The organism is Pseudomonas sp. FSL R10-0399, from assembly GCF_009600165.1.
GTDB classification, from domain to species: Bacteria; Pseudomonadota; Gammaproteobacteria; order Pseudomonadales; family Pseudomonadaceae; genus Aquipseudomonas; species Aquipseudomonas helleri.
The window spans coordinates 1-57,373 of record NZ_WIWK01000008.1 but is presented as its reverse complement, the minus strand read 5'-3'; the positions used below and the strand labels follow the sequence as shown (position 1 = coordinate 57,373).

The 57,373-nt window shown below is 57.6% G+C and carries 53 protein-coding genes and 1 pseudogene (1 of these 54 cut by a window edge); 11 read left to right on the top strand and 43 right to left on the bottom strand.

Annotation, left to right across the window (positions count from 1 at the left end; all coding sequences use genetic code 11):
* The 6 genes from GHO41_RS04010 to GHO41_RS03985 form a co-directional block, all read right to left on the bottom strand.
* Nucleotides 1-478, bottom strand: the 5' portion of a protein-coding gene (locus GHO41_RS04010; protein ID WP_048368027.1) for an amino acid ABC transporter permease. Its footprint begins 221 nt before the window's first position; 478 of the gene's 699 nt are visible here — the first part of the coding sequence; it begins with the start codon at nt 476-478; its stop codon lies off the left edge, out of view.
* 97 nt (nt 479-575) lie between these two features.
* Entirely contained in the window at nt 576-1,400 is an 825-nt protein-coding gene (locus GHO41_RS04005; RefSeq protein WP_048368029.1) for an ABC transporter substrate-binding protein, read from the bottom strand.
* Between the two features lie 270 nt (nt 1,401-1,670).
* The gene (locus GHO41_RS04000) at nt 1,671-2,558 is read right to left on the bottom strand and encodes a metal ABC transporter substrate-binding protein (RefSeq protein ID WP_153326226.1); all 888 of its coding nucleotides are present in this window, start codon (nt 2,556-2,558) and stop codon (nt 1,671-1,673) included.
* Nucleotides 2,559-2,587: 29 nt separating this feature from the next.
* Nucleotides 2,588-3,457: a metal ABC transporter permease gene (locus GHO41_RS03995; RefSeq protein ID WP_153433004.1), complete on the bottom strand. Its 870-nt coding sequence runs from the start codon at nt 3,455-3,457 to the stop codon at nt 2,588-2,590.
* A complete protein-coding gene (locus tag GHO41_RS03990) occupies nt 3,454-4,209 on the bottom strand; it encodes a metal ABC transporter ATP-binding protein (RefSeq protein ID WP_153373707.1) in 756 nt (251 codons plus the stop codon). Before GHO41_RS03990 ends, GHO41_RS03995 begins: the two co-directional genes overlap by 4 nt.
* Nucleotides 4,206-4,346, bottom strand: coding sequence for a hypothetical protein (locus tag GHO41_RS03985; protein WP_153433003.1), 141 nt, complete (start codon nt 4,344-4,346; stop codon nt 4,206-4,208). The genes GHO41_RS03990 and GHO41_RS03985 overlap by 4 nt, the downstream gene beginning before the upstream one ends.
* A 278-nt stretch (nt 4,347-4,624) precedes the next feature.
* Here GHO41_RS03985 and GHO41_RS03980 point away from each other — a divergent pair, with 278 nt between their 5' ends.
* Nucleotides 4,625-5,008, top strand: a complete 384-nt coding sequence (locus GHO41_RS03980) for a DUF2946 family protein (RefSeq protein ID WP_153433002.1) — start codon at nt 4,625-4,627, stop codon at nt 5,006-5,008.
* 97 nt (nt 5,009-5,105) lie between these two features.
* The gene (locus tag GHO41_RS03975; RefSeq protein WP_206541190.1) at nt 5,106-7,364 is read left to right on the top strand and encodes a TonB-dependent siderophore receptor; all 2,259 of its coding nucleotides are present in this window, start codon (nt 5,106-5,108) and stop codon (nt 7,362-7,364) included.
* Between the two features lie 51 nt (nt 7,365-7,415).
* Here the strand turns inward: GHO41_RS03975 and GHO41_RS03970 are convergent, their stop codons facing one another.
* Nucleotides 7,416-8,303 carry a LysR substrate-binding domain-containing protein gene (locus GHO41_RS03970; RefSeq protein ID WP_048368037.1) on the bottom strand — a complete coding sequence of 296 codons (888 nt, stop codon included), beginning with the start codon at nt 8,301-8,303 and terminating at the stop codon, nt 7,416-7,418.
* 123 nt (nt 8,304-8,426) lie between these two features.
* Between GHO41_RS03970 and GHO41_RS03965 the strand changes: the two genes are divergently transcribed.
* The 3 genes from GHO41_RS03965 to GHO41_RS03955 are packed head-to-tail and all read left to right on the top strand — an operon-like array spanning nt 8,427 to nt 12,305.
* Complete coding sequence (locus tag GHO41_RS03965; RefSeq protein ID WP_153433001.1) at nt 8,427-10,052, top strand: BCCT family transporter; 1,626 nt, start codon at nt 8,427-8,429, stop codon at nt 10,050-10,052.
* Nucleotides 10,049-11,170 (top strand): mandelate racemase/muconate lactonizing enzyme family protein, encoded by a 1,122-nt coding sequence (locus GHO41_RS03960; protein ID WP_048368040.1) that lies wholly within the window; start codon nt 10,049-10,051, stop codon nt 11,168-11,170. Before GHO41_RS03965 ends, GHO41_RS03960 begins: the two co-directional genes overlap by 4 nt.
* 16 nt (nt 11,171-11,186) lie before the next feature.
* A complete protein-coding gene (locus GHO41_RS03955; RefSeq protein WP_153433000.1) occupies nt 11,187-12,305 on the top strand; it encodes a mandelate racemase/muconate lactonizing enzyme family protein in 1,119 nt (372 codons plus the stop codon).
* Nucleotides 12,306-12,368: 63 nt separating this feature from the next.
* Here GHO41_RS03955 and GHO41_RS03950 read toward each other — a convergent pair whose 3' ends face one another.
* The 4 genes and pseudogenes from GHO41_RS03950 to GHO41_RS03935 all read right to left on the bottom strand — a co-directional run bounded on the left by GHO41_RS03950 (nt 12,369) and on the right by GHO41_RS03935 (nt 16,266).
* On the bottom strand, nt 12,369-13,649 hold the full coding sequence (locus tag GHO41_RS03950; protein WP_153432999.1) for a GGDEF domain-containing protein: 1,281 nt from the start codon (nt 13,647-13,649) through the stop codon (nt 12,369-12,371).
* A gap of 84 nt (nt 13,650-13,733) precedes the next feature.
* A pseudogene (locus GHO41_RS03945) lies at nt 13,734-14,369 on the bottom strand (LysE family translocator).
* 147 nt (nt 14,370-14,516) lie between these two features.
* Nucleotides 14,517-15,674, bottom strand: coding sequence for a phosphatidylserine/phosphatidylglycerophosphate/cardiolipin synthase family protein (locus tag GHO41_RS03940; RefSeq protein WP_153326216.1), 1,158 nt, complete (start codon nt 15,672-15,674; stop codon nt 14,517-14,519).
* Nucleotide 15,675: 1 nt separating this feature from the next.
* A complete protein-coding gene (locus tag GHO41_RS03935; protein WP_048368049.1) occupies nt 15,676-16,266 on the bottom strand; it encodes a YceI family protein in 591 nt (196 codons plus the stop codon).
* A 226-nt stretch (nt 16,267-16,492) separates the two neighbouring features.
* Between GHO41_RS03935 and olsB the strand changes: the two genes are divergently transcribed.
* Nucleotides 16,493-17,248: an L-ornithine N(alpha)-acyltransferase gene (gene olsB / locus GHO41_RS03930; protein WP_153326213.1), complete on the top strand. Its 756-nt coding sequence runs from the start codon at nt 16,493-16,495 to the stop codon at nt 17,246-17,248.
* Nucleotides 17,248-18,036, top strand: a complete 789-nt coding sequence (locus tag GHO41_RS03925) for a lysophospholipid acyltransferase family protein (RefSeq protein WP_048368052.1) — start codon at nt 17,248-17,250, stop codon at nt 18,034-18,036. The genes olsB and GHO41_RS03925 overlap by 1 nt, the downstream gene beginning before the upstream one ends.
* 578 nt (nt 18,037-18,614) lie before the next feature.
* On the opposite strand, the gene GHO41_RS03920 is transcribed toward GHO41_RS03925, so the two are convergent.
* Complete coding sequence (locus GHO41_RS03920; protein ID WP_048368053.1) at nt 18,615-19,202, bottom strand: ACP phosphodiesterase; 588 nt, start codon at nt 19,200-19,202, stop codon at nt 18,615-18,617.
* Nucleotides 19,203-19,371: 169 nt separating this feature from the next.
* Between GHO41_RS03920 and GHO41_RS03915 the strand changes: the two genes are divergently transcribed.
* From GHO41_RS03915 to GHO41_RS03905, 3 genes are read left to right on the top strand one after another with little or no spacing between them, the layout of a single operon-like run.
* Entirely contained in the window at nt 19,372-19,674 is a 303-nt protein-coding gene (locus tag GHO41_RS03915; RefSeq protein ID WP_048385531.1) for a helix-turn-helix transcriptional regulator, read from the top strand.
* An 11-nt stretch (nt 19,675-19,685) separates the two neighbouring features.
* Nucleotides 19,686-20,852 carry an MFS transporter gene (locus GHO41_RS03910; protein ID WP_048368057.1) on the top strand — a complete coding sequence of 389 codons (1,167 nt, stop codon included), beginning with the start codon at nt 19,686-19,688 and terminating at the stop codon, nt 20,850-20,852.
* 20 nt (nt 20,853-20,872) lie between these two features.
* Nucleotides 20,873-21,922 (top strand): alkene reductase, encoded by a 1,050-nt coding sequence (locus tag GHO41_RS03905; RefSeq protein ID WP_153432998.1) that lies wholly within the window; start codon nt 20,873-20,875, stop codon nt 21,920-21,922.
* A 618-nt stretch (nt 21,923-22,540) separates the two neighbouring features.
* Here GHO41_RS03905 and rpoS read toward each other — a convergent pair.
* The 8 genes from rpoS to GHO41_RS03865 form a co-directional block, all read right to left on the bottom strand.
* Nucleotides 22,541-23,545, bottom strand: a complete 1,005-nt coding sequence (rpoS, locus tag GHO41_RS03900) for an RNA polymerase sigma factor RpoS (protein ID WP_048368060.1) — start codon at nt 23,543-23,545, stop codon at nt 22,541-22,543.
* Nucleotides 23,546-23,653: 108 nt separating this feature from the next.
* Nucleotides 23,654-24,475, bottom strand: a complete 822-nt coding sequence (locus GHO41_RS03895) for a peptidoglycan DD-metalloendopeptidase family protein (protein WP_048368462.1) — start codon at nt 24,473-24,475, stop codon at nt 23,654-23,656.
* 208 nt (nt 24,476-24,683) lie between these two features.
* On the bottom strand, nt 24,684-25,319 hold the full coding sequence (locus GHO41_RS03890) for a protein-L-isoaspartate(D-aspartate) O-methyltransferase (RefSeq protein ID WP_164488137.1): 636 nt from the start codon (nt 25,317-25,319) through the stop codon (nt 24,684-24,686).
* A gap of 41 nt (nt 25,320-25,360) precedes the next feature.
* On the bottom strand, nt 25,361-26,110 hold the full coding sequence (surE, locus tag GHO41_RS03885; protein ID WP_048385535.1) for a 5'/3'-nucleotidase SurE: 750 nt from the start codon (nt 26,108-26,110) through the stop codon (nt 25,361-25,363).
* Nucleotides 26,098-27,156, bottom strand: coding sequence for a tRNA pseudouridine(13) synthase TruD (truD, locus tag GHO41_RS03880; RefSeq protein WP_153432997.1), 1,059 nt, complete (start codon nt 27,154-27,156; stop codon nt 26,098-26,100). The genes surE and truD overlap by 13 nt, the downstream gene beginning before the upstream one ends.
* Nucleotides 27,153-27,626 (bottom strand): 2-C-methyl-D-erythritol 2,4-cyclodiphosphate synthase, encoded by a 474-nt coding sequence (ispF, locus tag GHO41_RS03875; RefSeq protein ID WP_048368067.1) that lies wholly within the window; start codon nt 27,624-27,626, stop codon nt 27,153-27,155. The genes truD and ispF overlap by 4 nt, the downstream gene beginning before the upstream one ends.
* A gap of 52 nt (nt 27,627-27,678) precedes the next feature.
* Nucleotides 27,679-28,524 (bottom strand): S-formylglutathione hydrolase, encoded by an 846-nt coding sequence (gene fghA / locus GHO41_RS03870; protein WP_048368069.1) that lies wholly within the window; start codon nt 28,522-28,524, stop codon nt 27,679-27,681.
* Nucleotides 28,525-28,617: 93 nt separating this feature from the next.
* Entirely contained in the window at nt 28,618-29,730 is a 1,113-nt protein-coding gene (locus tag GHO41_RS03865) for an S-(hydroxymethyl)glutathione dehydrogenase/class III alcohol dehydrogenase (protein WP_048385541.1), read from the bottom strand.
* Nucleotides 29,731-29,838: 108 nt separating this feature from the next.
* On the opposite strand from GHO41_RS03865, the gene GHO41_RS03860 reads away from it, so the two are divergent.
* Nucleotides 29,839-30,738 carry a LysR substrate-binding domain-containing protein gene (locus GHO41_RS03860; RefSeq protein ID WP_048368071.1) on the top strand — a complete coding sequence of 300 codons (900 nt, stop codon included), beginning with the start codon at nt 29,839-29,841 and terminating at the stop codon, nt 30,736-30,738.
* Nucleotides 30,739-30,820: 82 nt separating this feature from the next.
* Here GHO41_RS03860 and ispD read toward each other — a convergent pair whose 3' ends face one another.
* The 23 genes from ispD to rpsB all read right to left on the bottom strand — a co-directional run bounded on the left by ispD (nt 30,821) and on the right by rpsB (nt 57,076).
* Nucleotides 30,821-31,525, bottom strand: coding sequence for a 2-C-methyl-D-erythritol 4-phosphate cytidylyltransferase (gene ispD / locus GHO41_RS03855; RefSeq protein WP_153373631.1), 705 nt, complete (start codon nt 31,523-31,525; stop codon nt 30,821-30,823).
* The gene (gene ftsB, locus GHO41_RS03850) at nt 31,522-31,800 is read right to left on the bottom strand and encodes a cell division protein FtsB (protein WP_003440483.1); all 279 of its coding nucleotides are present in this window, start codon (nt 31,798-31,800) and stop codon (nt 31,522-31,524) included. Before ftsB ends, ispD begins: the two co-directional genes overlap by 4 nt.
* Before the next feature lie 169 nt (nt 31,801-31,969).
* Nucleotides 31,970-33,259 carry a phosphopyruvate hydratase gene (eno, locus tag GHO41_RS03845; RefSeq protein WP_153432996.1) on the bottom strand — a complete coding sequence of 430 codons (1,290 nt, stop codon included), beginning with the start codon at nt 33,257-33,259 and terminating at the stop codon, nt 31,970-31,972.
* A 154-nt stretch (nt 33,260-33,413) separates the two neighbouring features.
* Nucleotides 33,414-34,259, bottom strand: coding sequence for a 3-deoxy-8-phosphooctulonate synthase (kdsA, locus tag GHO41_RS03840; protein WP_048368078.1), 846 nt, complete (start codon nt 34,257-34,259; stop codon nt 33,414-33,416).
* Between the two features lie 5 nt (nt 34,260-34,264).
* A complete protein-coding gene (locus GHO41_RS03835; protein WP_153432995.1) occupies nt 34,265-35,896 on the bottom strand; it encodes a CTP synthase in 1,632 nt (543 codons plus the stop codon).
* A gap of 272 nt (nt 35,897-36,168) precedes the next feature.
* Nucleotides 36,169-37,485 carry a tRNA lysidine(34) synthetase TilS gene (tilS, locus tag GHO41_RS03830; protein WP_153432994.1) on the bottom strand — a complete coding sequence of 439 codons (1,317 nt, stop codon included), beginning with the start codon at nt 37,483-37,485 and terminating at the stop codon, nt 36,169-36,171.
* Between the two features lie 259 nt (nt 37,486-37,744).
* Nucleotides 37,745-38,692, bottom strand: a complete 948-nt coding sequence (gene accA / locus GHO41_RS03825; RefSeq protein ID WP_048368083.1) for an acetyl-CoA carboxylase carboxyl transferase subunit alpha — start codon at nt 38,690-38,692, stop codon at nt 37,745-37,747.
* Between the two features lie 184 nt (nt 38,693-38,876).
* Complete coding sequence (gene dnaE, locus GHO41_RS03820) at nt 38,877-42,398, bottom strand: DNA polymerase III subunit alpha (protein ID WP_048385552.1); 3,522 nt, start codon at nt 42,396-42,398, stop codon at nt 38,877-38,879.
* Nucleotides 42,399-42,476: 78 nt separating this feature from the next.
* Nucleotides 42,477-43,103: a ribonuclease HII gene (rnhB, locus tag GHO41_RS03815; RefSeq protein ID WP_123749725.1), complete on the bottom strand. Its 627-nt coding sequence runs from the start codon at nt 43,101-43,103 to the stop codon at nt 42,477-42,479.
* A 14-nt stretch (nt 43,104-43,117) separates the two neighbouring features.
* Nucleotides 43,118-44,245, bottom strand: coding sequence for a lipid-A-disaccharide synthase (gene lpxB, locus GHO41_RS03810; RefSeq protein ID WP_153390085.1), 1,128 nt, complete (start codon nt 44,243-44,245; stop codon nt 43,118-43,120).
* A gap of 2 nt (nt 44,246-44,247) precedes the next feature.
* On the bottom strand, nt 44,248-45,024 hold the full coding sequence (lpxA, locus tag GHO41_RS03805) for an acyl-ACP--UDP-N-acetylglucosamine O-acyltransferase (RefSeq protein ID WP_048368087.1): 777 nt from the start codon (nt 45,022-45,024) through the stop codon (nt 44,248-44,250).
* Nucleotides 45,021-45,461 carry a 3-hydroxyacyl-ACP dehydratase FabZ gene (gene fabZ, locus GHO41_RS03800; RefSeq protein ID WP_048368088.1) on the bottom strand — a complete coding sequence of 147 codons (441 nt, stop codon included), beginning with the start codon at nt 45,459-45,461 and terminating at the stop codon, nt 45,021-45,023. The genes lpxA and fabZ overlap by 4 nt, the downstream gene beginning before the upstream one ends.
* Before the next feature lie 109 nt (nt 45,462-45,570).
* Nucleotides 45,571-46,626 carry a UDP-3-O-(3-hydroxymyristoyl)glucosamine N-acyltransferase gene (gene lpxD / locus GHO41_RS03795; RefSeq protein ID WP_153326194.1) on the bottom strand — a complete coding sequence of 352 codons (1,056 nt, stop codon included), beginning with the start codon at nt 46,624-46,626 and terminating at the stop codon, nt 45,571-45,573.
* A 2-nt stretch (nt 46,627-46,628) separates the two neighbouring features.
* Nucleotides 46,629-47,132 carry an OmpH family outer membrane protein gene (locus GHO41_RS03790; RefSeq protein ID WP_048368091.1) on the bottom strand — a complete coding sequence of 168 codons (504 nt, stop codon included), beginning with the start codon at nt 47,130-47,132 and terminating at the stop codon, nt 46,629-46,631.
* Nucleotides 47,133-47,177: 45 nt separating this feature from the next.
* Entirely contained in the window at nt 47,178-49,526 is a 2,349-nt protein-coding gene (bamA, locus tag GHO41_RS03785) for an outer membrane protein assembly factor BamA (RefSeq protein WP_153432993.1), read from the bottom strand.
* A gap of 75 nt (nt 49,527-49,601) precedes the next feature.
* Complete coding sequence (gene rseP, locus GHO41_RS03780; RefSeq protein WP_153432992.1) at nt 49,602-50,954, bottom strand: RIP metalloprotease RseP; 1,353 nt, start codon at nt 50,952-50,954, stop codon at nt 49,602-49,604.
* Between the two features lie 44 nt (nt 50,955-50,998).
* Nucleotides 50,999-52,186 (bottom strand): 1-deoxy-D-xylulose-5-phosphate reductoisomerase, encoded by a 1,188-nt coding sequence (gene ispC, locus GHO41_RS03775; protein ID WP_048385560.1) that lies wholly within the window; start codon nt 52,184-52,186, stop codon nt 50,999-51,001.
* Entirely contained in the window at nt 52,183-52,989 is an 807-nt protein-coding gene (locus GHO41_RS03770; protein WP_153331701.1) for a phosphatidate cytidylyltransferase, read from the bottom strand. The genes ispC and GHO41_RS03770 overlap by 4 nt, the downstream gene beginning before the upstream one ends.
* Entirely contained in the window at nt 52,989-53,744 is a 756-nt protein-coding gene (uppS, locus tag GHO41_RS03765) for a polyprenyl diphosphate synthase (RefSeq protein WP_048368096.1), read from the bottom strand. The genes GHO41_RS03770 and uppS overlap by 1 nt, the downstream gene beginning before the upstream one ends.
* 15 nt (nt 53,745-53,759) lie before the next feature.
* On the bottom strand, nt 53,760-54,317 hold the full coding sequence (gene frr / locus GHO41_RS03760; protein ID WP_048385564.1) for a ribosome recycling factor: 558 nt from the start codon (nt 54,315-54,317) through the stop codon (nt 53,760-53,762).
* Complete coding sequence (gene pyrH / locus GHO41_RS03755) at nt 54,314-55,057, bottom strand: UMP kinase (RefSeq protein WP_153432991.1); 744 nt, start codon at nt 55,055-55,057, stop codon at nt 54,314-54,316. Before pyrH ends, frr begins: the two co-directional genes overlap by 4 nt.
* Before the next feature lie 206 nt (nt 55,058-55,263).
* Nucleotides 55,264-56,127 carry a translation elongation factor Ts gene (gene tsf, locus GHO41_RS03750; RefSeq protein WP_153432990.1) on the bottom strand — a complete coding sequence of 288 codons (864 nt, stop codon included), beginning with the start codon at nt 56,125-56,127 and terminating at the stop codon, nt 55,264-55,266.
* Nucleotides 56,128-56,332: 205 nt separating this feature from the next.
* Nucleotides 56,333-57,076: a 30S ribosomal protein S2 gene (rpsB, locus tag GHO41_RS03745; RefSeq protein ID WP_019411593.1), complete on the bottom strand. Its 744-nt coding sequence runs from the start codon at nt 57,074-57,076 to the stop codon at nt 56,333-56,335.
* Nucleotides 57,077-57,373 lie beyond the last annotated feature (297 nt).

Sequence of the window (57,373 nt, the reverse complement as noted above, 5' to 3'; positions counted from 1 at the left end):
GCGCAACGGTCACCCGCAAGGCTTGCGGCAAGACCACCAGACGCATGCTTGCAAGGTAACCAAAGCCCAGGGCACGCCCGGCCTCCAGTTGCACAATGGGGATCGCACGGATACCGCTGCGAATGTCTTCGCTCATAAAGGCTGCGGTGTACAGCGTCAGTGCGACGATGGCGCTGATGGCCTCAATGTTGCCGGCGTAGAGCCACTCGCGAAAGGACTCAGGCAAAAACTCGGGCGCCGCGAAATACCAGAACAGCATGTGCGCCAGCAGCGGAATATTGCGGATGGACTCGACGTAGGCAAAACCCAGCCATTGCAGCGGCCGCACAGGTGACAGGCGCAGCAAGGCAATGAACAGGGCCAACGGAAGTGCGCACACTAACGTGACACAGGCGAGCTTGATGGACAGCATCAAGCCACTGAGCAGCATGTCGTGGTATTGACCGCTCAGGAGTAACGAATAATCAAAATCCAGCATCTCGCGCAAAACTCTTGGAGACCGGCCGGCCATTCATTGGCGTTGCCTGGGGTTACCAGACCAGCAATGTCATGACCGGCCCGCCTAATGGCAGCGGTTACTCAACCTGATCGGAGTCGATCTTGAAATGGCGCTCGGCCTGGTTCGATTTGGTGCCCGGGCCGTACCATTTCAGGTACAGCTTCTCGGCTTCACCCGAGCTTTCAAGACGCGCGAGAGTCTTGTCGACGGCCACTTTCAAGTCGCCGCTGTCTTTGGGCAATGCCAGCGCCAGCGCTTCGGTGCTGAGGTTTTCAGGAAGAATTGCGTAACCTTTGGCGCCTGCCCCGATCTTCGCAAAATCGTTGGTCAGCGCAGATTCATCATCGACAAACGCCTTGCCTTTACCTTGCTGCAACGCCAACAGTGCCTGTTGCGAAGTATCGAAGGTCACGACTTTAGCGGTCGGCAACGCCTTGAGGATGTTGGGTTCCTGAGTACCGCCTTTGACGGTGAGGATTTTTTCCCCGGCCAGTTGATCAAGTGCCGTCACGCCGCTGGATTTCTTCACCATGGCTTTTTGCCCGGTGATCAACACTGAATACGAGAAATCGACCAGCGCCTCACGTTCTTTGTTGTGGGTCAGCGAGGCGGCCAGCAGATCGACGCGGCCCTGCTGCAACTCTGGGATTCGCGCCGCTACAGCGATTTGTTTGTAGACCGGCTTGACGCCCAGGTCCTTGGCAATTTCATTGCCCAGATCAATCTCGTAACCGATGATCTGGCGGGTTTTGGGGTCAACGAAACTGTTGGGCTCATCAGTACCCAAGGTACCGATCACAATCTCGCCCTTGTTTTTGATGGCGGCGACATCGGCAAAAACGCCAGCGCTCACGAGAGACAAAGCAACTGCAACGGCCGAACTCAGAAGGCTAATTCTCATCTCAGGATCTCAGAAGAAAAACTTAAGAACGTGACCCCGCCACTGATCAGCAGTGCAGGCCATTAGCCTTGAAGTCTAACAACCCGAACCATTGGTAATAAAAGAACTATTTAATATATCTATATCGCATTAATGATTGTCGGACAGCTGTGACGAGCGCCATTCCTCCCTGTGGGAGCGGGCTTGCTCGCGATGCAAGCGACTCGGTCTATCTGTTACACCTTGTCGATCCCATCGCGAGCAAGCCCGCTCCCACAGAGTACAGACGCTTTAATTCCCCTTCATCGCCGCCGTCAGCTTGTCGACGTTGTAGCGGAACATTTGCGCATACGTCGGCGCCGGGCCATCGGCAGGTGACAGCGATTCAACGTAAAGCTCGCCACCCGGCTGCGCGCCGCTGGCATCAGCGATCTGCTTGACCAGCCGCGGGTCGCTGGAGTTTTCGAAGAAGTAGGTGCTGACGTGTTCTTGCTTGATCTGTTTGATCAGCTTGGCCACGTCCGAAGCCGACGCTTCAGTCTCAGTCGAAAAGCCCAGCGGCGACAGGAAGGTCACGCCATAAGCATCGCCGAAGTAACCAAACGCATCGTGCGAGGTCAGGACCTTGCGTTTGTCACTGGGGATTGCCTGGACCTGTGCGCGGGCATAAGCATCCAGTTGCTCCAACTGCTGGATGTACTGCTCGCCCTTGGCCTGATAATCGCTGGCATTGGCCGGGTCAGCCTTTTGCAAGGCGCTGATGATGTTGCGCACATACACCACACCGTTCGCCGCGCTGTTCCAGGCATGCGGGTCGGTGATGCGCTTGCCGTCTTCTTCCATGCTGCGTGTCTTGATGCCATTGGACAGCACCACCGGCTGGCCCTGGTAACCCGACGCCTTGATCAAGCGGTCAAGCCAGCCTTCCAGGTGCAAGCCGCTGACAAACACCAGATCGGCCCGCTTCAACGCCTGCGCGTCATTAGGCGTTGGCTCGTAGGCATGCGGGTCGCCGTTAGGGCCGATCAGCGAGGTCACGTGCACATGGTCACCGCCCACGTTTTGCACCATGTCGGCAAGCACGGTGAATGAAGCCACCGCTTCGATGGGTTTTGCCTGGGCAAGACCGGCCATACTCGACAATGCAAAAACAGCAGCCAGCAGCATTTTTGGCTTCATGCGAATCCCCTTTGGGTGAGTGTCGGAAATCAGTGGGTGAGATGCGTTTTCGGGAGCAAGCGACGGACAATTCCACTGCGGCCAAACAGCAGCGAAATCACATAAAAAGCACTGGCGGTCAGCACAATCGCCGGGCCGGAGGCGACGCCGGCATGAAACGAAACGATCAGGCCAATAAAGCCCGAGAGCGTGGCGATCACGGTCGAAATGATCATCAGCGCACTTAATGATGTGGCCCAGAACCGCGACACGGTGGCCGGGATAATCATCATGCCCACCGCCATCAACGTGCCCAGCGCTTGAAAACCGGCCACCAGATTGAGCACCACCAGCAGCAAAAACAGCACGTGATACAACGAGCCTTTACCGCCCACCGCGCGCAGAAAGCCGGGGTCGAAACACTCCAGTATCAGCGGTCGATAAATCAGGGCGAGGACGATCAAGGTGAATGAGGCGATGCCGCCGACCATGAAAATGGCCTGGCTGTCGATGGCCAGAATGGTGCCGAACAGCACGTGCAGCAGGTCCACGCTGGAGCCATGCAACGAGACAATCAACACACCGGCAGCCAGCGATGTGAGGTAAAAACTCGCGAAACTGGCGTCTTCGCGCAAAGTCGTAAAGCGGCTGACCAACCCGGCCAGCAACGCCACCAACAGTCCAGCGATCAGCCCGCCAAAGCCCATGGCGGGCAATGACAAACCGGCAAACAAAAAGCCGACGGCCGCACCGGGCAATACCGCGTGGCTCATCGCATCGCCGACTAGGCTCATGCGCCGCAACATCAGCAACACCCCCACCGGGCCGGAGCCGATACCCAGCGCCAGGCAAGCCACCAAGGCGCGGCGCATAAAGCCAAATTCAACAAACGGTTGCACGACCATCTGATACAGCATCATGAGGGCTGCTCCTCGTTCATATCGCAGGCCGTGGCATCGTCACTCCAGTACTCGGCCATGTTGCGCGCGCGGCGCAAATTGTCAGCGTGCAACACGGTCGCGGTGTCGCCCCAGGCAATCGCCTCACGCGCCATCAGCAGCGTATTGGGGAAATGTTTGCGCACCTGTTCGATGTCATGCAGCACCGCGATCACGGTGCGGCCCTGACCGTGCCAGTCGCGGATCAGTTTGAGCAGGTCTTGAGTGGTGCGGGCATCAATGGCGGTAAAGGGTTCGTCCAGCAAAATCACCGAGGCGTTCTGCATCAACAAACGTGCAAACAGCACCCGCTGAAACTGCCCGGACGACAACGAGCCGACACTGCGATCTTCAAACCCTTCAAGCCCGACGGCGATCAAGGCCTCTTGGGCCTGCCGGGCTTGCTCACGGCTGACGCCACGAAAGGCACCGATACTGCGCCATGCGCCCATCAGCACCGTATCGACAACATTCAGGGGGAAACTGCGATCGATCTCGGCCGCTTGCGGCAAATAACCAAGATTGCGCAGTGCCAGATTGCCGCGATCGACCCGCCCGGCGGCGGGCTTTAGCGTGCCGGCAATGGTTTTGATCAGCGTCGATTTGCCGGCACCGTTAGGGCCGACAATCGCCGTCAGGCTGCCTGCATCGAAGCAACCGCTAATGTGATGCACCGCCGGTCGGCGCTCATAGGTGACGGTCAGGTCATCCAGGCTAATGCTCGCTGCACTCATGGAATCGCCACCGCCCAGGCGATGCCCAGCCACAACACCACCAACACACACAACGAGGTTAACAGTCGCTTACCCGCAGACTGGGCCAGCGCAGAACTGACAATGCCTGCAACAAGGGGGGATCGGAGAGTCTTCACGCGGGTCGCTCGAAATATAATGTAATGATATTACATCCCGATAAACTGTTATGCCTAGTGAATACATGCTACTGGCCAGCGAAATCTGTACAGCCTACACCCGCAGCAAATCCGCACTCAGCAGAAAACGCGGCTGTATCAAGCACTTGCCTGAGGCGCGTGCCATTTTGTCGCACCACCCTTGATCGCTTGATTGACGCGGCGTGGCGCCTCGCCAGAGCGCAAGCTCGGTACACATCGCTGTGAGTCGAGAAAAAGCAGTGGTAGATTCCCGCCCCATGAGATTTTCCCGTGACCACCGTTCGCTCGTTGCCTGGATGCTGCTGGCTTTCATCCTGTTCAACGGCCTCGCCTGCAGTATCTGCCACGGGCAGATGCTCGGTGCGTTTTCGCGGGCACCTACACGGATGGAGTGCGGCATGAGCCACACCCCCAGCCATGCCATGAAAGACATGTCGAAGATCAGCGACATGTCACCAACGTCCATGAAAGCCATGGAAGACACCTGCACATTTGCCGCCTCGGTCGCTCAGGCGTTGATCTTCTTTATCGCACTGGGCTGGCTGATCCGCCGTGCACGCCCCACTCGAGCCCAGCCCCGTGGCCCGCTCAAACCCCCGCCCCGCTACGTAATCCCCAGGCTTCAACCACAAGCCCCGTAACTGCGCGTTCGTTCACGGCGCGCACCTGCGTCGCTCACTGATTCGACAACGTTATGCCGGCGCGCAGTGCGTGTGCGCGCGGCTTTGTGGTGAAAACATGTCTGAACACATTGTAAAAATGGCGCCTGTGGCGTCAGGGCACTTGCTCGCCCTGTTGAAACGTACCGGCTTGCCGATCAAACCGTTGCTGCTGGCCAGCGCCAGCATTTGGCAACTCCCGGCCCTGGCCGACGCCCCCACACCCGTGGTCCTAGAGGCGTTACAGGTCAACGCCACCGCGCTCTCCCCGCTGCAGGACCCGCTGCACCTGGATGAGCAGAACACCACCGGCAGCCGACTGGGCCTCACCGCCCGCGAAACCCCGGCCACGGTCGAGGTCAAAACTCAGCAAGACATGCAGGTCAAAGGCCTACGCACCACCAAAGAGGTGTTTTCCGACATCAACGGCGCCACGGTCGGCAACGTCCCGGGCAACCCGGCCGTACTGACAATGCGCGGCTTCAGTGGCAGTGCAATTAATGTAATGCAAGACGGCGTGCGCGTGGCTTCCTCGACCCTTGTCACCCGTGATGTCGACACCTGGAACTACGAGCGTGTCGAAGTGCTCAAGGGCCCGTCTTCGGTGTTGTCTGGCGAAGGCGCGCTGGGCGGCGCGGTGAACATGATTACGCGCAAGGCCAGCCTGGATGGCCAGCACGTGGACGGCATGTTCAGTGCTGGCAGTTTCAACACTCGACGTGCCGCGATCGGGGTCAACCAGCCGCTGTCCGACACCGTGGCCGTGCGGGCGGACATCAGTTCGCTGAGTTCCGACAGCCTGTACGACATCGACCATCAGAATACCAGCGCTTTGGGCCTGACGGGCAGCCTGCTCTACACCCCCAATGACGACCTGTCGATGCTGTTTGCCATTGACCATTTCGACGATTCCTACGACTCGGCCTACCAAGGCTCGCCCTTGGTGGCCGCTTCCGCGGCGGGCCACGCCAGCGGTATCGTCAAAAACCCTTATGGCCTGGTCATCGACAAATCGGCCCGCTACCTGAACTACAGCCCGGACGGCGCGCACTCAGGGGCCCGCAGTACTGCGTTGCGCTGGACCACGGATTACCGCCTCAACGATGACTGGTCGCTCAACAACCTGGCCAGTTACTACACCGCAAGGCGAGATTTCTTCCTCTCGGGCGAGCAAACCTACAACCGCAGCACCGGACTGCTGGACCGCACCGACCAGCGCATCAGCCACGATCATCAGTTCTGGAGCGAACGCTTGAGCGCGACTAACGACACGCTGCTGGGCGATTTCCGTAACCGGTTTACGGTCGGTGGCGAATTTAACTACACCCGCTTCAGCAACCCCCGACAAAACGGCACCACTACTTCGGTTGACCCGCACAACCCGGATGTCGGCAGCTTCCCGTCCAGCGACAGCAACAACTGGCCCGGCGCCGGTAACAATGTGGTGTATCAGTCCAATATGGACACCACCGCGCTGTTTGCCGAAGACGCCTTCAACCTGACACCCGACTGGTTATGGGTCGGCGGCGTGCGCTACGAAGACATCGACCTGCGTCGTGCCATCACCGATCTCAACCTGGGCACCCGGCAGTCATTCACCCCGACCTACCGGCCGTTTTCATGGCGCATGGGCACGGTGTATAACCTGACGCCTGACGTGCAGCTTTACGCTCAGTACTCAACGGCCGTGACACCGGTGTCGTCCTTGCTGCTGATCTCGACCGCCAATGGCGGCTTCGACCTGTCCAAAGGGCGTTCAGTGGAAGTCGGCTTCAAGGCCAGTGCCTTTGACGGGCGTACCACGGTGCTGGGCTCGCTGTACTGGATTCGTCTCAATGACATTCTGACCCGCGACCCCAACGACGCGACGCTGACCATTCAAGGGGGCAGCCAGGTTTCCAAGGGCATTGAGCTGAGCACATCGACCCAATTGACCTCGCAACTGCAGCTCGATCTGGGGGTTTCGCTGGTGGATGCGCGCTACGACGAACTGATCGAAGCGGGCGGCGCGGATCGCTCCGGCAACCACCCGGTCAACGTCCCGCACACCACCGCCAATGCCGCCGTGCTGTACCGTTTGAACACCTTGCCAGTGACGCTTGGGGCTTTCGTCAAGCACGCCAGCGGGTTCTACACCGACACGGCCAACACCTATTTTGTGGAGGGCCACACCACGCTGGATGCATCGATCAGTTATGAGCTGAAAAACGCCACCGTGACCTTGCGCGGCCGCAACCTCACCAACGCGTTCTATGGTGAGTATTCCGGCTATTCATCGACGCAGGTGTTTCTGGGAGCACCCCGCAGTGCCGAGTTGGGCGTAACGTTCAAGTTCTAACCGGGAGTGGCGTGTGAACGTCACCCACGTTCACACGCCAGTGTTGGAGGATTAATGGCCTTGCGCTTCACCCTTGATCCACTCAATAAACTGACGGGTCATTTCGCTGACGCCTTTTTGCCGCTGCGTCAGCAAGTAATAAGCGAGCTTGTGCCGCATGCTCAGGTGAGGAAACGGAATCACCAACTCTCCATTGCGCACGGCCCGCTCGCACAGTTCGATGGCACACAAAGCCACGCCATGCCCCTCGATCGCCAGTTGCGCCAGCACGTTGGAGTCCGTCACCACATGCCCGGTGCGCACCTGCAAATCCGCCTGCGGGTAAAGCGCCAGCCAGCTCTCCCAATCGTGGTAATGCCGGTCGTGCAACAACGGCTGACTTGCCAGGTCGGCCGGTGTATGGATGGCTTGCGCCAGCGTAGGTGAACACACAGGTACATAGTTAAGCCCCATCAAGTACTCGGCCTCAAAACCAGGCCAATCAGCGGTCCCCCACTTGATGGCCAACTCGACTTCGTCGGGAAACTCGACCCGCTGAGTACTAAGCAACTGCTGAATATGCAGCGCCGGAAAACGCCGAGTGAAGTGTTTAAGCCGAGGCGTCAGCCAAAACGCACTCATCACCGGCTCCGCCTCGATGTACAACACCGGAGGTGCTGCTTGCCGGGCACACTTTTCGAACGCGCCAACCAATTGCTCAAAAGGCCCGCGAATATCACTCAGCAATGCTGCCCCCGCCTTGGTCAGCGTGACGGTGCGCGTGGAGCGCACAAACAAGGGCACCCCCAAAACCTCTTCCAGCTTCACAACCTGCTGGCTGACCGCCGATTGCGACAAATGCAGCAGATTCGCCGCGCGCGTAAAGCTGCCCTGCTCGGCCACTGTTTTAAAGGCCAGCAATAACGTGAGATGGGGTAAACGCTCTGTGAACTTATTCATAAGAGGTCGTTATCAGTCCATTACTAAATCGCGATTCTCTCTGCGCGAGAGCCTGCCTACATTAGCCGCAGACCCCGAAAATAAAGGGGGCCTATCCAATAATTACAATAGTTGGGACTCAATATGCTGCAAAACACGCAGAAAGACCTAACCCTGATTTTCACCAGTATTGCGGTGATTTCGCTGACGGTTATCGGCCTGATGATGTTTCCCGATCAGGCCAAAGTGCTGGCCGATCATCTGTTCACTTCCGCCACCATGACCTTCGGCACACTGGTGCAAGTGCTGGGGTTTGTCTGCGTCATCCTGATCGTCGGTCTGGCCTTCAGCAAGTACGGCAACATCCGCTTGGGCGAAGGCAAACCGGAGTACAAAAACACCAGTTGGATCTTCATGTTCATTTGCGCAGGGCTCGGCTCGGCAACCATGTACTGGGCCTTTATGGAGTGGGCGTATTACTACCTCACACCGGGCCTGGACATTGCCTCCGCCAGTAAGCAAGCGCTGGAAATGAGCATCGCGTACTCGTTCTTTCACTGGGGCATCACCCCCTGGGCGATCTACGGCATTGCCTCGCTGGCGATGGCGTACCACTTCCATGTCCGCAAAAACAAAGGCCTGAGCCTGGCGGGCATTATTGAGGCGATTACCGGCTTCAAGGCCCACGGCCCGGTGGGACGAATCATCGACCTGATCTTCCTGTTTGCCACCTTCGGCGGGCTGGTCCTGACCACCACCCTCACCGCGTCGACCGTGGCTAAAGGGCTGTCCGATCTGACCGGCCTGACTGACGGCTTTTTGCTCAAGGCCTGTCTGGTGATGTTAGTCACCGTGGTGTTCTCGCTCAGTTCCTGGATCGGCATCAGCTCCGGCATGCAGCGCCTGGCCAAGCTGGCCTGCGGCATGACCATGCTTTTCGCTCTGGTTGTATTGCTGCTTGGGCCAACCCTGTTCAGCATCAATAACACCGCCAACGCTATTGGCCTGACACTGCAAAATTTCATCCACATGAGCCTGGCCACGGATCCAACCGGTAACGGCGAATTTGCTCGCGGCTGGACGGTGTTTTATTGGCTGTACTGGATCACTTATGCGCCGGGCGTGGCCATTTTCGTCACCCGTGTGTCCAAGGGCCGCACAATCAAGGAAGTGGTCATGGCCATGATCCTCGGGGGCTGCGGCGGGTGCTGGTTCTTCTTCGGCAGCCTGCAGAGTTTTGCCATTCACCAGTTCATCACCGATGTGGTCAACGCGCCCGCCATGCTCAGCGGTGCCGGTGGCGAAGCGGCAGTCTCGCTACTGTTGAACAGCCTGCCTTTTGGCAAAGTACTGTCGGTCATCTACTTCGTGTTGATGCTGGTTTTCCTGGCCTCGCACCTCGACGCCGTGGCCTACACCGTTGCCGCAACCAGCACCCGCAATCTGCGCGAAGGCCAGGACCCGGCGCCGTCACTGCGTTTGTTCTGGTGCCTGCTGCTGGCCGCGTTGCCACTGGCGATGCTGTACATCAACGCCTCACTCAACACCTTGAAAACAGCGGTGATCCTGACCGCCATCCCGTTCATTTTTATCCTGTTCGTAAAAATCTGGGGCCTGTTGAAATGGCTGCGTGAAGACTATGCCGCCATGCCCGCCAGTCTGATCGAAGAACAGAGCCAACGCCTGTCCACCATGGATGCCGCCCAAGCAAGCGCCGCCCGTGCCCACCAACGCCACGGTGCTGCACCGACTCTGGAAACACAGCCATGAAAATCATAGATGTAGAAGCCATCTGGTTGCGCGTGCCTGCGCTCGATCAACCCTGCGAATGGGGTGAAGATGCGTTGATCGTGCGCATCCATACCGACACCGGGCTGATCGGTGTCGGGGAAACCGACAGTTCCCCGGCGGTGGTCAAAGCCTTGATCGAAACCCCGGCCTCCCACGAAACCTGTCAGGGTTTGCGCGACATACTGCTGGGCGAAAACCCGCTGGAAATCGACCGCTTGTGGAAGAAGATGTACCGCCAATCCGAATACATGGGCCGCCGCGGGGCGGCGATTCATGCGATCAGTGCGCTGGATATCGCACTCTGGGACCTTGCCGGGCAGCATTACGGCGTGCCGGTGCACACGTTGCTGGGCGGAAAATACCGTGAGCACATCCCGGCTTACGGCACGTTTATTCCAAGGCCCGACGAAGCCGGTAACCGTGAACTTGTGCGGGGGTTGCTGGCCCAGGGTTTGCGCAGCATCAAGTTGGGTGGCGCGGGATTTGGCGAGGACCTGCGCAAAGACCAGGCATTGCTGCGAGTCATCCGGGAAGAAATCGGTGACGATGTGCAACTGCAAATCGACCTGGTGGGCCGTTGGCGAAACTACCCGCACGCACTGGCGCAATGTGATGCATTGCGTGAGTTCAATCTGAACTGGATCGAAGAGCCCCTGCCCTCCGACGATACGCGCGGCTTGGCGTATCTGGCTGAGCGCTCGGGCATGCGCATATCCGGCGGCGAAGGCCTGGCCACACGCCATGAATTCCGTCACTTCCTCGAAGCATCAAGGCCCGCGATCATTCAGCCCGACATTACCCGCTGCGGCGGTATCAGCGAGATGCGCCACATCTACGAGCTGGCACAACTGCATGGCGCGCAATTGGTCCCTCACGGTTTCAGCACCGGAATTTTGCTGGCGGCCACGGTGCACTTTCTCGCCGCCAGCGAATTCGGTGAACTGATCGAGTACTCACAAAGTGACAGCCCGCTGTTCCGGGGGTTGGTGAAAAACCTGTTGCCACTGCATGACGGCCAGGTCCCTGTGCCCGATACACCTGGACTGGGCGTGGTGCTGGACGAGGCCATGATTGAGCGCTACCGCGTTCACCGCTGAATCCAGGAGATGAGACATGACGAATCTGATCATTGAACACGTTGAAGTCTTTGCCTGTACGCCGCCGGTACGCGGCTCTACCTGGACCCCGGAACAACCCGAGCCGTGCACCACGCATACGTTTATTCGTATCACCACCCGAGATGGTGTGGTGGGCAGCGCGGCCACGGATGCTTACACCTCGCATCATCGCGATGCTGTACTGGCTGAAACGCTGCGCGACATGATCCCGGACCTGATCGGCCGCTCAGCACTGGATCGCGAAGCACTGTGGCTGCACTTTCATCCCAAGGCGTATGCGCGTTCGGCGCAAGCTCAAGCCCTGATTGATGTTGCGTTGTGGGATATTGCCGCACAAGCGGCCGGGCAGCCCTTGTTCAAGCTGCTCGGCGGTTACCGCGAGCATATTGACGCTTATGCCAGCACTCCGGTGCTGGCGACGCCGCACGCTTATGTCGAGGCAGTGCAACAACTGGCCGAGCGAGGCTATCGGGCAATCAAGTTTCACTGCTGGTGCGATCCGGCACGGGACCTGGAGATGATTGAACAGGTGCAGCGTGCACATGCCGATAAAGGCCTGGCCCTGATGCTGGATGTAGAACAGCGTTATGACCTGAACGCGGCGTTGAGAGTAGGCCAGTTACTGGGTGAACTGGGTTACGCCTGGTTTGAAGCGCCGCTGGATGACTATGACCTTGCCGGCTATCAGCAACTGACGGCGCGGCTGAATGTGCCGGTGCTGGCGGCCGGCAATGCCATTACCGACTATCGATTGGTGGCCTTTGCCGTCCGGCAACACTGCTGGAGCCGGGTACGGGTTGACGTGATGACCTGCGGCGGCATTACACCCGCGCTTAAAATCATCCATAACGCCGCCGCCAATGGCATTCAGGTCGAACTGCAAAGCTGGGGCCATGCGCTTGCACAAGCTGCCAACCTGCACCTGATGCTCGGGCAGCCAACCAGCAGCTACTTCGAGCAGGCGTGCGAATATGAGCTGTTCGAATTTGCCACAGCCAACCCGATCCGCACCAATCCACGCGGGAAAGTCACCGCACCGGGCAATGCGGGTTTAGGCCTTGAAATCGACTGGGCCCAGATCGAGTGGTGTGCAGACATACACCTCAAGCAATAAAGCAATGTGCAGGAGCGAGCTTCGCGATCTTTGGGTGTTTAAAAAGATCGCGACGCGCAGGGATTAACGGCTACTTTTTTTCACGCTGTACATGGCCGTGTCGGCCTGGTGCAGCAGTTGCCGGGCGTCGTCGCCATGTTCGGGGTAAACGGCGATACCGATGCTGGGGAGGGTGTTGAGTGTTTGCCCTTCAATCAAGAGGGGCTGGCTCAATTCAGTGCGGATGTTCTCAGCGACGATCAACCCGTCTTCTGGCCGTTTGAGGTTTTCAAGCACCACTACAAACTCGTCGCCACTCATTCTGGCCACGGTGTCGCTTTCGCGCACACAGGCTTTTAAGCGCAACGCCACGTGTTGCAGCAACACGTCGCCAACGCCATGTCCGTAACTGTCATTGATCCGTTTGAAGTCATCCAGATCGACATACAGCACTGCCAGATATTGCTGCTCGCGTTTGGCCCGGGCCAGCGCGCTGTTTAAACGTTCGTACAGAAACTCGCGATTGGGCAAGCCGGTCAGCGCATCGTGCTGCGCCAAAAACTGCAGGTGAGCGTGGAGTTTTTTTCTTTCAATGGCCGCTGCAATCTGGGCGGATACGAACTGCAGCAGCTCTTTGTGCGCCTCGGTATAGGGCTCACTGCCCAATGAGCTCTTGACCAGCACCGCACCGATAATGCCGTTTTGCGCTACCAACGGGGCGCCCAGCCACGACGCCGAACCCTGCTCGGCGTGCAGTAGCATCTGCTCACTGCGGGTGACGTTCTGGCTCAGCCGCGTCACCTCGGCCAGCGGCCAATCACCGTGCTCTGCAACCCGATAAGGAAAACTCAATAAACCATCCGGCTGATCACACAGTGCGACCGAAAAGTTTATCGCTGGCAGCCACTGACCGATCAACGCGTGTACGCGCTTGAATAATTCCAGCAAATCCCCTGCCCCATGGGCGGCTTCGGAGATGGCAAACAGTGCCAACTGACGGGACTCGGCCAGTTTGCGTTCGGTAATGTCACGGGCCACCGCGATGTGCAGTCGATAGTCTTCTGACCAGCGCGCAGACCACAAAATATGGATGACACTGCCGTCTTTGCGTAGATAACGGTTCTCGAAATTGGGCAGGGGGTCACCCTCCCTGACGCCATTGGCGGCCTGTAAGGTGCGCTCACGGTCAGCCGGGTGAACCAGATCGATAATGCAACGGCCGATCAGTTCGTCCTGCTCATAGCCAAAAATACGCAGGCAGGCCGCGCTGACATAAACAATGTGGTACTTGCGGTCCACGACGCAGACCGCATCCAGCAACTGATCAATAAAACTGGCTTGAGACAGGTATCTTTTGATGTCCATAAAGCCCTCGATGCCTCGAGATTAAACGTGAACATCCATCCCTATCCCTGTGTTGCCCCATGACTGCACTCCCGGCAGATCACTTTACTTGTTGCTGCCCACCAGCCCTGGCAAGGCATGCGCCAGCGCGCTGATGGCAAAGCCGATAAACATCACGCCACACTAACGTGTAATCAGCAATTGATGGCGTTGATACAGCGCACGTACATGACCCGCACCTACGATACCGATCAAGATCACATACGCCAGTGCGCCGCCGACAAAGCTCAGGGCGATGAGCCAGGGCAGCATGCTCCAGGTAAGCAGTTCGGCACGCCCGGACAGCAGCGCGGTGAAAGTCGCCACGGCCACCGGGTAGGCTTTGGGGTTGGTCAGGCCGAAGAAAATACCGTGGGCAAACGGCTTACGGGCCGGGCCTTCCTCAGCCACGCTGCTGCGCTTGGCACGCACGGCGCGCAGGCCCAGCCAGAACAGGTAAAGGCCGCTGATCAAGCCCAATACGTTGAATGCAGTGCTGCCAAACTCCCGCGCGCCGACAATCGCAATCAACGCCGTGCTGCACCAAATCACATCACCCAGCAAATGCCCGCACAGGAAGCCGGCGCCCGCACGGCGCCCACGGGCTGCGCCAATGCCGAACACAGCCAGGACACCCGGGCCCGGAGTGATGCCATAGATAAAGCCCGACGCCAGTACGGCCAGCCACAATGAAGAAGTCATGCGCAACGCTCCAAAAAATTCAGACTTCACGCTGTCCAGTCGCCCGTGAAGTCGTTCGATTTTGCACGTTCTGCAACGTTATGTAACCGCGTGTTCAAGAAAATGCCCTGCTTTCTTCAAACAGCCTCGGCATTCAGGCGGTAACCCTTAACGGCGGCGCCCCAAAAGGTTGACCACCACCCGGTCAACCCAGCCCCAGATACGCTGTTTGACCCGCCCCCACAATGGCCGGGACTGCCAGGCTTGCAAGGTGATCGGCAGGCTCTGCGCAAAGTCGTTCATAAAGCTGGCCGCCACGGCTTTGCTCAGCGTCGGGTCGATGGCTTCCAGGTTGGCCTCAAGGTTAAAACGTAGATTCCAGTGGTCAAAGTTGCACGAGCCAATGCTCACCCAGTCGTCGACCAGGACCATTTTCAGGTGCAGAAAGCACGGCTGATATTCAAATATTTGCACCCCGGACTTGAGCAACCGCGGGTAGTAACGATGCCCGGCGTAACGCACGGACGGGTGATCGGTGCGGGGGCCGGTCAATAGCAACCGCACATCGACCCCGCGATTGGCCGCGCGACGCAGCGAGCGCCGCACACTCCAGGTGGGTAGAAAGTAAGGCGTGGCCAGCCAGATGTTGTGCTGGGCGCTGTTAATGGCCCGCACCAGCGATTGCAGAATGTCGCGGTGCTGATGGGCATCGGCATAGGCCACTCGGCCCAGGCCCTCGCCCTGCTGAGGCGCCTTGGGCAATCGCGCGAGGCCAAAGTGGGTGGCAGGTTTCCAGGCTTTGCGGCTGATGTTGGCGCGCCATTGGCGCTCAAACAGCATCTGCCAGTCCTGCACCAGCGGCCCCTCAATCTGCACCATCACCTCGTGCCAGTCGCACACGTTTTGCGCAGGCTGCCAGAACTCATCGGTAATGCCCGTCCCGCCTACCACCGCCAATTGCTGGTCCACCAGCAACAGCTTGCGGTGATCGCGGTACAGATTGTTCAGCCCCCGACGCCAGCTCAGCGGGTTGTAAAAGCGAAGCTCCACGCCCGCTGCCAGCAGCCTGAGGCGCAAGGCTTCGGTAAACGCCAGGCTGCCATAGGCATCGAACAGGCAGCGCACTCGCACCTCACGCAACGCGGCGCGCTCCAGCGCCTGGACCGTGACTTCAGCGCACTGCCCGGCCTCGACCAGATAAAACTCCAGATCAATGTGATCCTGCGCCTGATCGATAGCCGCCAGCATCTGCGGGAAAAACTGCGGGCCATCGATCAGTAACTTGAATTGGTTGGCGCCGTGCCAAGGGAACACCGCGCCCGCCATCTTAGCGAGCCGTGAAAATCAGCACCGCGTTCACCGGTACTGAAAAGCTGATAGCCGACAATCCGGCGGATTTACGCAAGGTTTCGAGTTCTGGCTGCAAGCCAAAATCTTCAGCCTGAAGCATCAGCGGTTCGAGGGTTACAACCTGGAAGCGCTGCTCATCCAGCCGCGTCGCCAGCAACTCGGCCTCATAGGTGTGCTGTTTGCCACGCAGGCTCACGGTGACCGGCAGGCGCAATTCCACTTGAGCACCCGGCGCCAGCTCGTTGATGGGCTGCAGATTGATTTGCGCGGTGATTTGCGCTTCAGGGAAATGCTTGAAATCGAACAACTGGTCACGCATGCGCTCATCGCGCAAAGGCACCGCGCTGTTGACCGAGTCCATTTCTATCCGCAATTGCGCGTGGCCCTTGCGGTCGACTTTGCCGTGCAACACCAGAAAGCGGTGCTTGTTCGCGACATTGGCATTTTGCGTGGTGATAAATGAAAGCCGTGATGACTCACCGTCCAGGTACCAACTGGCCTGAGCCGACAGGCTCACCCCGAGGGTTAATAGCAACGCACCAGCGGCGGATAAAAACGTCTTGAACATAAAAACTCATCGGCAGGTAAACGGCCTCTAGTGTGAGTGCTTTAGCGCCGTCCGGGCATATTTTTTTACTCCGCTTTAGAGCACTCGTCCATCGCGCCAGTTCCTTGGCCGGACGCTGTCATACAAGCATCACTCAATTGTCATGGTCATGACACTGGCGCTCCCTAGCCTGAGATTGCACACCTCAGTCGACAAGGCGGGCTTGATGCCTGCACGGAGATTCGCAATGGCCCAGATCGCCCGTATCCGCGACACCGCTCAAGAACGCCGACTGCAGGCTGAACGCTTGCTTGGCCCAGAGGCCTTGCGTGAGGCACAAGCCTTGCGCTTCCGGGTTTTCAGTGGCGAACTGAACGCCAAACTGAAAAGCGCCGACTGTGGCCTGGACATCGACGACTACGATGCGCATTGCGAACACATCGGGGTTCGCGACCTCAACACCGGCCTGCTGGTGGCGACCACTCGCCTGCTGGACCACAGTGCAGCACGAAACATTGGTCATTTTTACAGCGAAGAAGAATTCAGCCTTCACGGCCTGGCGCACCTGCAAGGCCCGATTCTTGAAATCGGCCGCACCTGTGTCGATCCGGCCTACCGCAATGGCGGCACCATCGCCGTGTTGTGGGGCGAGTTGGCTGAAGTCCTTAACCAGGGTGATTACCACTACCTGATGGGCTGCGCGAGCATCCCGATGCAAGACGGTGGCATTCAGGCCCAGGCGATCATGCAACGTCTGCGCGAGCGTTACCTGTGCACTGAACATTTGCGCGCCGAACCGAAAAACCCGCTGCCCGCGCTGGACGTTCCGGCAAACGTCATCACCGAAATGCCCCCGCTGCTCAAAGCCTACATGCGCCTGGGCGCGAAGATTTGTGGTGAGCCGTGCTGGGACGAAGATTTCCAGGTCGCTGACGTCTTTATCCTGCTCAAGCGCGACGAACTGTGCCCGCGCTATGCACGCCACTTCAAGGCAGCCATGTAATGAACCGCCTGCGCCTGTATGGGCGAGTGGTTCGGGTGTTGGCGGTGGTCAGCCTGGGATTGGGCATGGCGAGTATTTTCGCCCTGCTCCATCGGTTGCACCTGAACAGCGCCATGGATCGGCGCCAACGCTGGACACAGTTCTTCATGAAGCGGCTGAGCAATGCCCTGCCGTTTCAAGTCACCGTGGTTGGCGAGCGACCTGTCACACCGATGTTGTGGGTCAGTAATCATGTGTCGTGGACCGACATTGCCTTGCTCGGGCAACTGACGCCGCTGTCTTTTCTGTCCAAGGCCGAAGTGCGCAGCTGGCCTGTGGCGGGTTGGCTGGCGGACCAGGCCGGTAGCCTGTTTATCCGCAGGGGCGCGGGTGACAGCCAGACCATTCGCGAGCAGATGAGTCGTCACTTGCAGCAACAGCATCCGTTATTGATGTTCCCGGAAGGCACGACCACCGACGGGCGTTCAGTGCGCACCTTCCATGGCCGCTTGTTGTCAGCGGCGATAGACAGTGACGTGGCGTTGCAACCGGTGGCGATTCGTTATTTGCGCAATGGCGAGAGCGATCCGATCGCACCGTTTATTGGCGATGACGACTTGCTCTCGCATTTGCTGCGTTTGTTTGCTCACGAGCAGGCACAGGTTGAGATACACCTGCTGGAGCCGATTGCATGTGAGCAGCAAGAACGCGCAATGCTGGCGTTCAAGGCGCAGGAAGCGATTCGCCAAGTGGTCAGCGGAGCACCGCAAACCCGTCCGCAGACTGAGTGCGAGCCGGCGGCGGCTTAGCCGACTCTCGCTCCTAAAGGTGTATTGCGTACAACCTGTAGTCGCTGACGAGGGACGAAGGCTGCGAAAGATCAAAAGATCGCGAGGCAAGCTCGCTCCTACAGATGTATTGCGAAACCTCGTAGCAGTTGACGAGCTTTGCGAGGCTACGTCCGGGCGCGCAGCGGCCGTAGATCGCAGCCTGCGGCGGCTCCTACACTTTTACCGCGCCCGCCTGTAGTCGCTGACGAGGCACGAAGGCTGCGAAAGATCAAAAGATCGCGAGGCAAGCTCGCTCCTACAGGTGTATTGCGCACCCCTGTAGCAGTTGACGAGCTTTGCGAGGCTACGTCCGGGCGCGCAGCGGCCGTAGATCGCAGCCTGCGGCGGCTCCTACGCTTTTACCGCGTACGCCTGTAGTCGCTGACGAGGCACGAAGGCTGCGAAAGATCAAAAGATCGCGATGCAAGCTCGCTCCTACAGATGTATTGCGAAACCTCGTAGCAGTTGACGAGCTTTGCGAGGCTACGTCCGGGCGCGCAGCGGCCGTAAGAAGAGCCAAAATCAAAAGATCGCGAGCAAGCTCGCTCCTACAGGTTTTATGGCGTCTGGCTGAGTTTTTCGCGGGCGGCAAACGCCTGCAGTTGCGGGTAGAAGGCGCTGAAGTCTTCACTCAGCGGCTCATACAAGGCACGCAGGTCGCGCATGGCGCCGCTCAGTTCTTGTGGGTGCGAAAGACGCCGGGCGATGCCATTGAACACTTGCTCCAGCACGCCAAAGTCTCTATAGGACCCCAACCAGTCGTGCGCAGCCATGTGCGGGGCGATGCTGGCCAGACGCTTGGGCAACTGGGGTTGCGCAACCAGCAGCGCATAGAACGTTGAGGTGAAGCGCTCCAGCGGCCCTTCAGCGTATTGCGCCCAATCACGCGCCAGGCAATGGTCGAAGAAAACGTCCAGTACAATGCCGGCATAGCGCCGCCGGGTCTGGGTGAAACGCGACAACGACTGATCAACCAGCGGATGCGCGTCGGTGAAGACGTCGATGCTGCGGTGCAACTGGATCGCCGACTCTATTGCCGGGCTGTATTGGCCCTGCAGGCGCCCTTTCACGAAGTCGCCATAGAGACTACCGAGCAATTCTTCTGGCCGCTGGCCGCCAAGGTGCAGATGTGCGAGATAATTCATGCCGCGCAGTTTAGCACCGCGCTATTACGCACGACCAAAACATATCGTTATAACTCGATATACCGATTTGAGCTGACGTCAGATCAAATACATATTTGTATATCGCGATATTACGATTTAAAGTTCGCCTCATCGCGATATAACGCTACACCTCATGAGCACTGCCACTATGCCGATCGACCTCGACGAAATAATAAAAGCGCTGGCACACCCAGTACGCCGAGAAATCATTCGCCTGCTTAAAAATCCGCAGGTCGAGTTTCCTGACCAGCACCACAGCACTGAGCACGGTGTGTGCGCAGGCCAGTTCGACCAACGCTTCGGGTTGTCGCAATCCACTGTTTCCGCCCACCTCGCCACTTTGCAGCGTGCTGGCTTGATCAGCAGCCAAAAAGTCGGCCAATGGCACTTTTTTAAACGCAATGAGGAAACCATTCAGGCCTTCCTCGCAACACTGAGCCAAGAGCTTTAACAAGGAACTCCATGCCTCTCTCGCTACTTATTCTGGCGCTTAGCGCCTTCGCCATCGGGACCACCGAATTTGTGATCATGGGCTTGCTGCCCGATGTCGCAGCCGATTTGGGCGTGTCCATTCCGGGCGCTGGCTGGCTGGTAACGGGCTATGCCCTGGGCGTGGCCATTGGCGCGCCGTTTATGGCGCTGGCCACCGCCAAGTTGCCGCGCAAGGCCGCGCTGGTGGCGTTGATGGGCATCTTTATTGTTGGCAATCTGCTTTGCGCACTGGCCAGTGATTACGAGGTGCTGATGCTGGCCCGTGTGATTACCGCCCTGTGCCATGGCGCGTTCTTCGGTATCGGCTCGGTGGTGGCTGCCGGCCTGGTGCCTGCCAACAAGCGCGCATCTGCGGTCGCACTGATGTTTACCGGCCTGACCCTGGCAAACGTGCTGGGTGTGCCGCTGGGCACCGCCTTGGGCCAGGTTGCAGGATGGCGCTCGACATTCTTTGCCGTGACGGTGATTGGTGTGGTGGCGTTGATCGGCCTGATCCGCTTTTTGCCCACCAAGCGTGACGAAGAAAAACTCGACATGCGCGCCGAACTGGCTGCCCTCAAAGGCGCCGGGATCTGGCTGTCGTTGAGCATGACGGCATTGTTTTCGGCCTCCATGTTCACCCTCTTCACCTACGTCGCGCCGCTGCTCGGTGACGTGACGGGCGTATCGCCAACCGGCGTGACCTGGACCCTGCTGCTGATCGGCCTGGGCCTGACTGTCGGCAACATTATTGGCGGCAAGTTGGCGGACAAGCGCTTGGGCGCGACGTTGATCGGCGTGTTTATCGCAATGGCCGTGGTCTCGACCGTATTGACCTGGACCAGCGTGGCCCTGATTCCAACCGAGATCACCCTGTTCTTGTGGGCCACCGCTTCGTTTGCTGCGGTGCCCGCCTTGCAAGTCAACGTGGTGACCTTCGGCAAAGCCGCACCCAACTTGGTGTCGACCCTGAATATTGGCGCCTTTAACGTCGGCAACGCACTGGGCGCCTGGGTAGGCGGCAGCGTGATTGCCCACGGTTTCGGCCTCACCAGCGTACCGCTGGCCGCCGCAGCGCTGGCGATACTGGCGCTGCTGGTCACCCTGATTACTTTTCGCCAGAACGGTAACCCCGAACTGGCCTCTGCCACACACTGATCCTTGAGAGGGCTGCATTAATGACCACGATTTTTGATCCGATCAAGCTGGGCGACCTTGAGCTGCCTAACCGCATCATCATGGCGCCGCTGACCCGCTGCCGTGCCGATGAAGACCGTGTGCCAGGCGCTCTGATCGCGGAGTACTACGTACAGCGCGCTTCAGCAGGCTTGATCCTCAGCGAAGCCACTTCGGTTACCCCGCTGGGCGTTGGCTACCCGGACACCCCCGGTATCTGGTCTGACGAACAGGTTCGCGGCTGGACCAACGTCACCAAGGCCATCCATGCCGCCGGTGGGCGCATCTTCCTGCAACTGTGGCACGTTGGGCGGATTTCCCACTCGCTGTACCTGAACGGTGAACTGCCCGTCGCACCGAGCGCCATCGCCGCCAAAGGCCATGTCAGCCTGGTTCGTCCAAAGAAAGACTTCGAAGTGCCACGCGCCTTGGAAACGGCTGAGATCGCCGACATCGTCGAGGCTTACCGTACCGGTGCCGAAAACGCCAAAGCCGCAGGTTTTGACGGCGTTGAGATCCATGGCGCCAACGGTTACCTGCTCGATCAGTTCCTGCAAAGCAGCACCAACCAGCGCACCGACCAATACGGTGGTTCGTTGGAAAACCGTGCCCGCCTGATGCTGGAAGTCACCGACGCGGTAGTCGAAGTCTGGGGTGCTGGCCGCGTTGGCATGCACTTGTCGCCTCGCGCAGACCTGCACGACATGGGCGATGACAACCGGGCTGAAACTTTCGGGTATGTTGCTCGAGAACTGGGCAAGCGCGGTATCGCGTTTATCTGCGCCCGTGAGCGCGAAGCAGAAGACAGCCTGGGCCCACAGCTCAAAGCAGCGTTTGGCGGCCCTTACATCGTCAACGAAGGCTTCACTAAAGACAGCGCCAATGCCTTGATCGCTGCCGGCAAGGCCGACGCTGTTGCGTTTGGCGTGCCTTTTATTGCCAACCCTGACCTGCCAGCCCGCTTGAAGGCCGATGCACCGCTCAATGAGCCACATCCAGAGACCTTCTACTCCAAAGGCCCTGTCGGCTTTATTGACTACCCGACGCTGTAAGCCCGCGCTTAAACACCGGCCTGCTTGTGGCCGGTCTTTAAACACATAAAAAAACGCCCAAGGCCATTCAAGCCCTGGGCGTTTTGTTTTAAATGCAGGTAACGGCTTAAACGCTTAAGTGGCGCGCCAGAGCACTTTTTAACGGGCAAAAAAAAGGGGCGGTTTGACCCGCCCACATTTTTTCCCTAATCCCTTTTGTTCCTTCTCATCATCCTGATGAATTGCATCCTGCAATGTCCTTAACGTTCTTCCTTGAACGCCGTGTCTATCCGTCGACACAGTTAAGATACTAGAGCCTTCTAAAATTGCTGCAAGCGCACCAGTTATAGATTTTTATTACAAAGCAGCGCCTTAAAAAAATACAAAACCTATTACTTTCAACGAGTTATAAAACTCAACAAGTAAGAAAAAGTCATTCATTCCTACGTCTTTCGCCGTTGGCTTACAGAAAACGTAAGTAAAGGCTTACATCCGATCGCAGATAAAGCTCAACTTCGTACGTGTCATCCCATTTCAAGCCCACACATTTTTAAGAACAGGCCTGAATTGACTTGGCGCAAAAAATGTCAGCCCATAAAAAAACCCCGAAAGCTCGGGGTTTTAGTCAGCACACTTCGTTTACTGAAACAGTGATTCGCTCGACAAACCATTACGTTCAAGAATCTCACGCAGTCGCTTGAGGCCTTCAACCTGGATTTGTCGTACACGCTCACGGGTCAAGCCAATTTCCAGCCCGACATCTTCAAGGGTACTGCTTTCATGCCCACGCAAGCCGAAGCGGCGAATCACCACCTCGCGCTGTTTGTCGGTGAGCTCGGATAGCCACTCATCAATACTCTGCGACAAATCATCGTCCTGCAGCAGCTCACAAGGGTCTGTAGGGCGATCATCGGTGAGGGTATCAAGCAGTGTTTTATCGGAGTCCGGGCCTAAAGAAACGTCTACCGAAGACACACGTTCGTTGAGCCCAAGCATGCGCTTGACCTCCGAGACGGGTTTTTCGAGCAGATTGGCGATTTCTTCAGGGGAGGGTTCGTGATCGAGCTTTTGCGTCAGTTCGCGCGCAGCTCGCAGGTAGACATTGAGCTCTTTTACAACGTGGATCGGTAAACGGATAGTACGGGTCTGGTTCATGATTGCCCGTTCAATCGTCTGACGGATCCACCAGGTGGCGTAGGTCGAGAAGCGGAACCCGCGTTCCGGGTCAAATTTCTCGACTGCCCGAATCAGGCCCAGATTGCCCTCTTCGATCAGGTCTAGCAGTGAAAGCCCACGATTGACGTAGCGTCGGGCGATTTTCACCACCAGTCGCAAGTTACTTTCAATCATGCGTTTGCGCCCAGCGGGATCGCCACTTTGCGATAAACGCGCAAAATGGACTTCTTCTGCTGGTGAGAGCAACGGGGAGAAGCCAATTTCATTGAGGTACAGCTGAGTCGCATCGAGCGCCCGGGTGTAATCAATGTACTTGTGCTGCTTTGAGGCAGCTGCTTTTTTCGACTTGGTGCGAGCTGTAGGGGTTGAGTCGTTTTCTTCTGACATCAAGTCACTATCGATGCTGGCGTCCATAAGGAGCACCTCATCGTCGATGTCAAACCCCGGCGCTTCTTTGCTGAGAGCCATTGTTCTAGTCCTTTGGTGAGTTCGACCTCAAGCTCAAGCATCGCCTTTATCCTTGGCAACGCTGGAGCCTGTTCCTTTCATCTACATCAGGAACAGGCTGGTAACTGATCAACGGCGTGGAAGGAATTGCAATGGATCTACAGGTTTACCCTGGCGGCGAATTTCAAAGTGAAGTTTCACCCGGTCTGTACCAGTTGACCCCATTTCGGCAATTTTCTGCCCGACCTTGACCTGCTGCCCCTCCCGTACCAAAAGCCTGCGGTTGTGGCCGTAGGCACTAACATAGGTGTCACTGTGTTTGATGATGACCAGTTCGCCGTAGCCCCTCAATCCACTGCCAGCGTATACAACTGAGCCATCAGACGCAGCCAAAACAGGCTGTCCCAAATCTCCGGCAATATCAATACCTTTATTCAAACTACCGTTTGAAGAAAATTTCCCGATCAAAATCCCGTCAGCGGGCCATCCCCAGCCTTTAGGTGCAGGGCCTGCAGGCAAAGGCTGCGTGTTGACCGGTGTCGCCGTCGTGGCGACCGGGCGCTTGGTGACGGTGGTTTTACTGCCTGATGAAGACGAAACCACGGTGGTTGTCGTGCCCCCTGAAGGGACAGTTCCTGCACGTCCATCGAAACGAATTGATTGCCCCGGAACGATCGTATACGGGGCCGCAATGTTGTTTTTTGCCGCCAGCGCTTTCCAGTCCCAACCGTAGCGAAAGGCAATCGAGAACAACGTATCGCCACGTTTGACCACATACTGACCGGTGGTCACAGCCGGGCGCTGAGCCACACCGTTAACGCCACTTGTACCGCTTTTGGACGCGCTGGAACACGCCGCCAACATCGCCAGGGAGACACTTAACACCAGACCCGCCACTACTCTCTGATAGCTTATGGTCCCCATACGCTGCGTAATGACTGTGAGACTCACCCGCCGCTCCCTTTGAAGATGGCTAAAAATTAGAACGCCAGTCGCGGCCCTCATTGGGCGCAAGTATAACTGGCTGTACAGCTTTGCAGACGGCAAAGCCCATTCATAAACGTATTGTTTAAACCCTAAACAGGCACCGGACGGGCCTGACCACTGCGCTGTATGACCCGTACCCGGCTTGATAATTCAGCCGGGCAGCGCTAAAGAATCAGGCCAGCGGCCCATTAAGCAGCGGTACAAACCGCACATTGCCGATTACGCGCCTGGCAAAGCCGTGCTCTTCACGCACGATCAGCATCAGTTGCTGAACGTCACCGGCACCGACCGGGATCACCAGGCGCCCGCCCGGAGCCAGTTGGTCGAGCAAGGCCTGCGGTACATCCGTGGCCACGGCGGTGACGATAATGCCGTTGTAAGGTGCAAGCGCCGGCCACCCTTCCCAACCATCGCCCCAGCGAAAGACCACGTTACGCAAGTTAAGCTCAAGCAGGCGTTCTTTGGCGCGATCCTGCAGCACCTTGATGCGTTCGACCGAGAAAATCCGCTCAACCAACTGCGACAACACCGCTGTCTGGTAACCCGAACCGGTGCCGATCTCCATGACTTTGTCCAGCGGGCCGTCTTCGAGCAGCAGCTCGCTCATGCGCGCCACCATATACGGCTGGGAGATGGTCTGGTTGTTGCCAATCGGCAGCGCCGTGTCTTCGTAGGCACGGTGGGCCAGGGCTTCATCAACAAACAGGTGACGAGGTGTGCGCCGAATGACCTCAAGCACTTTCTGGTTAACGATGCCCTCTTCACGCAGGCGCTGAATCAGCCGCTCACGTGTCCGCTCCGAGGTCATGCCAATGCCGCGATGCATCAGGCCATCCTGCTCACGCCCCATCAGCCCAACCCCTCCAGCCAGCCATCGAGGCTTTTGAAGGCATCACCAAAGGTGCGATCCAGTTGTAACGGGGTAATCGACACATAACCCTGCATCACGGCGTGGAAATCGGTGCCGGGGCCGCCGTCTTCCGCGTTGCCCGCCGCAGCAATCCAGTAACCGGCCTTGCCACGCGGATCGACCATGCGAACCGGCGCCGCCGCTCGGGCGCGATGGCCCAGGCGGGTGAGCTGGATGCCGCGGATCTTGTCCAGCGGCAAATTGGGAATGTTGACGTTCAGCACGGTGCGCGGCGGCAGTTCAAGCAGGTGATGTGCATCCACCAGCTTGCGCGCGAAATAGGCCGCGGTCGGCAGGTTGTCGACCTGACGCGAGACCAGTGAGAACGCAAACGAAGGGCGCTCCAGAAAGCGCCCTTCAAGAGCTGCTGCCACGGTGCCCGAATACAACACGTCATCACCCAGGTTGGCCCCCAGATTGATCCCCGATACCACCATGTCCGGCTGCTGCTCCAACAGGCCATTGAGGCCCAGGTGCACGCAATCGGTCGGCGTCCCGTTGATGCTGATAAAGCCATTGGTCAGGGTATGCGGATGCAACGGGCGGTCGAGCGTCAGCGAGCTGCTCGCGCCACTTTTGTCTTGATCGGGGGCAATCACCACGCACTCGCAATAATCCGCCAAGGCGTCATAAAGCGCAGCTATCCCCGGGGCGCTGACCCCATCATCGTTTGAAATCAGAATACGCATAGGCTGTCCGTTTGCCCCAAAGACACCAGATCAACAAGTTCGCGCACCAGGACAGTGGCGAAGCATCCGGCCGGCAGTACAAATTCCAGTTGCAGAATATCTGGTTGCGGATAATGCCACGTCAGTCGGCCAATGGGCAGCCGCAGAATACGTCGCTCGTGGCTCATGCCAGCGCGAACCAGCCAGTCACGCAAATCGGCTTCACGCTCGGCAATGGCTTGCTCCAGTACCTGGGTCGCACCTGTGGTCGGTGAATCACCTTCGCCCCACTGCGGGCCGGTCGGGTGCAGATCAAGGATAGCCAATCGCGGGTCGTTGCACTCCGCTTCGCCCGCCGGGAAAAAGCTCCGGCTGTCGGTGAAGGCCAGCAAATCCCCTACCTGCGCACGCTGCCAGCTGCCATCGGCGACGCGGGCAGCCAGCACCTGATTGAACAGATAGCTGCGTGCGGTAGAGAGTAGCCGCGAACGGACATTGCGCTGCTCCGGCAAGGCTTTGCGCGCCGCGTAGTCCCGCGCCTCGCCCAGATTGCCGCCTTCCCAGCCAAAACGCTGGGTGCCGAAATAATTCGGTACACCCTCACGGGTGATCAATTCCAGACGTTGCTGCAAGGCGTCTTTGTCGGCGTTCAGTTGTGTCAGGCGCAACGTGAAACCGTTTGCCGCGTGGGCACCGCGTTGCAGTTTACGTTTGTGCCGCGAGGTCTTGAGGATCTTCAGCGTGTCGTTTTCAGCACCTGACAGGTCAGGGTCCGCCTTGCCCGGCAACTGCACACTGAACCATTGGCGGGTCAGCGCCTGACGGTCCTTCAGACCGGCGTAGCTCACCGTGCGCAAAGGCACGCCTGCGGCCTTGGCAATGCGCCGCGCCGCTTCTTCGGTATTCAGACCACGCTTTTCTACCCACAACCACAGGTGCTCGCCATCCCCGGACAGCGGGATATCCAGCACTTCATCGACCTGAAAATCTTCAGCCGTGGCTTTTAGCACTGCGGTGCCCAACGGCACGCCGTGAGCTGTCGGCCCCAGCAGATCAAACTCGTTCATGCGCGAACCAACAAAGCGATGGAATGCACCGCGATGCCTTCTTCACGGCCCACGAAGCCGAGTTTTTCAGTGGTAGTGGCTTTTACGTTTACCTGGTCCAAATCAACCTCAAGATCCGCTGCAATCAGCGCACGCATCGTTTCAATGTGCGGTGCCATTTTTGGCGCCTGAGCAATGATGGTGTTATCGACATTACCGACTTTCCAGCCTTTGGCATGGATCAATCCGACGATATGGCGCAACAGGACACGGCTGTCCGCGCCCTTGAATTGCGGGTCGGTGTCCGGAAAATGCTTGCCGATATCGCCCAGCGCCGCCGCCCCCAGCAATGCATCGCTGAGCGCGTGCAGCAGCACGTCGCCATCAGAGTGGGCCAAGAGCCCGAATTTATGAGCAATACGCACGCCGCCCAGGGTTATAAAATCGCCTTCAGCAAAACAGTGCACATCATAGCCGTGGCCAATACGCATAAAAAAACGCCCCGATTAAGTCAGGGCGTGATTCTACCTACTTTGCTCAACATTAGGCGCTTAGTGCACGCGCGTGATGCCGCAAGTGGTCGTCAATGAAGCTGGCGATAAAGAAATAGCTGTGGTCGTAGCCCGGCTGCAGACGCAAAGTCAGCGGATGGTCCGCCAGTTTGGCTGCTTGTTGCAGCGCTTCAGGCTTGAGCTGGACAGCCAAAAAGTCATCCCGATCACCTTGGTCTACCAGCAACGGCAGCTTTTCAGTGGCCTCGCTGATCAACACACAGGCATCCCACTCGCGCCAGCGCGCACGCTCTTCACCCAGGTAATGGGTAAACGCCTTCTGCCCCCAAGGGCAATCCATCGGATTGCTGATCGGCGCAAACGCCGACACCGATTGATAGCGCCCCGGGTTGCGCAAGGCACACACCAGAGCCCCGTGACCGCCCATCGAATGCCCGCTGATGCCGCGTTGTTGCGACGCTGGGAAATGAGCCTCAACCAATGCAGGCAATTCCTGCACCACATAATCATGCATCCGGTAATGCTGGGCCCAAGGTTGCTGGGTGGCGTTGACATAAAAGCCCGCCCCCAGGCCGAAATCCCACGCACCTTCCGGATCATCCGGCACACCTTCGCCACGCGGGCTGGTGTCCGGGCAAACAATAATCAGGCCTAACTCGGCGGCCAATTTCATGGCGCCAGCCTTGTGCATGAAGTTCTCATCGGTGCAGGTCAGCCCCGACAACCAGTACAGCACCGGCAGCTTGACGCCCTGCTCGGCCTGGGGTGGCAAATACACGGCAAACACCATGTTGCAGCCCAGGACTTCAGAGCGATGCTGGTAACGCTTGTGCCAGCCGCCAAAGCTTTTCTGGCAGGAAATATTTGTTAAGGGCATATAAGCAGCTCCAAGCTTGCAGCCGCAAGCCACAAGTTAAAAGCAGGTGCATACCCTGCTTGCAGCTTGAAGCTTGCAACTTGTAGCTATTCGTCAGAATTTAATAACAGTACGAATGCTTTTGCCTTCGTGCATCAGGTCGAATGCCTTGTTGATGTCTTCCAGGCCCATGGTGTGGGTGATGAACGTGTCCAGCGGGATTTCGCCGGTCTGCGCCATGTCGACATAACTTGGCAGCTCGGTACGACCGCGCACGCCACCGAACGCCGAACCACGCCATACTCGGCCTGTCACCAGTTGGAACGGACGGGTCGAAATCTCCTGGCCAGCACCGGCAACGCCGATGATCACCGACTCGCCCCAGCCTTTGTGGCAGCATTCCAGCGCCGCACGCATCAGTTGCACGTTGCCGATGCACTCAAAGGAGAAATCAACGCCGCCGTCGGTCATGTCGACGATCACTTCCTGGATCGGGCGATCAAAGTCTTTCGGGTTAACGCAATCCGTCGCGCCCAGCTGTTTGGCAATCTCAAACTTGGCCGGGTTAATGTCGATGGCAATGATCCGCGAGGCCTTGGCTTTGACCGCACCAATCACTGCCGACAGGCCGATGCCGCCCAAGCCGAAGATCGCCACGGTGTCGCCCGGCTTGACCTTGGCGGTGTTGAGCACTGCGCCAATCCCGGTGGTGACGCCGCAACCCAGCAGGCAGACTTTCTCCAGCGGTGCGTCTTTTTGAATTTTGGCGACGGAAATTTCCGGGAGTACGGTGTACTCCGAGAACGTCGACGTGCCCATGTAATGGAAAATCGGCTCGCCTTTGTAGGAGAAACGCGTGGTGCCGTCGGGCATCAAGCCTTTGCCTTGAGTCGAACGAATGGCCTGACAGAGGTTGGTCTTGCCCGACAGGCAGAATTTACATTGGCGGCATTCCGGGGTGTACAACGGGATCACGTGGTCGCCAACGGCCACCGATGTCACGCCCTCACCGATGGCTTCTACGATGGCGCCGCCTTCGTGGCCCAGGATCGACGGGAAGATGCCTTCCGGGTCCGCGCCCGACAAGGTGTAGGCATCGGTGTGGCAAACGCCCGACGCCACAACCCGCAGCAGCACTTCGCCAGCCTTGGGCATGGCGACATCCACTTCTACGATTTCCAGTGGCTTTTTGGCCTCGAACGCAACGGCAGCACGTGACTTGATCATCCATCGTCTCCAGCAAAGTAAAAACAAGGTGCCGAGTGTAAATCAGCTCTGAGTGATTAATAATCCAAGCAAAAGCAAAACATTATTGCTCTACAGAGATAATCAACCGTGAACGAAAACCGCTGGGAAGGTATAGACGAATTTGTCGCGGTGGCTGAGTGTGGCCAATTCACGGCGGCGGCAGAGCGCCTGGGCGTATCGTCTTCGCACATCAGCCGCCAGGTGGCGCGCCTTGAAGAGCGCTTGCAGACCCGTCTGTTCTACCGCAGTACCCGACGGGTCACACTGACCGAAGCCGGGCAAACCTTTTTGCAGCACTGCCAGCGCCTGCAAGATGGCCGCGAAGAGGCACTGCGTGCCATCGGCGACCTGACCAGCGAGCCCAAAGGCATGCTGCGCATGACCTGTGCCGTAGCCTATGGCGAACGTTTTATCGTGCCCTTGGTGACGCGTTTTATGGGCTTGTACCCACAATTGCGGGTCGACATTGAACTGACCAACCGGCCACTGGACCTCGTACACGAAAGTCTCGACCTAGCGATCCGGCTGGGCCGACTGCATGACTCAAGCCTGGTCGCAGCCCGCCTGGCCCCCAGACGCATGTACGTGTGCGCGTCGCCGTCGTATCTGGAGCGATACGGGCGGCCCCATAGTTTGTCGGAATTGAGCCGCCACAACTGCCTGATTGGCAGTTCGGACATCTGGCAACTGGAGCAGGATGGGCGAGAATTCTCGCAGCGGGTGCAAGGCAATTGGCGCTGCAACAGTGGGCAGGCGGTATTGGACGCGGCGTTATTGGGGGTTGGCTTGTGTCAGCTACCGGACTACTACGTGCTGGAGCATTTGAAGACCGGGGCGCTGGTGTCGTTGCTCGATGCGCACCAGCCACCCAATACCGCGGTGTGGGCGCTGTACCCACAACAACGGCACTTGTCGCCCAAAGTCAGAAAGCTGGTGGATTACCTGAAGGCAGGCTTGGCCAAGCGCGAAGAGTATTCGGGATCATAGAAACCCGTGTAGGAGCGAGCTTGCCTCGCGATCTTTTAAACGATCAAAAGATCGCGAGGCAAGCTCGATCCTACAGTGGGGATCAGCGATTGATCCAGCGCAGCCGCAGCCACTCAAGGTCTTCGGGGCGGGTGACTTTGATGTTGTCTGAACGGCCTTCGATCAGGCGTGGCGCCTGCCCTGCCCACTCCATCGCCGAGGACTCGTCGGTAATGGTCGCATCCGACACCAGGCTGTCAGCCAAGGCGCGGTGCAGCGCACCCAACCGAAACATCTGCGGCGTGTAGGCCTGCCAGATCAAGCTGCGGTCGACGGTTTCGACCGCTCGGCCATTTTTGTCCACGCGTTTGAGCGTGTCCCGCGCCGGAACCGCCAACAAACCACCCACCGGGTCGTCGGCCAGTTCGTAGAGCAGCTTGTCGAGGTCTTCGCGTGACAAATTGGGCCGCGCAGCATCGTGCACCAGCACCCAGTCATCATCACTGGCGCCCTGCGCATGCAGGTACAACAAGGCGTTCAACACTGAATCGGCACGCTCGCGGCCACCGTCAACCCGGGCAATACGCGGGTCGGCAGCGCATCGCAAAGAGGGCCAGAACGGATCATCAAACGCCAGACTGACCACCAAACCTTTAAGGCCAGGGTGATCAAGGAAACAGCCAAGGCTGTGTTCAAGAATACTGCGCCCGCCCAACTGCAAATATTGCTTGGGACGGTCTGCGGCCATACGGGCACCCACGCCCGCGGCAGGAATCACGGCCCAAAAGGCCGGTGAGGCGATTCTCATTGGGCCAACTGGTAGAGGGTTTCGCCCTCTTTAACCATTCCCAATTCATGGCGGGCCCGTTCTTCAACGGTCTCCATGCCTTTTTTCAACTCGAGGACTTCCGCATCCAGCACGCGGTTACGCTCCAACAGCACTTCGTTTTCAGCATGCTGATCAGCAATTTGCTGCGTCAGATCTGTCACCTGCGCCAAACTCCCATTCCCCACCCACAGGCGATACTGCAGGCCAGCCAGAAGCAAGAGCAAAATGAGGAACAACCAATTGGGACTGCGCATCGAATATCAGGTATCCAGTGAAAAGACAGCCATGCCGACAAACGTAAACAACCAACAGTACAAAGCCTGGAAGAACCAGGCTTGTACTTGATAAGCATCAGGTTAGTGTCAAAACACCCACGATGGCGAGTTTTCTGACACAACCTGTTGTCTTTTTACCACCAACTGCTTAGCCGCGGAACTCGCCACGACCGTTGTACTTGGCTTTAGCACCCAATTGCTCTTCGATACGCAGCAATTGGTTGTACTTGGAAACGCGGTCCGAACGGCACAGGGAACCGGTTTTGATCTGGCCAGCCGAGGTGCCCACGGCCAGGTCGGCAATGGTGGAATCTTCGGTTTCACCGGAACGGTGCGAGATCACAGCGGTGTAACCAGCGGCCTTGGCCATCTGGATGGCTTCCAGAGTTTCGGTCAGGGTGCCGATCTGGTTGAACTTGATCAGGATCGAGTTGGCGATGTTTTTATCGATGCCCTCTTTCAGGATCTTGGTGTTGGTCACGAACAGGTCGTCACCTACCAGTTGAACTTTCTCACCGATTTTTTCGGTCAGGATTTTCCAGCCATCCCAGTCAGACTCGTCCAGACCGTCTTCGATGGAGATGATCGGGTAGCGCTGAGTCAGACCTTTCAGGTACTCGGCGAAACCTTCGGAGCTGAACACCTGACCTTCGCCGGACAGGTTGTATTTGCCGTCTTCGTAGAATTCGCTGGCCGCGCAGTCCAGTGCCAGGGTCACGTCAGTGCCCAGGGTGTAGCCCGCGTTGGCGATCGCTTCGGAGATCACTTTCAGTGCATCTTCGTTGGACGCCAGGTTAGGTGCGAAACCACCTTCGTCGCCCACTGCGGTGTTCAGCCCACGGGCCTTGAGCACAGCTTTGAGGTGATGGAAGATTTCGGTGCCCATGCGCAGTGCGTCGGAGAAGGTCTTGGCGCCAACTGGCTGAACCATGAACTCCTGGATATCGACGTTGTTATCGGCGTGTTCGCCACCGTTGATGATGTTCATCATCGGAACCGGCATCGAGTAAACACCCGGCGTGCCGTTCAGGTTGGCGATGTGCGCGTACAGCGGCAGGTCCTGGTCCTGAGCTGCAGCCTTGGCTGCTGCCAGAGACACCGCCAGGATTGCGTTAGCGCCCAGCGAGCCTTTGTTTTCAGTGCCGTCCAGCGCGATCATCGCGTGGTCCAGCGCTTTTTGATCAACTGGGTCTTTACCCAGCAGCAAGTCGCGAATCGGGCCGTTGATGTTGGCAACCGCTTTCAGCACGCCTTTGCCCAGGTAACGGCTCTTGTCGCCATCACGCAGCTCCAACGCTTCGCGCGAGCCAGTGGAAGCACCGGAAGGCGCGCAAGCACTGCCGATGATGCCGTTGTCGAGAAGCACGTCGGCTTCCACAGTGGGATTGCCACGGGAGTCGAGAACTTCACGACCTTTGATGTCGACGATTTTTGCCATTGTTGTAAGCACTCCAAAGTTGACGAAAACGACGCAGCTGAGGGAAATCTGGTTATCGCCGGCAAGGATCGAAAAACGGGCAGCCTTGCGGACGATAAAGCTCGGGCCACAAGGGCCCGAGAAATCGTGCGGTACTTTACCGGAGAAAAGCGGATCAGGCCGTTTCTATTGTCGGAAAACTTTTAACCAACTCATCCAGCGACTTCAGTTGAGCCAGGAAAGGCTCAAGCTTGTCCAGGCGCAAGGCGCAAGGGCCATCGCATTTGGCATTGTCAGGATCCGGGTGCGCCTCAAGGAACAGACCGGCCAGACCCTGGCTGATGCCAGCCTTGGCGAGGTCAGTGACCTGGGCACGACGACCACCGGCAGAATCGGAGCGACCACCGGGCATTTGCAGCGCGTGGGTCACGTCGAAAAAGACCGGGTATTCAAATTGCTTCATGATGCCGAAGCCCAGCATGTCGACCACAAGGTTGTTGTAGCCAAAGCTTGAGCCACGCTCACAGAGGATCAACTGATCGTTGCCCGCTTCTTCGCACTTGCTCAGGATGTGCTTCATTTCCTGAGGAGCAAGGAATTGGGCTTTTTTGATGTTGATCACGGCACCGGTCTTGGCCATGGCCACAACCAGATCAGTCTGGCGCGACAGGAAAGCCGGCAACTGGATGATGTCGCAGACCTCGGCGACCACGGCTGCTTGCGCAGGCTCGTGGACGTCGGTGATCACCGGCACACCAAACGCTTGCTTGATGTCCTGAAAAATCCGCATGCCCTCTTCCAGGCCGGGGCCACGGTAAGAGTTGATCGATGAACGGTTAGCCTTGTCGAAACTGGCCTTGAACACGTAAGGGATACCGAGCTTTTCGGTAACACGTACGTATTCTTCGCACACCTGCATGGCCATATCACGGCTTTCCAGCACGTTCATGCCACCGAACAAGACCATTGGCTTGTCGTTGGCAATGTCGATATTGCCTACGCGGATAATTTTTTGCGCCATGCTGATTAAGCCTTCTTCTCGTGTTGCGCCAATGCTGCTTTAACGAAACCGCTGAACAGAGGGTGACCATCACGAGGAGTCGAGGTGAACTCCGGGTGGAACTGGCACGCCACGAACCAAGGATGATCCGGTGCTTCAACCACTTCTACCAGCGCGCCGTCACCAGAACGACCGGTCACTTTCAGGCCCGCTTCGATCAGTTGTGGCAGCAGATTGTTGTTCACTTCATAGCGATGACGATGACGTTCAACAATCACGTCCTTCGCATAGCAATCATGAACCTTGGAGCCGGCTGTCAGTTGGCAGTCCTGCGCGCCCAGACGCATAGTGCCGCCCAGATCAGAGGTTTCGGTACGGGTTTCGACTGCACCGGTGGCGTCTTCCCACTCAGTGATCAAGCCCACAACCGGGTGGCCGCTGCTGCGATCGAACTCGGTGGAGTTGGCGTCTTTCCAGCCCAGCACGTTACGTGCGAACTCGATAACGGCCACTTGCATGCCCAGGCAGATACCCAGGTAAGGCACCTTGTTCTCACGAGCATATTGAACCGCGGTGATCTTGCCTTCTACGCCGCGCAGACCGAAGCCGCCCGGAACCAGAATGGCGTCAGCGCCTTCGAGCAGTTCAGTGCCTTTGTTTTCGATGTCTTCGGAGTCGATGTAACGCAGGTTGACCTTGGTACGGTTGGAAATACCGGCGTGGCTCATCGCTTCGATCAGCGACTTGTACGCGTCCAGCAGTTCCATGTACTTGCCAACCATGGCGATAGTGACTTCGCGCTCAGGGTTGAGCTTGGCGTCGACCACTTTGTCCCATTCGGACAGGTCGGCGCTGTTGCACTGCAAGCCAAAACGCTCAACGACGAAATCATCCAGGCCCTGAGCGTGCAGCATGCCCGGGATCTTGTAGATGGTGTCGGCGTCTTCCAGCGAAATCACCGCACGCTCTTCAACGTTGGTGAACAGCGCGATCTTGCGACGCGAAGACACATCAACGTGGTGATCGGAACGGCAGATCAGCACGTCTGGCTGCAGGCCGATGGAGCGCAATTCTTTAACCGAGTGTTGCGTTGGTTTGGTTTTCGTTTCGCCAGCAGTGGCGATGTACGGAACCAGAGTCAGGTGCATCAGCATGGCGCGCTTGGCGCCCACTTCGATGCGCAGCTGACGGATAGCCTCGAGGAACGGTTGGGACTCAATGTCACCCACAGTGCCGCCAATCTCGACCATCGCTACGTCGGCATCGCCGGCGCCCTTGATGATCCGACGCTTGATTTCGTCAGTGATGTGCGGAATCACCTGGATGGTCGCCCCCAGGTAATCACCACGGCGCTCCTTGCGCAGGACGTGTTCGTAAACGCGGCCCGTGGTGAAGTTGTTGTTCTGGGTCATGGTCGTGCGGATGAACCGCTCGTAGTGGCCCAAGTCCAGGTCGGTCTCGGCGCCGTCATGAGTGACGAACACTTCACCGTGCTGGAACGGGCTCATGGTGCCCGGATCAACGTTGATGTAGGGGTCCAGCTTCAGCATGGTGACCTTAAGTCCCCGCGCCTCCAGGATGGCTGCCAATGAAGCCGAGGCAATGCCTTTCCCCAATGAAGAAACAACACCGCCCGTGACGAAGATGTAGCGCGTCATGAAAAACCCTAGAAGTCTGCGTTAAAGCGGTCAGAGCCGCCGGGGAGAGCGAAGGAAGGCCGAAGCCCCCAATCACCAGCATTAGTCACAGTGCACCTTTCGAAAAACTGCTGCGTTGAAACAGACCGATGGAGACCAACGGTTCGATACAAGCCACACATTTTTTTAAAATCGCCCAGCAAAGACTGCTTGGTAATCGGCAACATCTGCAATTCCGGTGAATTTACAGAAGTTGTATCAAGAAGGGAGCGTAGTCTACCGGAAAGCCCCTTTCAGCTCAAACCTTGATCGCTGGAAGTTGGCAACCACTGCAATTGCCAACGCCCACAGGGGTCGCAAGCCAATCCCTGAAGGTTTGCCACCGCCAATAACTGCTCATTGCGGTACAACAGCGGCAATCTGCCACGCACAAAGCCGGGGACACCGTGCTCGTTGAGCAAACGTTTGAGATCCCGATGCCCGCGCTGCGCCAGTTGCATCACCTCACCACCTTGACGATAGCTCACGTGCAAAGGACCTGCGGGAATCTCGCCGAGCAAACGTAACTGACCATTACCCGGCAGGCTCAATGGTAAATCCGCCTGCTCCCACGCCAATGGCGCAACAGGCTGACGCAACCAGTCGCCGCTCAACCACCAGAGGTGACCGCCAGCCCGGTGCAACTGGCCCTCGGCCAGTGTCCAGATCGGCTGCGCATCTTCGCGGGCATCGCGCAGGGTTTCCCAGCCGGCCCAATGATCGGTGTCCGGCAGTTGAGTGAAGCCAGCCAGCCAATGGCGCAACGCGTTGCGTTGACGGGCCGCTGAAAGCCCGGCAATCGGTGCCAGCGCCAAGCATGGCAGGCCAAGCCAGGAGAACTCGGTGTGCGGGGTTGAGGCGGCGATATCCTGTTGCGCCAACTCGTCGAGCAAGCCTTGCGCCTCGGCACAATGGGCAGCCGTGCGCGCCAGGCTCGCAGCAGCTTGCGGCCAGCGCTTGGTCAGGGTTGGAAAAACCTCATGGCGCAGGTAGTTACGCGAAAAATCGGTTTGGGTGTTCGAAGGGTCTTCGACCCAGCTCAAGCCGTGCGCGCGCGCGTAGGTTTCCAGCTCGGCGCGAGAGACATCCAGCAAGGGACGGCACAAATGGCCCTGCCCCAGCGCCCGCTCACGGGGCATGGCCGCCACCCCGCTCACCCCTGCCCCGCGCAGCAGGCGAAACAACACGGTTTCTGCCTGATCATCACGGTGCTGGCCCGTCAGCAAGACTTCGCCCGCCTGCGTGACGGTTTCAAAAGCCTGATAGCGCGCTTCTCGTGCAGCGCGCTCAAGGCTTGCGCCAGGGCGGACCTGCACCTGGAACACCTGCAACGGCACAGCCAGCGAATTACACAGCACCTGACAATGCGCCGGCCAGGAATCAGCAGCCGCCTGCAAGCCATGATGCACATGGACGGCGGACAGAGCAGGAAGCGAATGGGTTTGACGCAGATGGGCGAGCAGGTGCAGCAGAACGGTTGAATCAAGGCCGCCAGAGAGTGCGACGTGCCAGGAATTGGCGTTGCGCCAGGGGGTCAGGGCTTGAAGCAGTTGCGTTGAGAGGTTGGGCATGTCGAGCACCGTCCAGATCAAAAGCCCCTCACCCTGGCCCTCTCCCGGAGGGAGAGGGGACTGACCGGATGCGAACTCTAGTACACCGCTAATCAGCGCCTCCCCCAGAGGGAGGGGGACTGACCGGATGCGAACTCTAGAACACCGCTAATCAGCGCAGCCCCCGGAGGGAGGGGAACTGACTGGATGCGAACTCTAGAACACCGCTAATCAGCTCCCTCTCCCCCCGGGAGAGGGTTGGGGTGAGGGCAAGCTTTGATCAGAGACCGTAGCTCATCAGGCGGTCATAACGACGCTTGAGCAAGGTTTCGGTGTCCAGCTTTTTCAGCATGTCCAGTTGCGACAACAGCTCACCACGAATGGTCGCAGACGCTGCGGCCGGATCACGGTGGGCACCGCCCAATGGCTCGGTGATGATCTTGTCAACAATACCCAGGCCTTTGAGGCGCTCAGCGGTAATGCCCATGGCTTCTGCTGCGTCCGGCGCTTTTTCGGCGGTTTTCCACAGAATCGAGGCGCAACCTTCTGGCGAGATCACCGCGTACGTCGAGTACTGCAGCATATTCAACTGGTCGCAAACACCAATCGCCAATGCACCGCCCGAGCCGCCTTCACCAATAACGGTAGAGATGATCGGGGTTTTCAGGCGAGCCATCACCCGCAGGTTCCAGGCAATCGCTTCGCTCTGGTTGCGCTCTTCAGCGTCGATCCCAGGGTAAGCACCCGGTGTGTCGATGAACGTCAGGATCGGCATTTTGAAACGCTCGGCCATTTCCATCAGGCGGCACGCCTTGCGGTAGCCTTCTGGACGCGGCATACCGAAGTTACGGCGAACCTTCTCGCGCACTTCGCGGCCTTTCTGGTGACCGATCACCATCACGGGCTGGTCATCCAGACGCGCAATACCGCCCACGATGGCGGCGTCATCCGAGAAGTGACGGTCGCCGTGCAACTCGTCAAACTCGGTGAAGATGTGATCGATGTAGTCCAGGGTGTAAGGACGACGCGGGTGACGGGCCAGACGAGCAATTTGCCAGCTGGTCAGCTTGCCGAAAATATCTTCAGTCAGCGTTTTGCTTTTGTCTTGCAGTCGAGAGATTTCATCGCTGATGTTCAGCGAGTTGTCATTACCGACCAAGCGCAACTCTTCGATTTTGGCTTGCAGGTCAGCAATCGGCTGTTCGAAATCAAGAAAATTCGGGTTCATAAGCATCCGTCTTGGGTCGGCGGCAAAGCATGCCAGCGGGTTTGAAGCCCAGCATTTGCTGGTGAATCCAACCCGACTGGGGCAGCCGGTTGATCTGTATCGCGCCTACCTTAAGGGAGAGGCGCTCTCAGGTCGAGATTAAAAATTCAGGTCGAGGTCAGGGCGCGTGTATCGCCCCTGACCGTCAACGGTATTGGAGGAAGACGTTGTCTCGCCCAAACTGGTCACGCAACGCTTGAATCAAGCTGTCTGCCGGATCAATTCGCCAGCTTTCGCCAAACTGCAGCAAAGCCTTGGCGTCTGCGCCGGTGTAGTCCAGGGTGATCGGGCAAGCCCCACGGTGTTTTTTGAACAACTCGCCCAAAAAGCGCAATTGATCGCCTTTGAGCGCCGCTTGCGTCACTTTCAGACGCAAACTTTCAGCCAGGCTGGTGCGCGCTTCTTCCATGCTCATCACGCGCTTGACCCGCAAACGCAGGCCGCCGGAGAAGTCATCATTGCTGACCTCACCTTCGACCACCACCATTGCATCAGTCTGCAACAGCGATTGCGCCGAATGGAAGGCCTCGGCAAACAGCGAGGCCTCAATGCGCCCTGAACGGTCGTCCAGGGTGATAAAGCCCATCTTGTCGCCCTTTTTGTTCTTCATCACACGCAAGGCAATGATCATCCCGGCGACGGTCTGAGTGTCCCGTGCCGGTTTCAGATCAATGATGCGCTGACGGGCAAAGCGGCGAATCTCACCTTCATATTCGTCAATCGGGTGGCCGGTCAGGTACAGCCCAAGGGTGTCTTTCTCACCTTTGAGGCGTTCCTTGAGGGTCAGTTCCTTGGCCTTGCGGTGGTTGGCATAGACATCCGCGTCTTCTTCGACAAACAAACCGCCAAACAAGTCGGCATGCCCGCTGTCATGGGTGCGCGCAGTCTGTTCAGCCGACTTGATGGCCTCTTCCATCGCCGTCAGCAACACCGCGCGATTCAGATCGATATGCGCCTGATAAGCCTTCGGCTCGTCATAGAAGTACGGCCCAAGACGATCCAGCGCACCACTGCGGATCAAACCATCGAGGGTACGCTTGTTGATCCGCTTGAGGTCAACACGGGCACAGAAATCGAACAGGTCGGTAAACGGGCCGTCTTTGCGTGCTTCGGTAATGGCCTCAACCGGCCCCTCACCCACCCCTTTGATCGCGCCCAGGCCATAAATAATGCGGCCTTCGTCGTTCACCGTGAACTTGAACTCCGAGGCATTCACATCCGGCGCATCAAGACGCAGCTTCATGCTGCGAATTTCTTCGATCAGGGTCACAACCTTGTCAGTGTTGTGCATATCCGCCGACAGTACCGCGGCCATGAACGGTGCCGGATAGTGAGTTTTCAGCCAGGCTGTCTGGTACGACACAAGACCGTAAGCAGCGGAGTGAGACTTGTTGAAACCATAACCGGCAAATTTCTCTACCAGGTCGAAAATGTTACCGGCAAGGTCGGCATCAATATTGTTGTTGCCACAGCCTTCGATGAAACCGCCGCGCTGCTTGGCCATTTCTTCGGGTTTTTTCTTACCCATGGCTCGACGCAACATGTCAGCGCCGCCAAGGGTGTAACCGGCCATGACCTGAGCAATCTGCATCACCTGTTCCTGATACAGAATGATGCCGTAGGTCGGCGCCAATACCGGCTTGAGGCCTTCGTACTGGTAGTCGGAGTGCGGGTACGCCAGCTCGGCGCGACCGTGCTTACGGTTGATAAAGTCATCAACCATGCCTGATTGCAGCGGGCCCGGACGGAACAGGGCCACCAGTGCGATCAAGTCTTCAAGGCAGTCGGGCTTAAGCTTTTTGATCAGCTCTTTCATGCCGCGCGACTCAAGCTGGAACACCGCAGTGGTCTCGGCTTTTTGCAGCAATTGGTAAGTGGGCTTATCGTCCAGAGGGATGAAGGCGATGTCCAGCGGCGCTTCATTGACCTTGGCGCGGTCACGGTTGATGGTTTTCAGCGCCCAGTCGATGACCGTCAGGGTCCGCAGACCGAGGAAGTCGAACTTCACCAGACCTGCCGACTCAACGTCATCCTTGTCGAACTGGGTGACCAGACCGCCACCCTCTTCATCGCAGTAAATCGGCGAGAAGTCCGTGAGTTTGGTCGGGGCGATAACCACACCACCGGCGTGCTTACCGACGTTACGCACAACGCCTTCAAGCTTGCGCGCCATTTCCCAGATTTCGGCAGCCTCTTCATCGACCTTAATGAAGTCGCGCAGGATCTCTTCCTGCTCAAAGGCCTTTTCGAGGGTCATGCCCACTTCGAACGGGATCATCTTCGACAGGCGGTCAGCCAGTCCGTAGGACTTGCCCTGAACCCGCGCCACGTCGCGGATTACCGCCTTCGCAGCCATCGAACCAAAGGTGATGATCTGGCTTACGGCGTTACGACCGTATTTTTCGGCCACGTACTCAATAACCCGGTCGCGACCATCCATGCAGAAGTCGACGTCGAAGTCGGGCATCGATACCCGTTCCGGGTTAAGGAATCGTTCGAACAGGAGGTCGTATTCCAGCGGATCAAGGTCGGTGATCTTCTGCACATACGCTACCAGCGAGCCGGCACCCGACCCCCGGCCAGGCCCCACCGGCACGCCGTTGCTTTTGGCCCACTGGATAAAGTCCATTACGATCAGGAAGTAACCGGGGAACCCCATCTGGATAATAATATCCAGCTCGAAATTCAGCCGGTCGACGTACACCTGACGCTTGGCGTCATAGTCTTCGGTGGTGTCTTTGGGCAGCAGAACGGTCAAGCGCTCTTCAAGGCCTTCAAAGGACACTTTGCGGAAATATTCATCGATGGTCATGCCATCGGGAATCGGGAAGTTAGGCAGGAAGTGAGTGCCCAGTTTCACGTCAATATTGCAGCGCTTGGCAATTTCGACCGTGTTGGCCAGCGCCTCCGGCAGGTCACTGAACAGCTCGGCCATTTCTTCGGCGCTTTTCAGGTACTGCTGGTCGCTGTAGTTCTTGGAGCGGCGCGGATCATCCAGCGCCCGGCCCTCACCAATGCATACGCGGGTTTCGTGGGCCTCGAAATCTTGCTGCTTGATGAAGCGCACATCGTTGGTGGCCACCAATGGCGCACCGATCTCATCGGCCAGCGCAACGGCGGCGTGCAGGTGCTCTTCATCATTAGGACGGCTGGTGCGCTGAACTTCGAGATAAAAGCGCTCGGGGAACACCGTCATCCACTCAAGCGCCAGGGTGCGCGCCTCTTCGGCGTTACCGCTGAGCAGCGCCAGGCCGATCTCGCCCTCTTTGGCAGCCGACAGCATGATCAAACCGTCGGCAGCTTCAGCGACCCACTCACGCTCAATGATCACCTGACCATTGCGCTGACCGTCGATAAAGCCCCGCGAGATCAGCTCGGTCAGGTTGCGGTAACCCACGGCATTCATCGCCAGCAGGCTGATACGGCTCAGGGGGTTATCCGGATCTTTGTTGGACAGCCACAGATCGGCACCACAAATCGGCTTGATACCGCCGCCCATGGCGGTTTTATAGAATTTGACGAGAGAACACATGTTGTTCTGATCGGTCACCGCAACGGCGGGCATGTTCATGCCGGCCAGGGTTTTGATCAGCGGTTTGATCCGCACCAGGCCATCGACCAGGGAGTATTCAGTGTGCAGGCGCAGGTGAACGAATGAAGCCGGCATGGTGATCCTGTCTATCAGCTTTGGAAAACAACAAGGCCCGGATTGTACCGGGCCTTGGCAAAAACATCAGCCTCGCGACTAAACCTTGGCAAGGCCTTCACGCGCTTCGTACGCACGGCGAACCGGGCCGAACGAGCGTCGATGAATAGGCGTCGGGCCCAAGCGCTCAAGGGCTTCCAGATGGACGGAGGTCGGGTAACCCTTGTGCCCACCGATACCATAACCGGGGTATTGCAGCTCAAAGGCCGCCATCTCGCGGTCACGGCTGACCTTGGCCAAAATCGAAGCGGCAGCAATGGCCGGGACCTTGCTATCGCCCTTGACCACCGCTTCAGCCGGCATGGCCAGCTTGGGGCAGCGGTTGCCGTCAATCATCGCCAGTTTAGGGGTGATGCTCAGCCCTTCTACCGCCCGCTGCATGGCCAGCATGGTGGCGTGCAAAATGTTCAGTTCGTCGATTTCTTCGACCTCAGCCCGCGCAATGCACCAGCTCAGGGCTTTTTCACGAATTTCATCGAAAAGCTTTTCACGACGTGCTTCGGTCAGTTTTTTCGAGTCGTTGAGGCCCGCAATCGGGCGCATCGGGTCAAGAATGACCGCTGCCGTGACCACAGCACCGCACAACGGGCCACGACCGACCTCATCAACGCCGGCAACCAGGTCTTCAACCTGATTGACCAGATTGAAGTCCAATCCGATTTGCATAGTCACTGTACTCATTAAGATTTTGCGATCAGGCCCAGCACCGCGTCTGCGGCCTGATTGGAAGCGTCAAGACGCAATGTGCGGTGGATCTCGTCAAAGCCGCGTGTTTGTTCCTCACCACCATCCAGCAAAGGCAAGACGGTGTCAGCCAGCGCGTCTGGCGTTGCAGCATCCTGCAACAGTTCAGGCACCAACAGGCGTTGAGCCAGCAGGTTGGGCAGCGACACGTACGGGCTTTTGACCAGACGCTTGAGGATCCAGAACGTCAGCGACGACAAGCGATACGCAACCACCATCGGTCGCTTGTACAGCAGCGCCTCAAGGGTCGCGGTACCGGAGGCGATCAACACCGCATCACAGGCGGCCAGCGCCAGATGTGACCGGCCATCGAGCAAGGTCAACGGCAAGTCACGGCCGACCAGTGATTGCTCAATCTGAATGCGACGCGCGTTATTGGCGCAAGGCAATACAAAACGGACCTCAGGACGTGCCTGATAGACCTTCTGCGCAGCATCCAGAAACAAACCGCCCAGCTTGCCGACTTCCCCGCCACGGCTGCCGGGCATCAAGGCGATCAGCGGGCCATCGGGCAGGCCCAGCTCAGCACGCGCAGCAGCACGGTCAGCTTCAAGCGGGATGGCATCAGCCAACGGGTGGCCGACAAAACGCACCGGCACGCCCTTCTCTTCGTAGAATTTGGCTTCAAACGGGAACAGCGTGAGCATCAAGTCGCAGCCTTCGCGAATTTTCAGCACCCGCTTCTGACGCCACGCCCACACCGACGGGCTGACGTAGTGCACGGTCTTGATCCCGGCACGGCGCAATTGCAGCTCGATGTTAAGGGTGAAGTCAGGGGCGTCGATGCCGATAAACACGTCAGGCTTTTCAGCAATCAGCGTTTTAACCAGCTCTTTGCGGCGTTTGAGCAGCTCACGCAGGCGGCCAAGCACTTCTACCAGGCCCATGACCGACAATCGCTCCATCGGGAAGTAAGAGCTCATGCCCTCTGCTTCCATCAATGGACCGCCGACGCCGATGAACTCGATATCCCCATGACGAGCCTTGAGCGCACGCATCAGACCGGAGCCGAGAATGTCACCGGAGGCTTCACCAGCCACCAGAGCAATACGCAATCTGGCCATGATTAGCGCGTAATGCCGCGAGTAGACGAACGGATCGACTCGACGAACATCGCCACTTCAGGGAACTGCACAGCCGGTTCGGCCAGTTCAGCCAGCGCCTGATCGACGGTAAGGCCCTGTCGGTAGACCACTTTGTAAGCCCGGCGCAGGGCGTGAATGGCTTCATCGCTGAAACCACGGCGGCGCATGCCTTCAAAGTTCATGCTGCGCGCTTCGGCCGGGCTACCGAACACGGTGACAAACGCCGGAACGTCTTTACCGATGGCAGTGCCCATGCCCGAAAAACTGTGCGCACCGATATGGCAGAACTGGTGAACCAGCGTGAAGCCGGACAGGATCGCCCAGTCACCCATGTGCACATGGCCCGCCAGGGCGGCGTTGTTAACCAGAATGCAGTGGTTGCCAATCACGCTGTCATGCCCGATGTGGGCATAGGCCATGATCAAGTTGTGATCACCCAGCGTTGTTTCAGCACGGTCCTGCACGGTGCCGCGGTGAATGGTAACGCCTTCACGAATAACGTTGTGGTCACCAATCACCAGGCGCGTTTCTTCGCCTTTGTACTTCAGATCAGGTGTGTCCTCGCCTACCGAAGAAAACTGGTAGATGCGATTGTGTTTACCGATCCTGGTTGGGCCTTTAAGAATCACATGCGGCCCAATCACAGTCCCCTCGCCGATTTCCACACCTGCGCCGATGATCGACCAAGGGCCGACCTCGACGTCGTCGGCCAAAATGGCCGTCGGATCGATGATTGCGCGAGGGTCAATCAAACTCATAGTTTGCGTTCCGCACAGATGATCTCAGCCGAGCACACTGGCTTGCCGTCAACCGTGGCCTGGCATTCAAATTTCCAGATGGAGCGCTTGCAGCTCAGGAACTTGGCTTCAAGGATCAGTTGATCCCCTGGCAGTACAGGCTGGCGAAAGCGCAGCTTGTCGGAGCCGACGAAATAATAGAGTGTGCCGTCGGAAGGCTTCAGATCCATCATCTTGAAACCCAGGATGCCAGCGGCCTGAGCCATCGCTTCAATGATCAGGACGCCCGGCATGATCGGGTGCGCCGGGAAGTGACCATTGAAGAAAGGTTCATTGATGCTGACATTCTTGTAGGCACGAATGCGCTTGTTCTCGACATCCAGATCCACCACTCGGTCCACCAGCAGGAACGGGTAACGGTGGGGCAGATATTCGCGAATCTCGTTGATGTCCATCATTTCGTGGGGAAGCCTGTAATAAAGATTGGGCGCGCGCGACTAAGGCGCGCTCCTCTAGCAAATCAAGGAAGCAAACCAGTGGCTATGCACTCTTGATATGGAAAATGTACTAGCCCTCTGAAGAAGCTTTACCGTCCGGGGTCACTTCCCCGACGCGCTTTTCCAGATGTTTTAGCCGTCTTGCAATGTCATCCAGCTGGCGTATGCGTGCCGCACTTTTGCGCCACTCCGCAGCCGGCTGCATGGCAGTACCGGAAGAATAGGCTCCTGGCTCGGTGATCGAATGCGTCACCATCGTCATGCCAGTCAAGAACACGTTGTCACAAATTTCAATGTGACCGACCAAACCAACTCCGCCTGCGAGCATGCAGTGCTTACCGATTTTAGTACTACCGGAAATGCCTACACACGCGGCCATCGCCGTATGGTCACCCACCTGAACGTTGTGCGCGATCTGGATCTGGTTATCCAGTTTGACGCCATTGCCGATCAACGTATCGGCCAAAGCACCCCGATCAATGGCCGTGTTGACGCCAATTTCGACATCATCACCGAGGGTCACACCGCCAATTTGAGCGATTTTCTGCCAAATACCTTTTTCGTTGGCGAAACCAAAACCTTCGCCACCCAACACGGCACCCGACTGAATCACCACACGCTTGCCGATATGCACATCGTGGTAGAGGGTCACACGAGGTGCCAGCCAACCGTCTTCACCAATAGTGCAACGCGCACCGATAAAGCAATGCGCACCAATGGTGACACCTGCAGCGATTCGCGCACCGCTCTCAATGACCGCAAACGCACCGATGCTCGCCATTGGATCAACCACCGCATCGTCCGCAATCACAGCCGAAGGGTGAACCCCGGCAATCGCTTTGGGCTTGGGGTCGAACAAATGGGAAATTCGGGCATACGCCAGGTAAGGATCGGGCACAACCAGCGCATCCCCCGCGTACTCCTCGGCATCCGCCGCCTTGAGCAGTACCGCTCCAGCGTGGCAGTCAACGAGGTATTTACGGTATTGGGGGTTAGCCAGAAAGCTCAACTGAGCTGGGCCGGCCTCTTGCAAAGTGGCCAGCCCAGTAATTTCTTTCTCCGCGGAGCCACGCAAGGTGGCCCCGAGGAACTCGGCCAATCGGCCGAGTTTTATAGTCGCGGTCATAATTACTTCAGCTGATTCATGCGCTCAATCACTTGGCGAGTGATGTCGTACTGAGGTTTTACATCAATCACAGCACCACGCTCGAACACCAAGTCAAAGGCGCCTTTCTTGATGACTTCTTCAACAGCGCTGTCCAGTTTTGGCTTCAGCTGTTTCAGCATTTCACGGTCAGCAACGGCCTTGGCTTCGTTCAGCTCCTTGGACTGGAACTGGAAATCACGGGCCTTTTGCTTGAACTCAAGCTCCAGACGCTCACGCTCGCCTTGCTGCATTTTGTCGCCGCCGCTAACCAGACGGTCCTGGATGCCTTTGGCGCTGCTTTCCAGGTTTTTCAGCTTGGTCAGTTGTGGGCCGAATTTTTTCTCGGCATCCACGGCATAACGCTTGGCAGCGTCGGATTCAAGCAGTGCCATTTGATAGTTCAGCACAGCAATTTTCATGTCGGCAAAAGCCGGGCCTGCTGCCAAGAGCGAAGCCAGGAGAACCAATTGAGTCAACTTACGCACGATGCACTCCTAAAAAATCCGTTGTCTGTATCTATAGTCAGGCTTTTAGAAAGTCTGGCCGAGGGAGAATTGGAACACTTGAGTGTCTGCGTCATCCGGTTTCTTGATCGGCATGGCCAAGCTGAAGCTCAGCGGGCCAAGCGCAGTTACCCATGTCACACCTACACCCACAGAACTGGCCATATTGCTAAAGCTGATATCGCAATCCTTGGTGTCACCCTTGCAGTTGGTGTCGAACACGTTACCCACGTCCCAGAATACGGATGTGCGCAGGGAACGCTGGTCCTTCACAAACGGCATCGGGAACAGAACTTCTACACCACCCTGGATCAGCACGTTACCACCGAATGGCAGCGGGTCTTGATCCGGGTCGCGAATGGTACCTTGGTTCTTACCGGTACTCGGCGTACTGCGTGGACCCAGGGCGCTGTCTTTAAAGCCACGAACCGAGTTGAAACCACCCGCGTAGTAGTTCTCGTAGAACGGCAGACCTTCAGTCGAACCGTAACCATCACCATAGCCCAACTCTGTGTGCAGGCGCATGGTGTAGGTATCGCTCAACGGCTGGAACATCTGTGCACGATAGTCCAGTTTGTAGAACTGCAGGTCGCTGCCAGGAATGGTGGTTTCCAGCACCAGGCTCTGCGACGTACCACGGGTTGGCAACACGCCTTTGTTCAGGGTCGACTCGGACCAGCCAATCGATGCCTTGAAGTTGAGGTACTTGTCACCTTCACGGTTTACGAAGTCGAAGATCTCGTCAACGGTGTAACGACCAGTGCTGATTTCATCCTGCTGAACGGTCAGGCCGTAGGTCAGACGGGAGGTATCGCTGATCGGGTAACCCATGGTGACGCCAGCACCCAGGCTGTCAACCGAGTAGTTGGCAACGTCAACGTCCAGCTCTTTGTAGTCGGTGGTGCGGTAGAAAACGTTGTAGCCCAGGCTCACGCCGTCCGGCGTCCAGTACGGGTCAACGTAGCTGAAGTTGTAACGGCTTTGGTATTCGCTGCGGGTCAGACCAATGCTGACCTTGTTACCCGTACCCAGGAAGTTGTTCTGGGTAATCGAGCCACCCAGGATCAAACCGGCGCTCTGAGCAAAACCGACGCTGGCAGTGATCGAACCCGACGCTTGTTCTTCAACAGCGTAGTTCACGTCAACCATGTCGTCAGTGCCTGGCACTGCCGGGGTTTCAACGTTCACTTCCTTGAAGAAGCCCAGACGCTCAAGGCGAACCTTGGACTGGTCGATCAAGTAAGTGGAAGCCCAACCGCCTTCCATCTGGCGCATTTCACGACGCAGCACTTCGTCTTCCGACTTGGTGTTGCCGCGGTAGTTGATACGGTTCACGTAAGCACGCTTGCCCGGATCGACCACGAAGGTGATGGCGACGGTGTGGTTTTCCGGGTCTGGCTGAGGCACGCCGTTCACGTTGGCGAAGGTGTAGCCTTCGTTACCCAGACGACGGGTGATCAGCTCGGAAGTGGTGGTCATCAGCTTGCGCGAGAACACCTGGCCTGGCTGAACCAGCAGCAACGACTTGATCTGATCTTCCGGGACCTTGAGGTCACCGCTCAGTTTGACCGAGCCGACATTGTATTTTTCGCCTTCGTTCACGTTGACCGTGATGTAGACGTTCTTTTTGTCAGGGGTGATCGATACCTGGGTCGAGGCGATATCCATGTTGATATAGCCGCGATCGAGGTAGTAGGAACGCAGACGCTCCAGGTCACCCGACAGTTTTTCACGCGCATATTTGTCGTCGTTCTTGAAGAACGACAACCAGTTGGTGGTTTTCAGTTCGAACAGATCAACCAGGTCAGATTCCGGGAAGACCGTGTTACCCACCACGTTGATGTGCTGGATAGAGGCAACGGTGCCTTCGTTGATGTTGACCTTCAAGGCAACGCGGTTGCGCGGTTCAGGCACCACTTCGGTGTCTACCGTCGCCGAGTAGCGGCCTTGGGCAACATACTGACGTTGCAACTCGTTACGAACACCTTCAAGGGTCGCACGCTGGAAGATTTCGCCTTCAGCCAGGCCCGATTGTTTCAGGCCTTTCATCAGGTCATCAGTGGAGATCGCCTTGTTACCGTCAATGGTGATGCTGGAGACGGAAGGACGTTCGACAACCGTAATGACGAGCACATTGCCATCACGACCCAGTTGGATATCCTGAAAGAACCCGGTTTTGAACAACGCACGAGTGGATTCCACCAAACGGCGGTCATCCGCTACCTCACCCACGTTCAGCGGTAACGCGCCAAACACGCTGCCGGCGGAAACCCGCTGGAGCCCGTTGACACGGATATCAGAGATAGTGAAGGACTCGGCGTGAACTTCGGCGATCATCAGTACGGCGAGAACCGCAGTTAGCAGCAGACGTTTCATGAAGTCCTTTCTTATTCCAACTGGCAATAAACAAACTGCCGCAAAATGCGGCAGATTCGCAATTCAGCGAAGTGTTTACAGTCGTCCCAAGTCGTTGACCAGAGCAAGCAACATCACTCCGACCACCAAACTGATACCGATCTGCATCCCCCAACCCTGTACCCGATCCGACAAGGGACGACCACGCGCCCACTCGATCAGATAAAACAACAAGTGCCCACCGTCCAGGACGGGAATAGGCAACAAGTTCAGAACCCCCAGGCTAATACTCAGATAAGCCAGGAAATTCAAGAAATCAGCAACGCCCGACTGGGCAGAAGCGCCCGCCACTTTAGCAATGGTTATCGGTCCACTCAAGTTTTTTACCGAGAGCTCGCCGAACAACATTTTCTTCAGTGAATCGAGCGTCAATACGCTCATGGTCCACGTACGCTTGACCCCTTCGCCGATGGCGGCGACCGGGCCATAGCTGACTTCGCGAATCATCGTGGGTGGCCAATCGACACCTTTGACCCCTGCCCCCAGATAACCGGTCGCCGCCTCACCTTCACCGCGAGCGGCCAGAACCACCGGCACCTCAAGCGCAACACCGTCGCGCTCGACGCGCAAATCTACGCGGGCCGCGGGCCGCAGACGAACCCAGTCCACGACTTGTTGCCAGTCATTGATGGCCTGACCATTCATGGACAGCAGTTTGTCACCGGTCTTGAGGCCAGCCGCCTGTGCCGGGCCTTTAGGGTCGAGCTCTGCCAAAACGGCTGGCAGCTCAGGGCGCCATGGCCGAATACCCAACGATTTGATCGGATCCGGCTCATCAGCCCCTTTCAGCCAGTCATGCAAAACCAGCTGGTGGGAGCTTTCAACATCGGAATCGGGGCCGCGCACCGCAACCTGAATGGAACCGCTTTCGCCGAGGCGACGCACCAGTTGCAGGTTGACGTTCGACCAGCCCACCGTTGGCTGGCCATCAATTGAAACAATTTCCTGACCGGCTACCAGGCCGGCTTGTGCCGCCAGGCTGCCGCTTTCGACCGCGCCGATCACCGGGCGCACCTGCTGGCTGCCCATCATTGCCAGCACCCAGAAGAACGCAATGGCCAGCAAGAAGTTGGCCACAGGCCCGGCTGCGACGATGGCAATGCGCTGCCCGACGGTTTTGCGGTTGAAGGATTGATCGAGCTGGTCGGCCGGAACATCGCCTTCACGCTCGTCGAGCATTTTTACGTAGCCGCCCAGCGGAATCGCTGCGACGACAAACTCAGTGCCCTGACGGTCATGCCAGCGTAAGAGAGGCGTACCGAAGCCCACAGAAAAGCGCAGAACCTTGACGCCGCAACGGCGCGCCACCCAAAAGTGACCGAATTCATGAAATGTGACCAGCACCCCCAATGCCACCAGGGTGCCAACAATCATATAGAGCGCACTCATCTACTTTCTCCGCGATTCTGTCCGGCTCCGACATGTACCACTTGTCAGTTGTTACGGCTCAACCACTGCTCAGCTCGCAGTCGCGCTTGGGTATCTACCGCAAATACAGCATCCAGCTCATCGACTGCAATCACAGGCTCATTGCTTAACACATCTTCAATAAGGTTGGCGATTTGCGGGTAACGAATCTTGCCGTCAAGAAACGCCGCCACCGCCACTTCGTTTGCTGCATTGAGGGTCGCGGGTGCGCTGTTACCCGCCTCGGCTGCTTCTCGACACAGACGCAAACACGGGAAGCGTTGTTCATCCGGACGCTCAAAGTCCAGCCGCGCAACCGCAAACAGGTCCAGCGGCGCAACACCCGAGTCGATACGTTCAGGCCACGCCAGGGCATTGGCAATGGGTGTGCGCATGTCCGGATTACCAAGCTGTGCCAAGACCGAGCCATCCACGTAATCGACCAGCGAGTGAATCACGCTTTGCGGGTGGATCACCACTTCAACCTGGCTTGGCTTGGCATCGAACAACCAGCAGGCCTCGATCAGTTCCAGGCCCTTGTTCATCATGCTCGCCGAATCAACGGAGATCTTGCGCCCCATCGACCAATTGGGATGAGCACACGCCTGATCCGGGGTGACATGTTGCAACAACTCTAAAGGCGTCTCGCGGAACGGTCCGCCCGACGCCGTCAGCAATATCCGCCGCACACCGACCGAACCCAGGCCGCGTGCGTAGTCCTGTGGCAAACACTGGAAAATCGCGTTGTGCTCACTGTCGACAGGCAGCAATACCGAACCGCTGCGACGAACGGCCTGCATAAACAGATCGCCGGTCATGACCAGCGCTTCTTTATTGGCCAAGAGAATTTTTTTGCCAGCGTTAACCGCTGCCAACGTAGGACGCAAGCCAGCTGCACCCACGATTGCTGCCATGACCGTGTCAACTTCTGGAGCAGAAGCCACCTGACACAAGCCTTGCTCACCCACCCATACTTCAGTGCCGAGCTTGGCGGCCTGCAAACCAGCCCGCAGTTGGCTGGCTGCATGCTCGTGCGGCACCACAACCACTCGCGGCTTGTGTTCGAGACACAAGGCCAGAAGCTCCGGGATACGGCTAAAACCGCTCAGGCCAAAGACCTGATAGCGGTCAGGGTGACGCGCAATAACATCCAGGGTGCTCAGGCCAATCGAGCCTGTAGCCCCCAGCACCGTAATCTGTTGAGGTCGACTCATGATCCGGCAATCCAAAGCAGTACAGCAAACAACGGAACCGCCGCCGTCAGACTGTCGATACGGTCCAGTACCCCACCGTGACCAGGCAACAGGTTACTGCTGTCCTTGATACCGGCCTGACGCTTGAACATGCTTTCGGTGAGGTCGCCCACCACAGACACCAGCACAATCATCGCTGCACCCAAGAGTGCTGCGATGATTTCGCCAACGCTCCAGCCACGCACCAGACCGACAGCAGCCGTGATCAGCAGACTGAGGATCAAACCGCCATACACGCCTTCCCAGCTCTTGCCCGGGCTGACTTTAGGGGCCAGCTTGCGTTTCCCGAACTTGCGCCCGGAAAAGTAAGCGCCGATGTCAGCGCCCCACACCAGCACCATGACCGCCATGATCAGCCAGTTGCCCAGCGCCATCGCCTTGATCAGCACCAGCCCTTGCCAGGCCGGCAGCAAAATCAGCAGGCCAATCACCAGCTTGGTCAAGGTTGCCGACCAGCGCTCGGCCGACTCAGGAAACGTCAGTACCAGCCAGGTTGCAGCGCCCCACCACAAAATTGCGGCGCCCAGCACCCAGGGCGCCAGATCCGGGAAGACGTACAAACCAAACAGCAGCAGGGCCACGAATACTGCAAAAGCCACCCGCGCCAATTGAGCTTCGAAGCCCGCCAGACGCGCCCATTCCCAGGCACCCAAGGTCACAACCAGGCCGATAAACAGCGCAAAGCCAGACCCTTCAAGCAGGAAAAACCCGCACAAAGCGATGGGCAGCAATATGAGTGCAGTAATGATGCGTTGTTTAAGCATTAAACCCGGGCTCCAGCTTCAACCTGCTCACTCGTTTTACCGAAGCGACGCTGGCGAGAAGCGAAATCAGCCAGCGCATTGCGCATGGCTTCGTGTTTGAAGTCCGGCCAGAACAGGTCGGAGAAGTACAGTTCGGCATACGCCAACTGCCACAGCAGGAAATTGCTGATGCGGTGCTCGCCGCCTGTGCGGATGCACAGGTCAGGCAAAGGCAGATCGCCAGTCACCAGACAGTTTTGCAACAGGCCCGGGGTGATGTCTTCAGGCTGTAAATGCCCCGCCTGAACTTCACGCGCCAGGCGCTGTGCGGCCTGCGCAATGTCCCACTGGCCGCCGTAGTTAGCGGCAACCTGCAGTACAAAGCGATCAGGCCCTGCTGTCATCTGCTCCGCTTCACGCATCGCCGCCTGTAATTCAGGGTGGAAGCGCGAACGGTCGCCGATGATCCGCAAGCTGATGTTGTTGTCGTTGAGGCGCCGGGCCTCACGCCGTAGCGCCTTGAAGAACAAGTCCATCAAAGCGCTGACCTCAGCGGCGGGGCGCTGCCAGTTTTCACTGGAGAACGCGAATAAGGTGAGCACCTCGACCTTGGCCTCGACGCACACCTCAATCACTGCGCGAACTGCATCCACTCCCGCTTTATGCCCGGCAACACCCGGCAGAAAGCGTTTTTTCGCCCAGCGATTATTACCATCCATGATGATCGCGACGTGGCGCGGCACCGATGATGGCTCTGTCTGCTTGGTCTTTTCCATAAAACGCCCAGACCCTTATACGGCCATCAGGTCCGCTTCTTTCGCCTTGGTAGCCGCATCAATGTCTGCCTCGGCCTTGTCGGTCAGCTTCTGAATATCAGCAGCGGCGCGACGCTCTTCGTCTTCGCTGATTTCTTTGTCTTTAACCAGTTTTTTCAGCTCGCTCAACGCATCGCGACGGATGTTGCGAACAGCAACACGCGCGTCTTCAGCGGCGCTACGAGCTTGCTTGGTGAAACCTTTACGGGTTTCTTCAGTCAAGGCCGGCATGGAGATCAGCAGCAGCTCACCCAGGTTGGTCGGGTTGAGGTTCAGGCCAGCGCTCTGGATAGCCTTGTCGACCGCGGCCAGCATGTTGCGCTCAAACGCCACAACTTGCAGGGTACGCGAGTCTTTTACCGTTACGTTGGCAACGCTGCTCAACGGGGTATCGGCGCCGTAGTAAGGCACCATCACGCTGCCCAGGATGCTTGGGTGCGCTTTGCCGGTGCGGATCTGGCCAAAAGCATGGGCCAAGGATTCCAGCGACTTCTGCATGCGCGTTTGAGCGTCTTTTTTGATTTCATTGATCATTGTTGAACTTCCTCGATCAGAGTCCCTTCAGCGCCGCCATGGACAATATTCAGCAAGGCGCCGGGCTTGTTCATATTAAATACACGCAATGGCATTTTATGGTCACGGCACAGACAAATGGCCGTAAGGTCCATAACACCCAGTTTGCGATCCAGTACTTCATCGTAAGTCAGATGTTCGAACTTCTCGGCATGCGGGTCTTTAAATGGATCTGCGGTGTACACGCCGTCAACCTTGGTTGCTTTAAGCACCACGTCAGCGTCGATTTCAATAGCACGCAAGCAAGCAGCAGAATCCGTTGTAAAGAACGGATTACCGGTGCCTGCAGCGAAAATCACCACATCTTTAGCGTTCAAATGACGCATTGCCTTGCGACGATCGTAATGATCAGTCACACCAACCATCGAAATAGCCGACATTACGATGGCAGAGATATTCGCACGTTCCAGCGCATCGCGCATGGCCAAGGCGTTCATCACGGTTGCCAGCATGCCCATATGGTCGCCAGTCACTCGATCCATACCGGCCGCGCTCAGGGCAGCACCGCGGAACAGGTTGCCACCACCGATCACCAAACCTACCTGGACGCCGATGCCGACCAGTTGGCCCACTTCCAGCGCCATGCGGTCGAGTACTTTGGGATCGATCCCGAACTCTTCAGAGCCCATCAGGGCTTCACCGCTTAGCTTGAGTAGGATGCGTTTATAGCGAGTTTGATAACCAGCGCCCTGCTGAGCCATTGCGAATCTCTCCTGCCGCGTTTTAAAAAAATCTGTGCGAGGCCACTTTCAGCCCGCGCTTACTCTAGCGTGGCGCTGCACAGCAGCACCATCGGAACACGACTTATGCAATCGGTTCCGCAAGAAAAGGTAAAACCCTCTCCCATTTGAAAAGAGGCTGCGCGCGTGAGCGGGCAGCCTCTTCGGGTCGACAGTGTAAAACTGTCTTATTGCTTGGCTGCAGCCAGCTGAGCAGCAACTTCTTCAGCGAAGTTGTCGACTGGCTTCTCGATGCCTTCGCCTACTTTGAAGTAAGTGAAGGAAACGATTTCAGCGCCGGCTTTCTTGGCCAGCTCGCCAACTTTGATCTCTGGGTTCTTAACGAAAGCTTGCTCAACCAGGCTAGCTTCGGCCAGGAACTTGCTGATGCGGCCTTTGATCATGTTTTCAACGATGTTTTCTGGCTTGCCGGCAATCTTGTCAGCATTGAGGCTCAGGAACACCGCTTTTTCACGCTCGATCGCGTCTTCAGAAACTTCCGAAGGCAGCAGGAACTCTGGGTTGCTTGCAGCAACGTGCATAGCGATGTCTTTGGCCAGCTCAACGTTGCCGCCTTTCAGAACAACAGCTACACCGATTTTGTTGCCGTGCAGGTAACCACCGACAACGTCACCTTCAACGCGAACCAGGCGACGGATGTTGACGTTTTCGCCAACTTTGCCGACCAGTACCAGGCGAGCAGCTTCTTGAGCTTCGATCAGAGGCTCAACAGTGGTCAGCTTGTCAGCGAATGCTTTTTCAACGCTGTCAGCAACGAATGCTTTGAAGTCGTCCTGCAGGGCCAGGAAGTCAGTCTGCGAGTTCACTTCCAGCAGAACTGCGGATTTACCGTCTTCCTTCAGAGCGATTGCGCCTTCAGCAGCAACGTTGCCTGCTTTTTTGGCAGCCTTGATGGCGCCGGAAGCACGCATGTCGTCGATGGCTTTTTCGATGTCGCCGCCAGCCTTGGTCAAGGCTTTCTTGCAATCCATCATGCCTTCGCCAGTACGCTCACGCAGTTCTTTAACCAACGCTGCAGTAATCTCTGCCATTTCAAAATTCCTCTTGGATAGGTTTTCAACCATTCCACCCGACCGAACGGGCGTTCAATTCGTATGAAGCCTGCCTCGAGGCTCCCAGCCAGCCGCATTCTGATACAGCAATGACGAGAGCATGTCCAACAAATGGATTTCGAGGTGGCAAAAAGGGGGCCAAGCCCCCTTTTTGCGCACTGAGTAAACGCTAGGCGTTAGTTACTCAGCCTTCAACTACCGCTGCAGCTGGAGCTTCTTCGACGAAAACGTCGGTGCCGCCAGCAACGTGGTTGCGGCCACGGATAACAGCATCAGCCATCGCACCCATGTACAGCTGGATAGCGCGGATTGCGTCATCGTTGCCCGGGATGATGTAGTCAACGCCTTCTGGGCTGCTGTTGGTGTCGACAACGCCGATTACCGGGATGCCCAACTTGTTAGCTTCGGTGATCGCGATGCGCTCGTGGTCAACGTCGATAACGAACAGTGCGTCTGGCAGACCGCCCATGTCCTTGATACCACCCAGGCTACGATCCAGCTTTTCCAGATCGCGAGTGCGCATCAGCGCCTCTTTCTTGGTCAGCTTGGCGAAAGTACCGTCTTCTGCTTGAACTTCAAGGTCACGCAGACGCTTGATGGAAGCACGGATGGTTTTGAAGTTGGTGAGCATGCCGCCCAACCAGCGGTGATCCACGTACGGCGAGCCGCAACGTGCTGCTTCTTCAGCAACGATCTTGCCAGCGGAACGCTTGGTGCCGACGAACAGAATCTTGTTTTTGCCCTGGGCCAGACGCTCTACGAAAGTCAGAGCTTCGTTGAACATTGGCAGGGTTTTTTCAAGGTTGATGATGTGGATCTTGTTACGCGCGCCAAAGATGTATTTACCCATCTTCGGGTTCCAGTAACGGGTTTGGTGACCGAAGTGCACACCGGCCTTCAGCATATCGCGCATGTTGACTTGGGACATGGTAGTTCCTTAATAAGTCGGGTTAGGCCTCCACGTATCCCAACGACCAACCAGCAGCTTCAAGCTGAAGGCACCCAGGTCATCGTGTCGATACGTGTGTGGGTTTGTGCTCTGCGGGCTATACCCGCAAAGCGGCGCATTTTATATCACAAGACACCTAAAAAACGAAGCGCGAATTCAGACTTTATTGCTAAGCCGTTGTCGCACAAGGATTTGCGCCCTGTAGGAGGGGCCGCCCCGTCTTCGACGCCGCGCTGTCGCGCAGCAAACAGGCCGCCGAGTATCTTCAGCATCCCC

Excerpts from the sequence above, each read along its gene's own strand:
- kdsA (WP_048368078.1), bottom strand. The coding sequence starts at position 34,259 with ATGGCGCAAAAAATTATCCGCGTAGGCAATATCGACATTGCCAACGAC.
- dnaE (WP_048385552.1), bottom strand. The coding sequence starts at position 42,398 with ATGCCGGCTTCATTCGTTCACCTGCGCCTGCACACTGAATACTCCCTG.
- GHO41_RS03980 (WP_153433002.1), top strand. The coding sequence starts at position 4,625 with ATGAGATTTTCCCGTGACCACCGTTCGCTCGTTGCCTGGATGCTGCTG.
- tsf (WP_153432990.1), bottom strand. The coding sequence starts at position 56,127 with ATGGCAGAGATTACTGCAGCGTTGGTTAAAGAACTGCGTGAGCGTACT.
- fabZ (WP_048368088.1), bottom strand. The coding sequence starts at position 45,461 with ATGATGGACATCAACGAGATTCGCGAATATCTGCCCCACCGTTACCCG.
- GHO41_RS03995 (WP_153433004.1), bottom strand. The coding sequence starts at position 3,457 with ATGATGCTGTATCAGATGGTCGTGCAACCGTTTGTTGAATTTGGCTTT.
- rnhB (WP_123749725.1), bottom strand. The coding sequence starts at position 43,103 with ATGCAAATCGGATTGGACTTCAATCTGGTCAATCAGGTTGAAGACCTG.
- GHO41_RS03910 (WP_048368057.1), top strand. The coding sequence starts at position 19,686 with ATGCCTCTCTCGCTACTTATTCTGGCGCTTAGCGCCTTCGCCATCGGG.
- lpxA (WP_048368087.1), bottom strand. The coding sequence starts at position 45,024 with ATGAGTTTGATTGACCCTCGCGCAATCATCGATCCGACGGCCATTTTG.
- GHO41_RS03915 (WP_048385531.1), top strand. The coding sequence starts at position 19,372 with ATGCCGATCGACCTCGACGAAATAATAAAAGCGCTGGCACACCCAGTA.
- GHO41_RS03865 (WP_048385541.1), bottom strand. The coding sequence starts at position 29,730 with ATGATCAAGTCACGTGCTGCCGTTGCGTTCGAGGCCAAAAAGCCACTG.
- ispD (WP_153373631.1), bottom strand. The coding sequence starts at position 31,525 with ATGAGAATCGCCTCACCGGCCTTTTGGGCCGTGATTCCTGCCGCGGGC.
- fghA (WP_048368069.1), bottom strand. The coding sequence starts at position 28,524 with ATGCCCTTAACAAATATTTCCTGCCAGAAAAGCTTTGGCGGCTGGCAC.
- pyrH (WP_153432991.1), bottom strand. The coding sequence starts at position 55,057 with ATGGCTCAGCAGGGCGCTGGTTATCAAACTCGCTATAAACGCATCCTA.
- lpxB (WP_153390085.1), bottom strand. The coding sequence starts at position 44,245 with ATGGCCAGATTGCGTATTGCTCTGGTGGCTGGTGAAGCCTCCGGTGAC.
- GHO41_RS03990 (WP_153373707.1), bottom strand. The coding sequence starts at position 4,209 with ATGAGTGCAGCGAGCATTAGCCTGGATGACCTGACCGTCACCTATGAG.
- lpxD (WP_153326194.1), bottom strand. The coding sequence starts at position 46,626 with ATGACCGCGACTATAAAACTCGGCCGATTGGCCGAGTTCCTCGGGGCC.
- GHO41_RS04000 (WP_153326226.1), bottom strand. The coding sequence starts at position 2,558 with ATGAAGCCAAAAATGCTGCTGGCTGCTGTTTTTGCATTGTCGAGTATG.
- GHO41_RS03920 (WP_048368053.1), bottom strand. The coding sequence starts at position 19,202 with ATGAATTATCTCGCACATCTGCACCTTGGCGGCCAGCGGCCAGAAGAA.
- GHO41_RS04005 (WP_048368029.1), bottom strand. The coding sequence starts at position 1,400 with ATGAGAATTAGCCTTCTGAGTTCGGCCGTTGCAGTTGCTTTGTCTCTC.
- surE (WP_048385535.1), bottom strand. The coding sequence starts at position 26,110 with ATGCGTATTCTGATTTCAAACGATGATGGGGTCAGCGCCCCGGGGATA.
- GHO41_RS03960 (WP_048368040.1), top strand. The coding sequence starts at position 10,049 with ATGAAAATCATAGATGTAGAAGCCATCTGGTTGCGCGTGCCTGCGCTC.
- ftsB (WP_003440483.1), bottom strand. The coding sequence starts at position 31,800 with ATGCGCAGTCCCAATTGGTTGTTCCTCATTTTGCTCTTGCTTCTGGCT.
- GHO41_RS03935 (WP_048368049.1), bottom strand. The coding sequence starts at position 16,266 with ATGTTCAAGACGTTTTTATCCGCCGCTGGTGCGTTGCTATTAACCCTC.
- rseP (WP_153432992.1), bottom strand. The coding sequence starts at position 50,954 with ATGAGTGCGCTCTATATGATTGTTGGCACCCTGGTGGCATTGGGGGTG.
- GHO41_RS03970 (WP_048368037.1), bottom strand. The coding sequence starts at position 8,303 with ATGAATAAGTTCACAGAGCGTTTACCCCATCTCACGTTATTGCTGGCC.
- GHO41_RS03835 (WP_153432995.1), bottom strand. The coding sequence starts at position 35,896 with ATGACGCGCTACATCTTCGTCACGGGCGGTGTTGTTTCTTCATTGGGG.
- olsB (WP_153326213.1), top strand. The coding sequence starts at position 16,493 with ATGGCCCAGATCGCCCGTATCCGCGACACCGCTCAAGAACGCCGACTG.
- GHO41_RS03905 (WP_153432998.1), top strand. The coding sequence starts at position 20,873 with ATGACCACGATTTTTGATCCGATCAAGCTGGGCGACCTTGAGCTGCCT.
- rpsB (WP_019411593.1), bottom strand. The coding sequence starts at position 57,076 with ATGTCCCAAGTCAACATGCGCGATATGCTGAAGGCCGGTGTGCACTTC.
- eno (WP_153432996.1), bottom strand. The coding sequence starts at position 33,259 with ATGGCAAAAATCGTCGACATCAAAGGTCGTGAAGTTCTCGACTCCCGT.
- GHO41_RS03770 (WP_153331701.1), bottom strand. The coding sequence starts at position 52,989 with ATGCTTAAACAACGCATCATTACTGCACTCATATTGCTGCCCATCGCT.
- uppS (WP_048368096.1), bottom strand. The coding sequence starts at position 53,744 with ATGGAAAAGACCAAGCAGACAGAGCCATCATCGGTGCCGCGCCACGTC.
- GHO41_RS03955 (WP_153433000.1), top strand. The coding sequence starts at position 11,187 with ATGACGAATCTGATCATTGAACACGTTGAAGTCTTTGCCTGTACGCCG.
- bamA (WP_153432993.1), bottom strand. The coding sequence starts at position 49,526 with ATGAAACGTCTGCTGCTAACTGCGGTTCTCGCCGTACTGATGATCGCC.
- GHO41_RS03965 (WP_153433001.1), top strand. The coding sequence starts at position 8,427 with ATGCTGCAAAACACGCAGAAAGACCTAACCCTGATTTTCACCAGTATT.
- frr (WP_048385564.1), bottom strand. The coding sequence starts at position 54,317 with ATGATCAATGAAATCAAAAAAGACGCTCAAACGCGCATGCAGAAGTCG.
- GHO41_RS03975 (WP_206541190.1), top strand. The coding sequence starts at position 5,106 with ATGTCTGAACACATTGTAAAAATGGCGCCTGTGGCGTCAGGGCACTTG.
- rpoS (WP_048368060.1), bottom strand. The coding sequence starts at position 23,545 with ATGGCTCTCAGCAAAGAAGCGCCGGGGTTTGACATCGACGATGAGGTG.
- ispF (WP_048368067.1), bottom strand. The coding sequence starts at position 27,626 with ATGCGTATTGGCCACGGCTATGATGTGCACTGTTTTGCTGAAGGCGAT.
- truD (WP_153432997.1), bottom strand. The coding sequence starts at position 27,156 with ATGAACGAGTTTGATCTGCTGGGGCCGACAGCTCACGGCGTGCCGTTG.
- GHO41_RS03925 (WP_048368052.1), top strand. The coding sequence starts at position 17,248 with ATGAACCGCCTGCGCCTGTATGGGCGAGTGGTTCGGGTGTTGGCGGTG.
- GHO41_RS03940 (WP_153326216.1), bottom strand. The coding sequence starts at position 15,674 with ATGGCGGGCGCGGTGTTCCCTTGGCACGGCGCCAACCAATTCAAGTTA.
- GHO41_RS03890 (WP_164488137.1), bottom strand. The coding sequence starts at position 25,319 with ATGACCTCGGAGCGGACACGTGAGCGGCTGATTCAGCGCCTGCGTGAA.
- ispC (WP_048385560.1), bottom strand. The coding sequence starts at position 52,186 with ATGAGTCGACCTCAACAGATTACGGTGCTGGGGGCTACAGGCTCGATT.
- accA (WP_048368083.1), bottom strand. The coding sequence starts at position 38,692 with ATGAACCCGAATTTTCTTGATTTCGAACAGCCGATTGCTGACCTGCAA.
- tilS (WP_153432994.1), bottom strand. The coding sequence starts at position 37,485 with ATGCCCAACCTCTCAACGCAACTGCTTCAAGCCCTGACCCCCTGGCGC.
- GHO41_RS03950 (WP_153432999.1), bottom strand. The coding sequence starts at position 13,649 with ATGGACATCAAAAGATACCTGTCTCAAGCCAGTTTTATTGATCAGTTG.